Origin of the sequence: Bacteroides caecimuris (genome assembly GCF_001688725.2) — a bacterium.
Lineage (GTDB): Bacteria > Bacteroidota > Bacteroidia > Bacteroidales > Bacteroidaceae > Bacteroides > Bacteroides caecimuris.
The window spans coordinates 2,768,226-2,823,028 of the sequence record NZ_CP015401.2; the positions used below are offsets into that span (position 1 = coordinate 2,768,226).

Here is a 54,803-nt window from a genome sequence, read left to right on the forward strand (position 1 = left end):
TATCAGCTGGAAGCACCGTGCCTACCTGAACTTTCATCGCCCAGCGATGCTTTTTCACCGCTTTGGGTTGAGCCACATTCACATTCGATTGTTCTTCCGGAGCAACAGATGATTCCGTATCACCGTTTGTTGCCTGCCAAAAGCCGTTTTTCCCTTGATTACCATATCGGTTGCCATTTCCTGTAGAAGTGGTGGCAGAAAAAGAAAACGACATGGAGAAAGTGATAGAAAGCGAATCTTCTTCCTCTGTGTATTGTGACAGCATACCGTAAGACTTTGGAACCGGTTTCGGCAACACCGGTTGTACCGGCAACGGTAACTGATTGACGCGTATTCCATCTCCATCCATCTGTCCTCCATTTGTCACGGCTATCTTTGTAAATGCTTCTTCCATTTCTTCTTTGGGAGAGAAATACAAGAAAGTAGCCGACGAGGCCGCCAAAACGAGCAATACAGACGCCGCAGCCGCCACACGGAAGAGCAGAATCCGACGACGATGCTGGCAAGCCACAGGTATTTCCTGCGAGAGTTCTTCCCAAAAGCCATCCCGTACACTCATCCCGGAATCAGCGAGACGCGTACGAAACAGATCGGTTATTTCATCATTTTCTTTCTTCATGAGTCCTATACTCTTTAATTCTTTTTGCTAACAAATACTTGGCCCGGTGCAACTGCGAAGTAGACGAATGTTCCTTAATGTGAAGCATCTTGGCTATCTCCTTGTGCGATTTCTCTTCAAACACATAAAGGTTGAAAACGGTTCGGCAACCATCCGGCAATTCGGCAATAAAAGCCATCAATTGCTCTTCGGAGATTCCAGCCCCTCCTCCCGAATCCGATATATCCGGTATATCGGGAAGCTGCTCTTCATGCACTACCAACTGGCTGACTCGTTTCTCCCGCCGCAGGAAATCGAGCGATTGAGTAACCATCACCCGGGTGATCCATGTACAGAGCGAAGACTCGCCACGGAACGAGAAGTTGGTAAAAATCTTGATGAAACCGTCATGCAGTACATCGTGCGCCGCATCCATATCGCCCGTATAGCGGAAACATACCGCCAGCATCTGTTTGGAATAGAGGGTGTAAAGTTCCTTTCGGGCTGAATCCTTTCCTGCCCGACAGCCCTTTACCAGTTCTATCTCGTTTTCCAAAGTCAATTACTTTTTTTTAAAATCGAACGTATGTCTGCGTCGTTTTACTCATTAGACGCAAGAGTTTGAGGAATACTGCAAGGAATATTGCTAAAAGAAGTTAAAGAACAGAAGAGAATTCACCACAGAGGACGCAGAGGACACAGAGGAACAATGATAGGAAATTCTTCCTATAAAGTAAGTTTAAAACCTCTGCGTCCTCTGTGGTGAAAGAAAATCAGCACGCTTTGAAACTCATATCCAATCCTTTCACTGAATGAGTCAAAGCCCCTACCGAGATGAAGTCTACGCCACATTCGGCATAGTCACGTAGGGTATCAAAGGTAATGCCGCCCGACGATTCGGTTTCGTATTTGCCTGCTACCATCTCCACTGCTTTCTTAGTCATTTCGGGGGTGAAGTTATCAAACATGATACGATCCACTCCGCCGAGGTCAAGGACTTGTTGCAGTTCGTCGAAGCTGCGGACTTCTATTTCTATTTTCAGGTCTTTGCCTTTTTCTTTGCAATATTCTTTGGCGCGAGTGATCGCTTTGTCGATACCTCCGGCAAAGTCTACGTGGTTGTCTTTCAGAAGAATCATGTCGAACAAACCAATACGATGGTTTACTCCACCACCGATTTTCACTGCCATTTTTTCGAGGATGCGCATACCGGGAGTTGTCTTACGGGTGTCGAGCACACGGGTATTTGTTCCTTCCAATACCTTTGCGTATTTGCGGGTCATGGTTGCGATGCCGCTCATACGCTGCATCACGTTCAGCATCAGGCGTTCGGTCTGAAGCAAAGATTGCACTTTTCCTTCCACTACCATTGCTACGTCGCCCGGTTTCACTTCTGTTCCGTCGTTGATAAACACTTCCACTTTCATAGTGGGGTCGAAGCGGTTGAAGATTTCTTTGGCAACTTCGATACCTGCCAGCACACCGGCTTCTTTGATAAGCAATTTTGATTTTCCCATTGCCGTAGCAGGAATACATGAAAGGGTGGTATGATCGCCATCACCTATATCTTCTGCAAAAGCAAGATCGATCAACTTGTCGATCAGTTCTTTTTCCTTATTCATTGATTTTGTCAATTCTTATTTGATGTATTAAATATTGATTCCGCACTTTCTTCAGGAAGCAGTTCACACGAAAGTTCCCATTAACAGTAGCCAACGTGCCGATAACGAAACTTGATTCGTCCCGTTTTCCCTGATGGTTCACATTAAATCCGCTGACTTTATTCTCCGTAAAGAATTCTTGCATCACAGCTGTTGCTTTCTGTTTGTCAACGTTTATCGAGCGACCTTGGAGCACCAGGTTTACCTTGTCTCCCATATACTTACTTAGCTCTTGCGAGCTTCCTCTTTTAAATGCCGTAATCACTCCTGCCGGTATCTCTTGCGCCATTAGCAACGAGAGGGAAAGAAGCAATGCGGTCATTCCTACGAGCACTCGTTTTGTCATAATTACAAGCTTTTAAGTTGAAGTTTAAAGGCTTAAACTTTCAACTAATGATAGGCAAAGGTAAGCATTTATTGCAGAATAACATAAAAAATACCTATTTTTGTGCAATAATCAGAATTGTAGATGTATGAAAACAACCCTGCTCGTCGTAGGACGAACCGTAGAACAACACTATATCACTGCCATCAACGACTATATCCAGCGTACCAAACGCTATATCACTTTTGATATGGAAGTGATTCCCGAACTGAAAAACACCAAGAGTCTTTCAATGGAAGTGCAGAAAGAAAAGGAAGGAGAACTGATACTGAAAGCTCTTCAACCGGGTGACGTCGTGGTGCTGCTCGATGAACACGGAAAAGAAATGCGCTCTCTTGAGTTTGCCGAATATATGAAACGGAAAATGAATACGGTGAATAAACGGCTCGTTTTTATTATCGGAGGTCCTTATGGTTTTTCAGAAAAAGTGTATCAGGCAGCACACGAAAAGATTTCAATGTCGAAGATGACTTTTTCTCATCAAATGATTCGGCTGATATTCGTGGAGCAGATTTATCGGGCAATGACGATATTGAATGGAGGACCGTATCATCATGAATAAAGCATACTCAATATAGTGTTAAAAGGAGGCTGTCTAAAAAGTCGTCAGTAACTCTAACTCCCCTCTTTCGGGAAGGAGGAGAATGAGGATAGAACCGACTTTTTAGACAGCCTCTGAAATAATCCGATTGGGTATCCATAGTTTCAGATCCCCTCTTTCCACATACATGATGAGCTATATTCGATATTTTTAGCTAATGAGTTTTTATATCCTTACTATTACTCCCGATTCATTTATTCCCGATTCATCAAGCGATGTTCCGCCATCTGCTCGAATTTTGTTCCCGGACGACCGTAATTGGCGTATGGATAGATAGAAATACCGCCACGAGGAGTAAAGATACCTGTTACTTCAATATATTTGGGATTCATCAGTGTTATAAGATCCTTCATAATGATATTTACGCAATCCTCATGAAAAGCACCATGACTGCGGAAACTGAAAAGGTATAGTTTCAAACTTTTGCTTTCTACCATTTTTATATCAGGAATGTAGCTGATACGTATTTCAGCAAAATCCGGTTGCCCTGTGATAGGACACAGACTTGTGAATTCCGGGCAGTTAAAACGTACCCAATAGTCATTTTCAGGATGCTTATTATCAAAAGCTTCCAATACTTCAGGAGCATAATCTTGCTTATACTCGGTCTTTCTTCCTAATAAGGAAAGTTGGTCTTTTAATTCTGTCATTGTACTCGTTACCTATAGTCTCTATCCTAGATAAAAAAACACATTTCCTCTTTCACCTTTCACCGCTAGTCTCAAACGCCCTATTCATCGACGTTTCAGTGGTGAAAGACTCATTTCACAACCTATCACCAAATCTATCACCTATCATCACCAACTCTTAACCCACGGTTGCTTTATCCGCAGCTTACTTGTTACAGTTTGTTTCATTGCCTGAAACAAAGTGTTTCACACCGAGAAACCAAGTGTTTCATGCCTTGGAACTAATAGTTTCAAGTAACAGAAACTTTAGTTTCCTACTGTTGAAACTCTAGTTTCCTACCGTTGGAACTTTAGTTTCAAGCTGCTGAAACTAAACTAAGCCAATATATTCCCAGGCAGAAGCTATAATCTTCTATGAATTGAAACTTACTGGTGACAATAGATGTGACAGCAAAATATCAAGTTTTGTTGCTGTCACCACTTGCTGTCACAAAGTATTTATTTTATAATCAACCGTTTAACAACAACAATGTGACAGATGACAGCAAAAAATGCATTTTAATCTCTATGTAGAGATATTATTGATTCTTACTTTTTAAATACTTCTCCAATCCTTCCCGGCGTAACGTACAAGCCGGGCAATGTCCGCAGCCATCTCCTTGAACACCATTATAGCATGTCAAAGTCTCGGTGCGAATCAGTTCCATCACTCCCAATTTGTCGGCCAGCGCCCATGTTTCTGCTTTATCAATCCACATCAAAGGAGTATGAATCACAAACTGTTCATCCATAGCCAGATTGAGAGTCACATTGAGAGACTTGATAAACGCATCCCTACAATCGGGATAACCGCTGAAATCCGTTTGGGAAACTCCCGTTACCAAATGATTAATACCACGTTCACGGGCATATACAGCCGCAATACTCAAAAAGAACAGGTTGCGTCCCGGAACAAATGTATTGGGAACACTATCTGCCGGCTTTTCCTGATCCATCATCATGGTGGTATCGGTCAATGAATTATGCCCTAACTGTCCGATGAAGGAAACATCCATCACATCAAATTCCACTTCCGCTTTCCGGGCTATCTCCCGCGCAAGTTCCACTTCTTTCTGATGCTTCTGACCGTACAGAAAACTCAAGGCATATACTTTTTTAAAATTGCGTTTTGCCCAAAACAAGCAAGTGGTAGAATCCTGTCCGCCACTAAACACAACCAATGCTGTTTCTCTATTCATATCCTATATTAAATATCTTTGATTTTCAACACATTATAAGAGATATTGGTGTCGTAAACATCGCTACCGTCTATTTTCTTGATTGCTTTCACCACACGGATCGTTACCGGAAGGATCATCACTTCATACAAGGATTTCAATAGAATCTGAATCCCCATCATGATAAGCAGTTCTTTCCAGGCAATGGTACCTCCAAAAGCTACCGGGAAGAAAATCAACGAATCGGCAGTCTCCCCCACTACAGTCGACCAAATAGCACGGGCTGAAAAGTTACGTCCCTGACTGGCTACTTTCATTTTACTCATCACATACGCATTAAGAAACGAACCTACCAAAAAGGCCATCAGACTGGCAGCCACAATACGGGGAGCCATACCAAACACAAAATCAAAATGCTCCTCGCCTTCCCAAAAAGGAGCAGCAGGAATGGCAACAGCTATCAACCCAAGAGCGACCACAAAAAAGTTCATGGCAAAACCACTCCAAATGATAAGGCGCGCTTTCTTGAATCCCCAAACCTCGGCGATACAGTCATTTATAATATAAGAAATAGGAAAAACCAATAATCCGGCTGTCACGGTCAAACTACCGATCTGGATTACTTTCGTTTCAAGAAGATTGGCTGCAATGAGGCAAACATTAAAAAGAATACCCAGCAGCATAAAGGGTACAGATACTTTTTCTTTCATAATTCCTGTTTTTTACGTGGTGTTCTAGAATACACGACCGCTATCCACGGCATCATACGTCTTTTATTCTTTTGCGCTGCAAAGGTATAGGAAAAACAATGAAAAACAAAAAAAATTCGATATATGCTTTAAATTGACCTATACTATATAGTTACCTAACAAATATGTGGATGAACAAAAAAGAATGAAAATTCTCTAATTGAAGAATCCTTTTCAGGTAGTCATGTGTTTAAAATCCATGTTTAACTAAAAGACCAAATCATGGAACATCAATTTAAAAAAGACGTAAAAGAAGCAGCAATGCAGGCAAAAGCAAATGCCCGGCTTGCTGAACAAAGAGCTGAAGAGGCTAAAGAAAGAGGTGCCGAAGCAAGTTCACATTCGGGTGAAAGTTTGAAAAAGAAAGTACAGCATGCCGCACATGTTGCTCAGGAAAAAGCAACAGAAGCGACTAACACTGTGAAAGAAAAAGCTACAGAAGCAGCCCATACCGTACAAGAGACTGCTCAAAAAGCTAAACACAGAGTACAAGAAATGCTGGATTAACAGTAAAACATGAACCTTCCAGCCAGTTGTCGTCTATGGCTGGAAGGCTCATCTATCCATCTTAAGAATGTAATACACGATACAGTTGCTTCATATCATAAGCCAATTCAAACTTGTCACCATCTTCATCTTCAATCATGTGCTGCTGATGGATAGAATAGGTATCATCTATGATATTCATTTCACGAACTGTACGACGATAGTTATTCACAAAAATATTGCGCATAAGTGTGTACATCCATCCTTTGAGGTTCTTACTATATGCAAACTTCTGATGATTATCCAATGCCTGTAATACACAATCCTGAACCAAATCTTTGGCAGAATCACGATCTGCCGTCAATTTATACGCAAAGCGTTGTAAACGCTGATTGTATATCTAATATTCCTTGAGTAAATTCTACTTTTCCCATCACGGTATTTCTTTTATCTAATTACTATAATACAAAGATCCGCTTTTTTAGAACAAATATAAATAGCAATTCTTCCGATAAGTTTGGCTATTTTTCCTTCGGAGCTCTCAACCATTTCTTTTGTAAGTTGTTCTTTGGGCATTCACCTAAAACTTAACTTATAATGAAAACAAGCATTAAGATGGTAGCTATGCTATTGGGGATAGGAATTTTCCCCATCTGTGCCCAGGCACAAAAGAAGGTAATTATCGAAAATGAGGAACCTAATTCGATCATGTTTGTCTCACGAGACAAAGCAGGCGATGAAATCATACAGATTATGAACAACCGCCAACAGATGCGTTTTCACGATCCCAACACTCCCCACTTCCACCCTGTTCCTCAAATTGGTAGGACGTACCAAACATTTGGGAGACTTCGTAGTTTACACTGCCGGTAACTTCCGCGGTGACGGAAAAACCTTTGAACTGCAAAATGCGTATGCACAGTTTTTGGGTTTCACTATCGGATATAGCTATGGCTCATTCATGGATCTTTCAGCCCTACCTCCTACTATCGACTTTGCAGGTCCTAACGGTTCTACCTTTTACCGCACTACGCAATTAAGTTATATGTACGATAAGTTGAAAAACTGGAAGTTCGGTGCAGCTATAGAAATGCCTTCAGTAGACGGCACAACAAATAGCAATGTTTCTGTCAACACCCAACGGATGCCGGACTTTGCAGCTTCTGCACAATTCAACTGGAATAGCAATAGTCACATCAAATTGGGAGCCATCGTTCGCAGCATGACTTATTCAAGCAATATATACGATAAAGCATATTCTACCACCGGATTCGGTCTACAAGCATCTACAACTTTCAATATCACAAAAAAGTTGCAAGCTTACGGACAGTTCAATTATGGAAAAGGTATCGGTTCTTATCTGAATGATTTAAGCAATCTGAACGTGGATATCGTTCCCGATCCTGATGACGAAGGAAAAATGCAGGTTCTGCCAATGATGGGATGGTATGCGGGACTCCAATACAATATTTGCCCGAAATTCTTTGTATCCGGCACTTATAGTTTATCCAGACTTTATTCTGAAAACGGATATTCATGCGAAAACCCGGAATCTTACCGCAAAGGTCAATATCTTGCTGCTAACGCTTTTTGGAATGTAAGCAGCAATCTGCAAGTAGGCGTTGAATATTTGAGAGGATGGAGAAGCAATTACGATTCTTCAACAAGTCATGCCAACCGATTGAATATGCTGGTACAGTATTCTTTCTAAACTGGCATAATAATAAAACAAAAAAGAGGCTGTCTAAAAAGCCTCTTTTCTATATATAAAGGATTAGAAATTTAGAACTGATAGTTCACACTCACACCAAACACTTTATTAGTACGGCTGTATACATTAGTACCGAATATCCCTGTACCATTGTAATTTGGGGATTTTTTAGTATAATCTTCATAAGTAGTCCACATATAACCTACATTTAAAGCAGCTCTTTCACTCAACATCAATTTCGCACCCACACCTATTGAATAAGAATCACAAGAGAAACTAGTATCACTTTGGAAGTTGTCAGACAATCCATAATCCGTAATCTGACCACCACAACTTAAAGTCAATCGTTTAATTATGTCCCATTCGACTCCCATTAGATATTCGTTTGTTCCCTTTGTCAAATACTTCTGCTTTCCATCAGCCATTCCTGCTTTTTTGTCGTCATAGAAATGGTATTCTACAGATGCACGCAGTACAGGTAGAAATTCATAAGCAGCTGCAACTGAAAGCATGGAAGGTATATCGTTAGGAGTGTTCACACCATGCTTGAAAGGTGCCAGTGCATCCGTCTCTACAGAAGCTTCAATTTTTTTTGTATTGTTTTCTATATTAAGATTAGTCTTGAATTCATACTTAGCACCAATATTCAATTTACCCAACTTAGCATCCACACCAATAACGGGAGTGAATCCCCAACCTGTCTGATCACAGTCTAAAGCCAAATGCATCAAGTCGGCTCCTCCTAAGTCTGCTTTCATTTTAGCATCCAAAAAGCCCACATAACCACCAGTAAAATAATTCATGCGTCCTCCCGCAAAAGCAGAAAGCCAATCATTTATTTTATAGGATAACCCTAATTGTAACGCATAGATATATTGCTTGCCATCCATAGCAGTGCTAATGTCATACATACCAGGAGTAACGATAGGGCTCTTTCCACCAGAAGTTAAATGTTTTTTTAAACTTTCCTGAAAGATACCTGCCATAGCCACCGACTCAAACATTGGCAAACCGTCATCAAATGAAGCTTTACCACCTCCACCAGTAATTGCAAAGAAACCGGAAATAGTCCAATCACCTTTTTTATAAGCTGCAAATACACTCGGAATAATGGGAGCAGCAGCCTTTCCTTCATAATATTTACTATAATACTTGTCGGAAACGGTAGGAACAGGAGCGGTAGGGTTTAAATCAAGACCACTATATGTCATAAAGCTAGCATCAATATTTCTTGTTTGAAAAGCACTCTGAATACTCAAACCCATATAGAAACCATCATTCGGCAAAAAAGCCAAACCAGCAGGATTAGACAAAGCACCATCTATTTCAATTGTAGCACCACGAGATAACATACGAAGAAAAGCAGCGTGTTGATTAGTATTTGTCAGAAGACCTCCGGCAAAAGTTGGAATTGAAACGATTAACATTACAAATCCAATCAAGGAAATTTTTCTCATCTAAATCTTTTTTAAAATTATTTGGGCGCAAAGATACGACATTATTGCACACGAAAGATACGTTTGTGCATTTATTTTCATTCATCGGCCTATTTTAATTGAAAAAACAAACTGTTTCTAATGAAACAATCTATATTTACTACTGTACAGAAAGCAAACAAATCCACCTGTTCCGATGTTTAATACTATATAATTTATAGAATACTATTATGGCCTATACAATTGCATTTTTCGGCACAAAGCCTTATGACGAGTCCTCTTTCAATGACAAAAACAAAGAATTCGGATTTGAAATACGCTATTACAAAGGAAATCTGAATAAGAACAATGTACTACTGACACAAGGTGCAGATGCTGTATGCATCTTCGTAAATGATGTTGCCGATGCAGAAGTAATCCGTATCATGGCAGCTAACGGAGTAAAACTGCTGGCACTGCGATGTGCAGGTTTCAACAACGTAGATTTGGATGCAGCTGCCGCAACCGGAATTACCGTTGTACGCGTACCGGCTTATTCACCCTATGCAACTGCCGAATACACAGTGGCTCTTATGCTGTCGTTGAATCGTAAAATCCCCCGCGCCTCCTGGCGTACCAAAGACGGCAATTTCTCCTTGCATGGTCTGATGGGATTCGACATGCATGGAAAAACAGCAGGTATCATCGGCACAGGAAAAATAGCGAAAATATTAATTCATATTTTAAGAGGTCTCGGCATGAACGTGCTGGCATATGACCTCTACCCTGATTATAACTTCGCACGGGAAGAGAAGATTGTCTATACTTCACTGGACGAACTATACCACAATTCGGATATTATCTCCTTACACTGTCCGCTCACTGAAGAGACCAAATACCTGATAAACGACTACTCTATCAGCAAAATGAAAGACGGAGTAATGATTATCAATACCGGTCGCGGGCAATTGATTCATACCAATGCGCTGATTGAAGGGTTGAAAAACAAGAAAATAGGTTCCGCAGGACTGGACGTGTACGAGGAAGAAAGCGAATACTTTTATGAAGATCAATCCGATCGCATCATCGACGATGATGTACTCGCCCGTTTGCTCTCGTTCAACAATGTAATCGTCACTTCTCATCAAGCTTTTTTCACACATGAAGCAATGGAGAATATTGCTGCAACCACCCTGCAAAACATAAAAGATTTTATCAATCATAAGCCTTCATTAAATGAAGTGAAGAAATAAAACTTTTAAGTCTCTTCCTTTGTTTACCAAACATATAAACAAATAAGAGAAAGAATTCCTGCAGATCTGGATGATGCCGAAAGAACGGAACACCCGTCCCGTTTATCAGGATTTCAGCATTGCAGAATTGGAGCGTCCAAATGAACTGGCAATCATCGTATCTCCCGACGGTAGCACACCTGCTTCCCTTTTGCAAGATACCTGGTTCTCCATCGGCAAAGTAGAAGCCGGGAAGAAATTAGGTTATCACATACATCAAAGTCATGCAGGCGTCTATATCTTCCTTATTGAAGGAGAAATAGTGGTAGACGGTGAAGTTCTGAAACGCCGTGACGGCATGGGTGTTTACGATACGAACAGCGTTGAACTAGAGACATTGAAAGACTCACATATTCTATTAATAGAAGTACCTATGTGATTTCATCATTAAAAATAATAAACTAAAACTGCCAGATAATCTTATGGCGAAATTAAACATAGCAGATATCCGACAGGAATATACGAAAGGCGGGTTGCGGGAAAGTGAACTTCCCGGTGCCCCGCTTTCTATACACCTCACAACCGGACGGAGAATGGAAAATCAGTCGCCTTGCTCCTTGATTTCATCGATTTTTCTTGGCAACTCCAACTAGAATACGTAATATTGCAACTATAAAATAGTCAGCTATGACACTAGATTATATTTATCACAGCGGTTTCGCCATCGAAATGGAAGACACAACCGTTATCATCGATTACTACAAAGATTCTTCCGAAACGGAACACAACCGGGGAATCGTGCACGATTATCTCCTGCAAAGACCGGGTAAACTGTACGTATTGGCTACCCATTTCCATCCCGATCACTTTAACCGTGAGATATTGACTTGGAAAGAGCAACGCCCCGACATTCAATATATCTTCTCCAAAGATATTCTGAAGTCCCGCCGTGCCAAAGCCGAAGATGCTTTCTATATTAAAAAAGGAGAAAACTACGAAGACGACACGATCCGAATCGACGCCTTCGGATCGACAGATGTCGGCAGTTCGTTCCTTCTTCACTTACAAGATTGGAGTATCTTCCATGCCGGCGACTTGAACAACTGGCACTGGAGTGAAGAATCGACCGAAGAAGAGATACGAAAAGCCAATGGTGACTTCCTTGCAGAAGTTAAATATTTAAAAGAAAAAGTGCCTAACATCGATCTGGTGCTATTTCCAGTGGATCAGAGAATGGGAAAAGATTACATGAAAGGGGCAAAACAGTTTATCGAACAAATAAAAACTACTATATTTGTGCCCATGCACTTCAGTGAAGATTATGAAGGAGGAAATGCGCTTCGTAGTTTTGCAGAAAATGCAGGATGCCGTTTTATCAGCATCACCCGTAGGGGCGAAAGTTTTGAAATTACCAAATAAACACATTATAATTATGAATAAATTTACAATTCTGTTTCTTACCCTGTTTCTCTCGTTGCCGATGGCAATGAAAGCAGCTTCTGCAAAAGAGAAGAAAGATGACACCAGGTACCTTGCAGGAGCTGTTCCTGAAGTAGAAGGTAAAGTAGTATTTTCCAAAGAATTCCAGATTCCCGGAATGAGTCAGGCACAAATCTACGACACAATGACAAAGTGGATGGATGAGCGCCTGAAAGAGAATCAAAATATCGACAGCCGCATTGTTTTCTCCGACGAAGCAAAAGGGACAATTGCCGGTATCGGAGAAGAATGGATTGTTTTCAAATCCAGCGCCTTGTCATTAGACCGTACATTAATGAACTATCAGATAACCGTTACCTGCAAACCCGGAAACTGCCTGGTAGAGCTTGAAAAACTTCGTTTTACTTATCGTGAAACAGAAAAATATAAAGCCGAAGAATGGATTACTGATAAATATGCGCTCAATAAAACCAAGACTAAATTAATACGTGGCTTGGCTAAATGGCGTAGAAAAACCGTAGACTTCGCGGATGATCTATTTATGGATGTAGCGGTGGCTTTCGGAGCACCTGATACCCGTCCGAAAACAGAGAAAAAGAAGAAAGAAGAACAAAAACCATCCATCATTACAGCCGCAGGTCCGATTGTCATTAGTGGCGCAGATAAAAAGACTGACGTAAAAGTGACCACTGACGAACCTGCTCAAACCACTGTTCCGGCTGCCACTCTCACTCCTGCTACTCCTGCCGGCAAGGCTTCCGCTGATATGCCGGGTTATATAGAAATTGATTTGAAACAAATCCCGAGTGAAGTATATGCTTTGATGGGAAGCGGAAAATTAGTAATTAGCATCGGAAAAGATGAATTCAACATGACCAATATGACTGCAAATGCTGGTAGCGCACTTGGTTATCATTATCAATTAGGAAAAGCAGTTGCCTATTGCACACTTTCACCCGATCAAGCTTACGATGCAATAGAAAAGGCAGATAGCTATACATTAAAATTGTATGCTCCGAACCAAACAACACCTTCGGCTGTTATCGAATGTAAGAAAATACCTTCACAGACAACCCCGCAAGCCGGACAACCGCGCACATATGTTGGAGAAATCGTGAAGCTCTTAATGAAAAAATAAGGAAAATCGCAACCATGGAAATAAAAAGTAAATTTGACCATTTTAATATCAACGTCACTAATCTGGAACGGAGTATCGCTTTTTATGAAAAAGCACTCGGTTTAAAAGAACATCATCGGAAGGAAGCATCCGACGGCTCGTTCACGCTAGTCTACCTGACTGATAACGAAACAGGTTTCTTGCTGGAATTGACGTGGTTAAAAGATCATACTGCTCCATACGAACTGGGAGAAAACGAAAGCCATCTCTGCTTTCGTGTAGCCGGTGATTACGATGCAATCAGAGCTTATCACAAAGAAATGAATTGTGTATGTTTTGAGAACACTGCCATGGGGCTTTATTTCATCAATGACCCGGACGATTATTGGATTGAGATTCTTCCACAGAAGTAAGAGAGGACGTCCCCAAAAGTCCCTAAAAAGAAAAATCACCCTTGTTACAATTTGGAGTGATTCCCAAAAGCTAAACAGATTAAAAAGGGACGTTTAATACAAACAAAAAGGCAACTAATTCACTGCGAGTTAGTTGCCTTTTTTTGTATTTCTAAGCAGAGATACTCAATAAATGTCTCTAAAAATTTTCTCGGACAACCTATGCTGTTTCTAAAAAACAAAAGATAGCCCCCAAATTGCCACCCGTATAAAAAAACAACCAAGGACAAAATGGCTAATAAACAGCTTAATCATTTGCATCCTTGGCAATACAGATATATCATCTTTCTTTTTTTTATTATAAAATACGACAACCTTATCACCTATATGATACTGTTTGGGATAAAAATGAGCATAAACATACCTTTCCTCTTCATTCTTTGGAGCAGCAGGAAGAAATTGGCAATATACTTCTTTTTCTCCCTCCAATTTATACTTTATTTTGGGTATACATACATCAGTAATATTCATACCATCAGACTTTGCCTGCATCTCTATATCCACTACCTCTCCATATACTTTCATACTATACGTTGTCATTATCTTGGAATAAAACGTCCACAATAACCACATATACGTAACAAGGAAAATACCTCTCAATAGAAGTATAACAGCAACTATACAAATTATAATATTTATAACCATTCTTTTATTTTTTATGACGATTAGCTCTCTTCTTCCGGATATCTGCTTTCATCTTCGCTGCACCCGAACCATGCTGCCCACGAATGTACGTTGCTTTTTTCGCTTTCGTCTTCACTTTTTCCTCTTCTTTGGGCTTATCTTTCTTACCTTTAAAGACGATTCCACCCATGATTGCTTCTTCTATATTCATATAATCATTTATTAGTATTCAACATTTCCGACGACAAAGATAACCCTTTTCTGCGGATTTATTTATCTTTGCAGAGTTAACAATCATAACCACCAATGGCAATAACAACTCTTTCTGCAGAAAAGGACCCGATGGGAGCCGCTATTTCTGATTATTTCAACCATCACAAAGCTGGTCGTTTGCGGGTATTCTCTTCCCAATTTGAAGAAGATGAAATTCCCGTCAAAGAATTGTTCCGTAATATACAGTCTATGCCTATAATAGAGCGTACCGCCCTACAAATGGCTACAGGGCGGATATTGGATGTAGGTGCCGGAAGCGGATGCCATGCACTGGCACTTCAGGAAATGGGAAAAGAGGTGTGTGCCATTGATATTTCTCCGTTATCCGTCGAAGTGATGCAACAACGCGGAGTGAACGATCCGCGCCTCATCAACCTTTTTGACGAAACATTTACCGAAACATTCGATACGATCCTGATGCTTATGAATGGTTCCGGAATTATCGGAAGACTGAATAATATGCCCGGATTCTTCCAACGAATGAAACGCATTCTCCGTCCCGGAGGATGCATACTCATGGATTCCAGCGATTTGCGCTATCTTTTTGAAGAAGAAGACGGCAGCATAATCATCGACCTGGCAGGAGATTATTATGGAGAGATTGACTTCCAAATGCAATATAAAGATGTAAAAGGAGACACATTCGACTGGTTATATGTAGATTTTCAGACTCTTAGCTTATACGCTTCCGAATGTGGTTTCAAAGCAGAACTGGTAAAAGAAGGAAAACATTACGATTACCTTGTCAAACTTAGCATTGCTTGAGAAGCTCATTATTAGATAGTGACGCCATCACATCAGGATAGCGTCACTATTTTTATATGCTCATAAATGCTCCGTCAGAAACGCTTAATGAAGGCTTTCTTTCATTTCAGCATCTCATTAATCTTCTGTACAAGAGAAGCAAATTCTTCTTCATTATATAAACGAGTCAGTTTTACAATTCTTCCTTCCTTATCAACTAACACATTTCTTGTTATTCCGGATTCACGCAATGCATATTTCGCAAAAATATCAGCTCCCGGATCCAGTCCTAACGGATAAGTCACTCCGGTAGATTTAGCAAAAGCCAATACTTTATCAAGTGGTTCGTCACGGTCAATGCCAATTAAAGCAAAGTCTGCATTATTTTTATGCTTTAACCAAATATCCTTCTCAATAAACGGCATTTCTTTACGACAAACCCCACACCAACTTGCAGTGAACTGCAACATGACAACTTTTCCACGAAGGGAAGATAGACTCACTTGTTTACCATCTGTCAAGGTAATCGTAAAATCCGGAGCCATCTCTCCTACCCGAACAATATATCCTGTACTGTCTGCCCGAACAGATATAGCATCCGTAGCTACTTCTACACTATCTGTTGCAACTTCAACATTCGGCGTTCCTTTCTTCTGTCCGGAACAAGCACATATACCTATGGCTAGAAGCGCCATACTACATACATTCATAATTTTCATTTTCATCTAATCATTGGTAACTTTGCAAATATAAAAAAAGTATGCGATGTATTTGCATTTTTAAAAGAAATTCATACCTTTGCACCCGCAAAAGAAAAACGCCTCTTTAGCTCAGTTGGCCAGAGCACGTGATTTGTAATCTCGGGGTCGTTGGTTCGAATCCGACAAGAGGCTCTCCTATAAAAATGCTGTTTACCGATTAGGTAAAACAGCATTTTTTTATTTATACTCTTTTATTTCTTTGTTAATGAGGCTCAGTCTGAAAATTTGGGGGATTGCGTTAAAATTCTTATTTTTGCATCATGAAAACATCCTCTTCCCAAACGATTGATCCTGTTGCTTCTTTAAGCTTGTTCTTGCCTTCAGGAATCCTTGATTACTTCACCCTAGTCAATCATGTATCTCAGGATACTTGCTTTATTCTTTATTTAGAGGAGAAAGCGACTATTCCTTCCGAGTACTCTGATCTCCATCTTCACTCAAAAGGTTTCCTCCCTGAGATTGAAGTTCAGGACTTCCCTATCCGTGGTAAAGCCGTTTATTTACGTATCAAGCGTCGTCGCTGGGAAGATCCATCCACCGGGCAGACGTATAGTCGTGACTGGAGTTTGGTAGCCACCGGTACTCGCATAACCGCTGAGTTCGGTGCTTTTTTAAAAGAATTACTTGGATAATCACGCTGTTAGCTGCCAAAGTGTAGCCGAGCATTACTGCATGGATGGCAAACAGCTTCAAAGCCAATATAAGGACCACCTGAGTGACTTCCAGAATTGGGATCAGAGAGCACATGCCCAAGAGTATATCCTTTATCCAAAGAATATGGGTTATCACCTATGTATTGACGAGACGGCTTTAAGCAAGGGAGATCTTTATACCATCTTAATAAATAGAGATAAGCGAGGCAGGAAAGGTTCTATTATAGCTGTAATTCAGGGCACTAAAACCGATGATATCATTGCGGTACTTACAAAGATGCCACAGGAGCTGCGGAATCAAGTCAAAGAAATCACACTGGATATGGCAGGGAGCATGCAAAAGATTGCGAAAACGTGCTTTCCACGTGCCATGCAGGTGATTGATAGGTTTCATGTACAAAAACTTGTATATGAAGCTGTACAAGAGTTGCGCATTACATATAGATGGCAAGTGATAAAAGAGGAGAATAAAGCCATGAAAGCGGCAAAAGAGAAGGGGGAAGTATATAAAGCGGAAGAACTCGAAAACGGAGATACACTCAGGCAATTATTGGCCAGAAGCAGATATTTATTATTTAAATCACCTGATAAATGGACCAAGAGTCAGAAAATCAGGGCAGAATTACTTTTCAAGCAGTTTGAAGATATTAAGCACGTATATTACTACTCATTGGAGTTGGGAAAGATATTTTCCACAAACTATGACAAGGATGTAGCAAGAGCAAAGCTGGCACTATGGTATAATAAGATTGAAGAATATGGATACGATACATTCACAACAGTAGCAAACTCTATTGAGAACCATTACGAAAGGATTTTAAACTTCTTTGTGAACAGGAGCACAAATGCAGCTGCAGAAGCATTTAATGATAAAATCAAAGCATTTAGGGCATCATTTAGAGGAGTCGTGGATATGAGATTCTTCCTTTTTAGGCTAGCAAAGGTATATGCATAAATGGAAGTTACAAATATTAATCCCCCAAGAATTACAACTGAGCCGAGGAACATTTTAGTTATGAGCAAAAGAAAAACCCTTTCAGAAAACATCTGAAAGGGTTTCGTGAGGTTCCTGGCGAACCTCTTTTTCTTTATTTTCCTTATTTATTAGATAAAACATTATTTCCATAAACTACTGAAAAACAACAAATTATTTATCACATAAAGAAAATAGAATAAAATAAGATAAAAGTTTGTAGTACCAATGCAGTACCAAATCAAAAAGAATCTCTATCTTTGTAGTACCAACTTATAAAAGTAAAAATATGGGTGCAACATTCATTTTAAGAACTGACAAAAGCGAAGGATATGCAACCTTATACGCTCGCATACAAAACAGGATTCCAAAGATTAACATTCGAGTATCTACCGGATTAGAGGTTGATATAAAAGAGTGGAACAAATCTTTAACAGGAGCCAAAGCCCTAACAGCTTTCAGGACAGGCAAAGGAAAAGAACTTTACCTTAAACTAGATGCTATTTCATCAACGATTGACGCACTAATAAAAAATGGTGTAGCCATAACTTCCGACATGGCTAAAGAGCGTATACATGAAATAGTATATGCTGAACAGATAGCAGCCGAAAAAGAACGGGCCGAAGCTGAGGCTAAAGCTCTGGAAGAAGAACAGGCCACCAACTTCAACGGCTTCATAGCACAATTCATTCACGAATGCGAAACCGGAAAACGGAAAAAGAAAGGAGGAACCACAAATATATCTCCTGGAACAATCAAGAGCTACAAAGGCTTTCAGTCCCAGTTTAAAGCGTATCAGGAAACAAGATTAAAGGTTATTGATTTTGATGACCTGACAATAGAGTTTTATAATGACTTCCGCTCATTCCTCACAGATAAGGAATATTCCCCCAACACTATCGCCCGCATGGTGAAGATATGCAAAACGATATGTTACGCAGCCGAGCAGCTTAAACTTATGGATGCGGCAAACGTCCGGTTTGGTTTTGATGTGATCTATAAAGATGTTGATAATGTCTACTTGACTGAAGAACGAATACAGGAACTTTATGAGTACGATTTATCCAATCGTCCGGCATGGGAAAAGATAAAAGATGTGTTTGTAGTCGGCTGTCTGACCGGGCAACGAGTAAGTGATTATAAGCGCATCAATTCAAAAATGATAGTTACCCTTACCGATGGCAATAAGTACATCAAACTTAAACAGGAAAAGACCGGAAATATCGTTTATATTCCTCTTGATTATCGTGTTGCGGCTATCCTTAACAAATATAACGGTACACTACCCAAAGTCTACGACCAAAAGATAAACGACCATATCAAAGAGATTGGCGAGGCCTTAGGATGGACGGAAATAGTAGAGTTAGACGAACAACGGGGAGCGATGGAGTATACAGCAAAGAAACGTTTCTGCGACCTTCTTAAAACTCATACCTGCCGAAGAAGCTTAGCAACCAATATGTATAAAGCCGGGGCTTCATTAAGTTCTATAATGGCTATCACCGGACACAGCAGCGAACAGCAGCTAAAGACATATCTCAAACTAGATGAATCGGAAAAGAGCATGATAGCAGCTAAAGAGAATTATTTCACAAAATTAAGAATAGCCCAATAATAGATTATGGAACAATACAAAAAGCACCCGAGATTTATTCATATACTGTCAATCCCTCCATCACTTCAACAAGAATATCTTAGTTGTTGCCAATATATCTATTTAAATGTGGATAATTACGGGAAAATCCCATTGCAAAAAGTGGTTATATGGGAGATTATGAGAGTGAACATCGGAAGATATGGAATTACGGAGGAAAATTATAAAGACAGTCTTGTTATAAATGTCATCCCTGATTTGACAGAGTATGCACGAGGCTTCCTTAATGGCTATAATGAAGATTTTAAACCATTTATCAATGATACGGAAACCTTGAAAGAATATATAATCAATAAAGCTTGTAAAGGGTTTAGTAGCCTACCTAGAGTATGTACCCCAAATGGCACATACTATCCAGATAATAAGTTGTATGAAACCGGATTTTATGAAGGAGAAAGATATAAAGCTTGGGAAATAATATTGCAAACTCCTAGTGTATTTGAATCTTATTTTGCCAATGAAAAATATACAACAGGAACTACCATTAAACAAAGAATAGAAAAACAGCCTAATACATCTTATGAAATCAATGAATCTGTTATATCATACGTTTATGAAATTTTAAATAATGATGCCTTTATTCTATCAAGAGCACAGTTTAGCACATTAGTAGAAAACGCAGATTTCTCATCTATCTATGGTATAATGAGCAAAAACAAAGCAAAAATAAAATGGATGATTAGTTGCTTATCTGTTTGCATGAATGATACTTGGTATGAAAATGCAGCAAAAAGCATAAATACAACTCAACAAAAATGTAGTGGTGCTAATGTCGCTGAATATATCAAAAACAAATTGAATAAAGAGAAAATAAGGGAAATTATGAAGAAAAAATAATAGTTACGCCACAGTCGCACCACAGTTTCGCCACAGTCTTTTTTACAGTCACTTATATAACACATTGATACACAATCGTATTAGTGTGTTATTTTTTTTATTCAAAAATTAAAAATTCCCTTGTTGCGCCACAGTTGCGCCACAGTCGCCACAATATAACTTCGCATTTGAAGATAAGGACGTGCACAGCCTACCTTCATAACAGATAAAAATAAAGTTATGAAAGAATTAAATTCAACCCAACAAGCTATTATCATGAGTTTCTTTGCTCCATTCGTAGATGTGATCGTAGACAGAGTATCTGAAAGGGTCTTGTCTATAACTGCCAAGAAAGAACCAAAGTTCTACACCCGAAAGGAAACAGCTAAAATCCTTCATGTCACCTTGCCAACATTGGCGAGAATAACAAAAGACGGACTTCTTATCTCCAAACGTGTAGGTAGTAGAATCCTGTATGAAGCAGATGCTATCGACGAGGCAGTAAAAAAACAGGTCGTATTCAAATATCGGAGGGCATGACTATGAAAGAAAAGAAAAAGGCAGCCTCCACGACCGCCAATCTCCTCAACAACAGGAGCAAAGATAACAAATCATCTCGAATAATTCAACAGGTACGATCTATTTTCTTATCTGGCCGGAAAGTAACGGCAAAAGAAATTAACGCTGAAACAAATTCGAATGATGCCAGACGTGTAATCTCCACCCTCCGTAATGATGAAGGCTGGGATATTAAAGACGTTCGTCTGGACGATAGAAGAAAACTATATTGGTTAGAACCGAACAAACGGCAAATGTCTATTGATTGGAAAGGAGGTAATAATGAATAAGGATAGTATACAACTTAATAAAGAATGTCGACTTTATGAAAAAGCGTTGCGAAAACTTCCTGATAAAGATCATATAAAAGTAAGCCTTGCAGGTATTAGTTATATTACTAATGGCAAAGTACCTCACTTCCGTGGAATACGTAAAGAAGTTTTCAAAGAAATCCGCCCTATACCCGATCGGTGGAAGAGTTTGGTAACACCCAAAAGTGAATGAAATGGGAAAGAATAGTTTTTTATTATACACATCTGATTATAAGTGCATAAAAGATCTTCCTTTAGAGCAAAAAGGAGCGTTGTTAGACGCTATTTTCGAATATGCTTCAACAGGAACAATAATAGATTTGCCCCCTATTGTTAGCATGGCTTTCAATTTTTTTCGCTCCCATATTGATGATAATACCAAGAAGTGGAACGAAAAAGTAGAAAAGAGAAGAGCAGCGGGAAGACTTGGCGGATTAGCCAAGGCAGAAAACTCCAAGCAAAGCCAAGCAAACGTAGCAAATGCTAAAGATGCTAAGCAAAGCCAAGCAAACGTAGCTGTTAATGTAAATGATAATGTTAATGTAAATGATACTCTCTCTCTTACTCTCTCTCATTTGGTAGAGAGTGCGAACGAGAGTGTGAGTGAGAGCGAGAGTGTGAATGAGAGAGAAGAAGCTAATAAAGTTTTCAATCCCCAATCAATCAAAGAGCAACTACTATCAGATGAAATCTGGAAAGAATCCGTTTGTATGCAATCTACTTTAGGCGTGTCTTTCATTTCTATGCTTCCCGACCAGTTAGATAAGTTCATTGCTTATATCGTTTCAATTGGAGAGGAACAGAGTATATCAAACATATCGGATGCAAAGAGAAGGTTTACTTATTGGTGGCAGAATCACGGAAGAAAGGAGGTACAGGATGAAAACAAACAAGTATACACCGTCCCCAATTAAGGGAATGCCGAACGCACCTGAAGCAGAACAAGCCGTTATCGGTTCACTTCTTAACTTTGGCGGTGACAAAGTATTCGATGCCATATCTCCCGAACTGAATAAAGATATGTTTTATGATAACCGGTACGCTGTATTGTATGATGCTATCCAGTCGCTTTATGCAAGCAATAAACCATGTGACATCGTATCGGTATCAAACGAAGTCCGCTCAATGGGGAAGATTGAAGAAGCGCCTCCGCACTTCATAGCGGAAACCCTCAATTACGGGTTTGATTCATTTCATGCCGTCGAACATGCTTTGATGGTAAAACAGAAATATCTACAACGGAAAGCCATTGAATTATCCCATATACTCCAACAGCAAGCCTATGATGATACAGAAGATATCGGAGACGTCCTTTTCAATGCGGGGAAAGCACTGGAGCAAATGCAGCAGGATTTAATCGGGCAAAGTGAATCCCAGTCATTTAAAGACATTGCACAGTCCGCATTAAAAAACATAGAGAGGAAGATGGGATTGTATAGTAGCGGGAAACAGACAGGAATAACAACCGGACTACAAGACCTTAACGATATAAATTCCGGTTGGCACGGTGGCGAGTTGATAGTATTGGCAGCACGCCCAGCCATGGGAAAAACTGCTGTATCTCTACATTTTGGAAAGTCAGCAGCTAGACAAGGTATTCCGGTAGTCATTTTCTCTTTAGAAATGGATTCTGTCAGCCTGTATGAACGTTTCATTGCTTCAGAATCCAATGTACATCCCAGCAAATTAAGGTCCGGCAATATAAGCCAAGATGAGCTACTGCAAATAGATAAGGCAATAGGGGGAATTTTATACAGCTTACCGATAACAATAAACGATAACGCAGCTATAGGAATGAGTTACATCCGTGCAACGTGCCGTTTATACCATCGACAAAACAAATGTGGAATGGTGATAATAGACTATTTACAGTTGGTAACCGAAAGCTCAAATGGAACAAGAAACAGAGAACAGGAAATAGCCCGGATGTCCCGGGAAGCAAAGATTATCGCTAAAGAATTGAATGTACCTGTTATCCTTCTGTCACAACTCAACCGGGAAGTAGACAAGCGACAGGATAAAAAACCTATTCTTGCAGACCTTCGGGAATCGGGAGCCATTGAGCAGGATGCAGACATGGTTATATTCGTTCATCGTCCGGAATATTACGGAATCAGTGTCAAGGATTCATCCGGGCATGAGATTTACAACTATGGTGAATTGATTATAGCCAAACATCGAAACGGTTCTGTCGGAACTGTCAAATTCAAACATGACGGTTCCCTTACAAAGATATTCGACTACGATACGAAAGGTTATACAGAAAACAATCCTTTCTAATGAACATTGGTTTTATTGTCTAAGTATTTAGTAGATTGAGAAAGATGAAAACAATAATAGATCATAATCCGCACATTGCACTATCAGACCTAAAAGAGCTGTTCAGGCTTTCTGAAGGATCGGCAAGTTTTACAGCTAATGGAGTACAATACACTATCGTTTTTTCGCTAGAGAAACAAATATGCGTCTTTCTATGGGAGTATAATGGGAAGAAAAAACAGGAGAAGATAGAGTTAAGAAAAGAGCCCAGTAATTTAGGACAGGGCTATGTGTGGTATTTTGTTTGTCCATGCACAAGGCGCAAATGTCGAAAACTATTTTTAGACGGGAATATTATAGCAAGCCGGTACGCATTTAATCACGTCTATAGCATCCAAATGGAAAATAAGCAAAATATATTCTTCCGCAAGTTAGGCAAGTTGGATGATCCTCGCAAGAAGTACGGGAAACCATTATACCGGGGGAAAATAACACTCTACGGTAAAAAAATACAGAAGTACAGGAAAAGACAGCAAATCATCAATGAAAACATAGGGAAGTATATTCCTTCATTCATGTTCAAAACAAAGAAAAATATATGAAACTAAGAGAATATCAAAATAACATAGCTATCCAAGCGGCCAATAAACTAACAGCTTTCGGATGCTGTTACCTATCGATGGAATGCCGGACAGGGAAAACGCTCACGGCTTTATATGCCGCTGATAAATTCAACGTAAAAAGTGTTTTATTCATCACCAAGCTAAAAGCCATCCCCAGCGTAAAAAACGACTATATCGCATTACAACCATCTTTTAAGCTGGAAGTTGTCAATTTTGAAAGCAGCCACAAGGTGACAGGAAAGTACGACCTTGTGATAATTGATGAGGCCCATTCACTGGGAGCATATCCCAAGCCAAGCAAGCGTACACAGGAGATAAGGACCATTTGCGAAGGTTTGCCCGTGCTTTATTTGTCCGGCACACCTTCACCCGAAAGCTACTCACAGCTGTATCACCAATTCTGGGTATGCAGCAAATCACCGTGGAAAAGCTATAAAAGTTTCTATAAATGGGCGAAAGAGTACGTATACACACGGCAGAAGAGAGTAAACGGGTATCTCATAAACGACTACTCATGCACCAACAAACCAAAGATAGACAATGATATTAGAAACCTGTTTATCTCTTACTCCCAGGAACAGGCGGGATTTGAGGTGAATATCAACGAGCACATATTGCAGGTACAGTTGGAAGACAGGACCGGAGAATATATCAGGAGATTACAAAACGATTTGGTTGTAGACATCAACGGCTATACTGTTCTAGGAGATTCACCGGCAAAGCTTTTGACTAAATTACATCAACTATCTTCCGGGAGTGTAATTTCCGAGAATGGCGAGCATTTGATATTTGACAGCAGTAAGGCGGATTTTGTGAAGGGCTATTTTAAAGACCGAAAAATTGCATTGTTTTACGTGTACCAGTCCGAAGCGGAGTTATTACAGTCTGTTTTCCCGAACTGGACGGACAGCCCGGAAGAGTTTCAAGCCTCATCAAATAAAGTCTTTATATCGCAAGTTCGCCGAGCACGTGAAGGTGTGAGACTTGATACAGCAGATGCTTTGATTTTCTTTAATCTCGAATTTAGTTATCTATCATACGAGCAAGGCAAGAACCGCCTAGTTTCAAAAGAGCGCACCAGCCCGGCAGATGTTTACTTTCTTTGCTCTGACTGCGGGATTGAAAACAAGATATTGGAAGCGGTACACGGAAAGCAAGACTTTACACTTTCGTACTATGGCAGAACTAGAAAGTAAAATACAGGCTCGCATCATCAAACGGTTAGAGGCAGAAGGTTATTATGTGGTTAAATTGATTCTGACGAATAAACCGGGTATTCCTGACCTGCTATGCCTAAAGAACGGGAAAGCATCGTTTATCGAAGTGAAAAGGCCGGAAGAAAAGCCCAGACCTTTACAAGAATACCGGATGAATGAATTAAGAAACCTAGGTTTTGAATGTAAAGTAAGAAGAGAGTGAACTACCGAAATTTGACAGATAAAATATATTCAGTCCAAATGAAGCGATTTAAGCCTTTTTCTTTTGCGGAATAATAAGATATCCGTCTTTGCGGAGAAAGTCGTTTAAACGCAAACAGAATACCAAATAAAGGCAATTAATAGAGCATTGCTCAGCTAAATAAATTATTAACCAATTTAATTTTTAAAATCATGAAACAGAATGTATTTTTTGGAGTAAGAAAAGACAGTGAAAAACATCTTTATGTGAGAAGAGGTGATAACAACGAGGTCCTTATCACTAAAACAGTAAACGGGGAATCCATAACAGAAGAGAACACCGTACACCTAAATGCGGAAGAAGCCCGTAAACTGGGGATTCAGTTGCTAAAGTTAGGTAGTGAAGAACTGCCAAAATCAGGAATAGACCTTAAAGCCGAATCTTTCGTAGACAAAATCACGGTATACGGAGGAATAAACCCGGACGAAACACCGGCCAACCTCGCAGTTATCACCATTAATGAAAGCGATGAGGCCAGACAAGCAAGGGAAGATAGCGGAGAGGAACCCGGCTTTTCCATTGAAGGGGAAGAACTGGAAAAACTCATTTCCGCACTGGCAAAGATTGTATGATTACTAACAAAATCAGGACCAGGCAATGAACATTAAAAATTACAGAGTAGAAGATGTAGGTATAGGATTAGGGCTTTGTACCGATAAAGATTTTATTCCTGTTTCATACGCTGAAGGGGAAGAGCTAGCAAAACACCTACGTCGTACTATCCCGCTAAAGACTAAGACAATTATGTATGAACACCCGGATGCGGGATTGATTGAGATTCTTCGGGAAGATGCTATAAAAATGCTGAAAACATTAGATAGCATCTCCTGACACTAAGATTGTATAACCAATACCGGGCAGGGATGCTTTATTGATTCCCTGCCCGGCTTTACTTAAGTAGTAAACAATAGTAAAACGGACGTTTTAAAGCAAACCATTTGCCACTGTCGGGTATAATGTTTAATTTTGAACAAATCTAAATAAAGAGCGTATGAAGCTATACGCAACCGTTACCAGTCGTTCGGGGTTTCCACTTTTGGAACCCCTTTTTTACGCCCTATACAGGCTTTTTTATTGAGAATATAGTCAAGGATAGTTCAAAGGAAAATCTACATACGCAAAACTCGGCAGGTTAAATATGCCTTCTCGCTCCTCATTCTCGGGGAACGGCCAAGATGAAACGCATTCGTCCTGGCCCTATTAATACCGCCCAAAATGGCGTTATTACCTTTGCCTTTTTGGGCAAGCAAGTTCCGGTAAGCTTATATTCATTTGCTGGTCTGCCGTTTTTTAGGTTTTTCGCCAAAATTGTTGAAAACTTGATAGTCATACTTTTTGCCATTTTAGGCAATAACTTGGTTATTCATAGAATTATGAAAAACAGGACCTTTGCAATTTCGCAAAGCTGCGCAGCAAGTTTTAAGGCAAAAATGCGGAAAACTAACATCGGTTGAAAATGAAATTCACCCCATCCGCAGTTGATCTAAATAAATTTATCTCATTAAAGAACAGAAATGAGGTTACCCGAACCTCTAAACTTTGGTAATCATTCTTTGACTTATTGGAGGTACTACTAAACAAAATACAAAAAAACGTCTATTCTATATACAGAAATTCAATGAAATTATATATCTTTGCGGCAAACAAAAGGTCTTTACTGCAATAAAGACCAATTGCAAGTGGCGCACCACTTAAATAAATTCATTTTTATGACTGCAAAAATAGAAAATAAAATCGAAAAAAGAAAGCGAATAAGCAAAGAAGAGGCTCTTTCGCTACTTGATGAGTATCATCAAGATTTGTTCCAGGCCTATTGGGACGGCATTGACAAATACAATATTGAAATAAATCAGACTATTCCTGAAGCGAGAGTACGACTAAACTCGGTATTGCTTAATGCTAAATTGACGGAAAGTTTCATTCTGCATTTTCCTGACAGATGGAGTGCTGGGAAATATGGTAGAATCATATTTCGTTGGGAAGGTTTATCAATGCTAATAAAGAAGCTAAATAAGAATGGGAAACCTTCTTATATACCAACTTTGCTATCCGAATCAATTGTCAGCCAATTGCAGCAGCCTTTGTTTGAAGATGATTCTTTCAAAGAGGATGCAATTTTGATATTCGGATACACCAAAGATAAAGATGGGCAAATAGTAAACCCTAGAATTGTTTATTATGATAATGCGCCAATATGGATTATTGACAAAAATGACATAATAAGCAAGCCTGCTTCTCATGGGACTCTTGCTGACAGTGTGGATGTCAAACTCAAGGAGCAAAAAGACGAGAAAAAGAAAGCGGAGTAGCAAACAAGGAGCGCCACTTGTTTGTTAATTTATAAATATAATTTAGATCATGAGAAATTTGCAACTGGCTTTTGCACGCCAATATAGAAGATTTACACAAACTGGTCTTGCCGCAAAGGTTCCCGGTTTATCACAGTCCAACTTATCTAATTATGAAAAAGGACTTGGAACGCTATCTGACGATCTTCTTGAGCGGATTATGTCCGTTCTGAATTTTCCTTTTGGTTTTCTTGATTTAAAGATTGTAAATAATGTGGACTGCAAGCACTATCGAAAAAAAGCAAGTGTAAAGGCTCAAGATAGGGATAAAATAGACCGGTTTATTTCACTTTCAGCATATTGCTTTGATTGGATGGCTGAATTTGTTGATTTCCCAGATTTTAAATTTAAATATATCGATGTTGATTCTGGAACGACTCCCGAAGAAATAGCTTTGTATGTGCGTAGACAGTTTTCTCTTGGCATTGCACCAATAGAAAATATATGTAATTTCTTGGAAAGAAATGGTATACCCATATTTTTCTGGGATTGCGAATGTGACGAATTCGATGGTGTTTCTTTGATAACTGACAGAGGGAATCATCTTATTATTCTTAATAAGAATATGAGTAATGATAGAAAAAGGTTTAGCTTGGCTCATGAACTTGGACATATAATTATGCATCAATGTTATGACTTTTTTATACCAGAAGTCCGTAATAAGGAAAAAGAAGCAAATCGTTTTGCTGCAGAGTTTATTATGCCTTCGCAAGGCATAAAAGGTTCACTTATGAATATAAAATTCAGTAATCTTCCTACTCTTAAAGCATATTGGCTAACATCTATGGCTTCAATCATATATAGGGCTAAAACCTTAGGGCAAATAGACGATGTCAAGTATATTATGCTTCGGAATGAACTGAGTCGTAGAGCATGGCTAAAGACTGAACCTTATGACGTGTTTCTTGATGAACCAATTGTTATAAAAAAAGCATATAGCCTAATCACCGAAAGCGTTGGATATGAAAACGAACAAATATCAAGACTCTGTAAAATACCATTGGATGTTGTAGAGGAGGTGTTTAATTTCCAATCGAAAATTATTTCATTAAAATTGAAAGTGTCATAGTTGACGGATATCATAAAAAAGCGGTACTTCCTAAAGTCACCGTTTTTTTGTGTCTGAGCGGATAAAGTTTAGGCACTTTTTATTTAACTAATAAATAGATAATCAGAATAATATAAAAGGCGATTATTCCCACCTTTAAATATGGCTTGAGCACACATTTTAAATACCCGGAATTTCGCCTATTTGCTTACAACTTATTGAATTTCAGGCTTCATAATTTGTTAAATCTGAAAATCAGTAAGTTAGATAAAGGGGCGTTATTTTGCCGACGCCCCAAACCGAATGGGGGCATAGTTTAACTAATACCCTTTGCGCTGGGGTACATCGATCGAAAATTTGATTGACGTAAAAAATGTGTGAAGTCAGGGAAAAATTTCCCTCACCTACTTAAACTACCTGTCCGTTTAGTGGATATCATCGGCTAAAACAAAATGTTTCGCTCTGACGGGTTTTCGTCTATTGAGTAATACACAAGTAAAATCGAGATTTCGGCAAATATAAAGGCTAAACGGGCGTATTATCAGTAACATTGGAAGCCTCAACAAAGGTGCTGAAATCGAACTTTTAAAGGTAATTGTGAGTTACGTTTTAAATATGCGCTCAAACCATATTTGCATTGATGAAAAGTAACCAGCTTAGATTTGAGCCCGTTAACCGTTAGGAGAATATTCCTAACGGCTGATTATCACACCCTAAATTATACATCGGGGATTCTCCCTATGAGTGAAAAGTAACTGGTCGAAATTTTGGCACGTTAACCTTGTTACTTGATTATCAAGCTAAGCGGAGATTTCCGCCCACATAAAAAGGAGCAACACACAAAGTATTGCTTCCTTATTACTCGTCACATCGTCACGACGGAACGGTCAAATAATATAAATATTGTATGAATGATTAGCCCTTCAAAAACAAAGGGCAATACCTTTGGTTGTTTTCGTCATCTCGACGACTAAAATACTATTTGATACGGCAAAGATATAAAATTAGCGGATTATATCAAAAGCGGATTGATGTCTCCACAAAATTGTGGGCAGATACCGGAAAACACAGCTAAAACCTGTTCAGTAAATGCAAAAGGAAGTTTGCGAGTACTACCCCAACTTGATATCACAGATTGTGATTTCAAGATAGCCCACTCATCCGACGTTTACACATATAACCAGATAAGCATCTAAATAAAAATATAGCAAAAAAGTTATGTTTTTATTTGGTGGTTTATAGCAAAAACGCTATATTTGTACCGTCTTAAACAAACGGTCTTTTAAATTATGAAGTACAATCAGTTTTTTGCGGAACTTACCGCAGCAGGTTGTTACGTTCTCAGGCATGGGGCAAACCATGATATTTGGTATAGCCCTAAAACGGGAAACAAATTTGCTTTGTCAAGGCACGGCAAACAAGAAGTACCTACCGGAATGGAACGTAAAGCAAGAAAGGTTCTTTTGGGGGAATAATCCCCCAACCTTTTGCGCTTCATACCTAAAAGGCTGTAAATGTTGAGGCAATGGGGTACGGTATATTGCCGTACTCCTATTTTTAAAGCAATGGATATGAAAGTAACTGTAATCATGGAAAAGGCAAGCGATGGGTATTACTCATGCTTTGTTGAGGAAGATTTGTCCGGCTTTGGTTTGGCTGGATATGGAGATACGGTAGAAGCTGCCAAAGAGGATATGTTGAAAGCGTATGAGGAAATAAAGGAGATGCAGACAGAAGAAGGCAAGGAAGTGCCGGAACTGGAATTTATCTACAAATATGATATGCAATCCTTTTTCAACTATTTCTCATTCTTGAATGTTACTAAGGTTGCGGAGCTGGCGGGTATTAACGCTTCATTGATGAGGCAATATACTTCCGGTGTGACAACAGCCGGACAAAAGCAATACGATAAGATACGGGTGGCAGTGGAACGTATATCTAAAGAACTTTCCGCAGCTACTTTCTAAAGATAGTGTACCGCTGTGAAGCGAGACCGTTTAATTAAGACAATGAAGCCCCGTCCCAATAATCACCGGAACGGGGCTTTTTATTCAACAGCAACCTAACAGCACCTTAAATAAGAATTACTTAAATTATTGATATTTAATATTATAGTACTTTTCATTTGCAGAATTCTACAAGTAAAATACAATGCGAAATTAGCCTATCTTTAGTTTCTTATTGTCCTGGAATAAAGAATAATACTTCTTTCTAGCATTAGCCTTTTCTTCATCTCGCACTCGCTTTCGTTCCGAATCAATTCTTTTCGCCGATATTGCATCTACCAGTTCATCTACATTTTTCATCTTAGTACTTACGTAAGTTCTTCTATTTAATCCTATTTCTGTCATCATATTACGATCTTGAATTATATTTAACAGCTTATTATATTGACGTTTGGTAGTATATTTATCATATACCCTTTTTAAAGTCTCATCCTTTAGTAACAACTCCAGTTCCTTCTGGTTTATCGCTCCAAACATCCTACATTTTATCATTTCCGATGTTGTTTGGGCGAAATCCTTATCTCCAATTATAGATAAAATACCCATGTACATAGCCCACATTGCACGATCATCTGCCGTCATGGTATCTTTTAGCTTATAGAGATTACTCATAACTTCCCCGTTCAATAGAACAAAAGAGCATTTGCCTAAATCATACCTCATTTTATACTTTTCTACAGTATTAAGTGTATATTTCACTGTATTCGTTTTCAAGTTCAACATATAAAATACTTGGCGTACTCTATACCATTCTAAAACCTGGTCGTAAAATGATGGATTCTCTTTACTATAATCATTCAGGTATTCAATCTCTAACTCTGGGGCAAAGTTCTCATTTTCGAAGCCGTTATAATCTTCATCATAAGGGAATTCATCCATTTTATCGTATTCCTGTACTAGTTTATCGGGTAGTTCCTCTATTGATCTATAGATACAATAAACAAAGTCTTTGAGAGCATTACTTTCTATTATGTCAATCTTTCGAGACGTACAAAAGATTCCAATATCATACATATCATTGATTGCTTCTTTTTCGTAGATCATACCTCTCAATAGCGATAGAGGTATTAGGATAAAAGGATTTTTATTCATATCTTTGTTTCGGTATTAACAAGAGGACATTCCATCGTGACGATGTGGTGTCCTCTTTCTGTTTTATAATTGCAAAGGTAAAGAACTGTTTTTCTTATTCAAAAACGAAACAATAAATAGATGTTAAAAATGTACCTCTTAAATAAGTACATACCTATGCATGTACCTATGTGCGTACCTATGCACGTTCCTCATTAATAACTATATTTTTATAACTATATTATTAATAACTATTTCTTAAGGTTACATCATCAATTAAAAATTGACGATGCTCCCACCCAAAAACATGATGGTGAACAAAAAAACATCAAGGAAGTAGATATAAAAACGCCCGCACAGGTCAGCAAACCATGTACGGGCGTTCTCTTTATCAAATCTCTTATTTAGTCCCTACTGAGGCTCATAACCTTCGTAATAGTACGATTGTGTAATACCCTTGAATATAACTTCTCTATCATCTACTCGGTTGGTTAATCTTTGATGTAACAAAGTTCGCAGTTCCAGATCATTAATCGGGCTTCTTTCCATAGCTTGCAAATAGAGAACCTTATCCACATTCTGCCAATCAATCACCATGCCAAGACGTTTTTTCAGAATCATATCAAGCCAAATGCGCATAGTACGACCGTTACCTTCCATAAACGGATGAGCGATATTCATCTCCACATATTTAGCAACGATTTCCTCAAATGTCGTTTCCGGCATCTTTTCTATTACCGGGAGCATCACATCAAGATACATGCAGTTGGCAAAACGAAAGTTCCCCTTTGCTATATTCAAAGTACGTATCTTTCCGGCAAAGCTATACAATCCCTCAAACAGATAGCGGTGTATGTCACACAATCCTTTTACGGTTCCTACCTCGATACGGTCTATATCTCCAGTCTCAAACAAAGCATGAGCTTTTGCAAGGCTCAACTTATCTATTTCATTTGTATTCATACCCTATTGCATTATAGATAAATATCTTTGTAAAGAGGCTATTTCGGCCTCAACAACAAGCTTTTGAAAGGCTTCCGGCTTATTCTCTGTGTGAGATCCTTCCAGTGCCTTATAATAGCTTATTTTATCCTCATTGCTGCCTTTTAAAGTAACCAATGTATACCCATTCCGTAAAAGATAAAGATTCATCAATAAACGTGACGTTCGCCCGTTTCCATCAATAAACGGATGAATACGTACAAGTTCGTCGTGAAGATATGCGGCTATAAGTACCGGATGTACTTTTTCTTCTTCCATCTGCCGGAACTTTATCATAAAATCCTCCATTTGTTTCTGTATCAAATAAGGCTGAGGCGGCATGTGGGTACTACCGGAAATCATAACGGGAACGGTACGGTATTTCCCGGCATTTTCACGGTCTATTCCGTGCAAGATAAGAGCGTGTATTTCTTTGATAGTACGTTCACTTATCTCTATATCCTTCTTCGCTATATCTTTGATATAATCAATAGCCTCGCTATGATTGATAGCCTCCAGATGTTCACGCATAGACTTGCCGGATATGGTAACTCCTTCATTTACTACTAATGCGGTTTCCTGTAATGTAAGGGTATTACCTTCGATCCGGTTACTTTCGTAAGTATATTCTATATCCAAGGCATCCTGTATCTTTTGCAGCGCATCTTCCGGTAATGGACGTAAAGCGGATAACTCCCCTTTGAGTGTGTCAGCTTTATCTAACAACAGTTTTAAATCTTCATTCATGACTATTCTACTTTGATGGTTTCTTTTTATGAGCGATTTTCTTTATATCCTCATCTAATTCTTTAATGCTATTCAAATGCTCTAATCTTTTTTGGGCTTCCTTGTATTGGGCATACTCTTGACCTACTTTTTTAACCGCCAGTTCATGGGATATGGTACCTGCACATTCTAAGATTGTTTTTTCGTTCATAGTTAATACCATTCTTAATTTATCTATCCAATCTTTCATATACATTGGCTTGTGTTGTAAAGCTTGTGTTTCCGCATAAGCTAGATATTGTTCTACTATCAACTTCAACACGCCTATTTCTTCTTCATTCAAATAGTTTTTGCCAATAAGTACATCAGCCTTCGTTACTTTTCCCGGTTTTGAAGTGGAAGTAAGCCCCATCATGGGTAGCGTAGCATTAGAACGATAGTATATGAGTTCTGCGGCCGTTTTCCCGCTTACAGCCCAAAGAAGTTTATTTTGTACTTCCTTATAAAATGTCAATGTCATCTCATCGGACGGATCATAATCTATACTTGTAGCGTAAATATCCTTCACCTGTTGATAGAAAACCCGCTCTGATAGCCTTATCTGTCTGATTCTATCTAAAAGTTCTTTAAAATAGTTCATGGAAGAACCGGAAGTAAATCGCTCATCGTTTAATGTAAATCCTTTAATGATATATTCCCGTAGTCGTTGCGTTGCCCAAATACGGAACTGTGTACCTTGATGGGATTTAACACGATAACCAACAGATATAATTACATCAAGGTTGTAATAGTTGGTATCATATTCTTTTCCATCAGATGCAGTTGTTCGGAAATTCCGAACTACTGAATCAATATTCAATTCTCCTTCCTCAAAAATATTTTTAATATGCTCACTAATGGTTGATTTAGATTTTCCAAACAACTCGCATATTTGCGCTTGGGTTAACCAAACCGTTTCTCCTTCAAACAAAACATCAACCTTAATATGTCCGTCTTCCGATTTGTATATTACTATTTCTCCGTTTTTCATATTTATTCTACTTTGATATTATAAAACGATTTCTCCGCTTTCTATTCTATCCAGCAACCGGGACAAGTCCGATACGCTATTTATATTGTAATTGGTATCTCTTATGCGGATTACTCCAATAATACCACCGGAAGAAGAAGGTGCAAACAGCTCTGTAATATCAACCTCTAAAGCATTGGCAATCCTTTCCAGTGTTTCAAGCGTTGGATTTCCATTGATAGCCCGGCTTAAACTTTCTTGCTTAATACCCATCTTTTCCGCAAGTTGGCTCACTGTGATGCCTTTTTCTTTACATACTTCTTTTATTCTCATGATAATGACATTTTAAGTTATAATTCAATTTATGTGCAAATATAGGAATAAATAACTCAAAAGTTATATCTCATAGTTAAATATAGTTTAAAGCATCATTATTTTTCATTTAGATAATTGTGGTTATGATATTAAGAGTTATATTTGCGCTGTAATAATAACAATAAAAGTTATAAAGATATGGCACGTTACGATTTAAGCAAAATAATGAAGAGAGCTTGGGCACTATTTACGAACGCCCGTGCAAAGTACCCAACATTCGCCGATGCACTCCGTAAATCTTGGAGCATGGCAAAATTTGAGGTTAAAGTAGCCGAAGAACGCCAGACAATCGAAGCGGAGACAAAAGCACGTGAAGCAAAGGTACGTGAAGAGAACGAGCAAGCCGCCATTAGTTCGGTTCTTCTTCGTGCACAAATCGAAGCCGACCGGATCAGAAGAGAAGCGGAAGCCAAAGCGGAACGCATGAAAGGCGAGATAGCAGCACGCAAAGAGGGTATCTCTTACAATGAGTATCAAAACCGTATTAGCCGTGCAATGGGCTACGGGTGTGGCTCGTATTGTGGTGATTGATTATTAACCCGGTGGGGTCAGTGAAATAACGACCCCATCATAAAATATACACTATGACAGAAACAAAGGTTTACAAGCTCCACGAGAGCAAGCAAGTAGAAGATATTGCTACCTTGCTAAAGATAGAAGGAATAAAGCATAATGTATTCGAATACGAAGAGTACACAGCAATAGAAGTGACCGGCACACCATTAGAGATAATAAGAGCCTCCACGATATACCAACAGGTTACAACCATTGAATTATAACGAGATGGAGACAATGAAAAAAGGAGTAATACGCATGGCATCACTCCCTACTAGAATCAATCCGGTAGGCTGTTATTCTACCTTGATATTGATATTTTTACCGCAGTTGGGGCAGGTGATGGAAACTGTATCTTTCTTGGGTTGCTCGAAGAGTTCGGTAACAGGTACACATAAGGCATCGGCAATTTTGTTCAATGTTTCAACAGTAGGATTTCCGTTAACCATATTTGAAAGATTAACCCTGTTAATACCCATCTTATCGGCAAGCTCTGTTATAGTCATGCCCTTTTCTTTAATAACGTCTTTAATTCTTAAGTTCATAGTCGTAATGTTTTAGTTTACGATGCAAATATAAACATTATTATTAAATGTAATGCTTTTACGGTACAATTATTAGTTAAAGTAGTGTCAAATATATCTTTTTATTTGGCTACATGTACCGTAATATGTTATATTTGCGCCATAAACGAAATATAAAACGGTACAATAATAAATACAATAACATGGAGATATTGATAGTATTTGGGTGCCTGTATCTAGGCTACCGGCTTTTCAAGAAGCCCGGCGAACACTTTTTTGATATTTAATCAATAATTGGAAAATTTAAAGTCGATTGACCCACTATTATAAAAGTCTTCTGACCCACCTTTATAACCGAAACTGATCCGCTGTGATTATAATAAAAATTGCCCCTATATAATTACCATATTTCAGTCTTGTTTTCGTACTTTACAAAGCATTTTAACCCGGTATTATTAACCGAATAAAATTTTAAAGAATGAAAATAAGAATCAAGCACATACTGCGGTGTTATCAGTCAGGAATGAGTATCCGCGGTATCAGTTCTTCTCTCCTTGTTTCACGTAATACAGTCAAACGTTATATCCGTATATACGAAGATATGGGTATAGAACTTGAGCGTCTGTTGAAAATGGACGAGCAGCATCTGCATGAGCTTTTCGGTACGGAGACTGACAAAGAATCGTCTGGATCTGCAGAGTATAAGTATCTTCAAGAACGTATACCTGATTACATGAAACGACTTAAGGTCCGTGGGACAACAAGAAGGTCCTTGTATGAGGAATATCTTAAAAATCGTCCACAAGGTTACAGCTACTGTTCTTTTTGTTTGTATATCAGACGAGAAAGGGAAGTAAAGATTCCTGTTGGACGCATAGATCATATAGCCGGTGATCAGATGTATGTGGATTTTGCCGGTGACAAACTTTATCTCTCATACGAAAGAACAGGCAATAAGGTTCCCGTAGAAGTATTTGCCGCCATACTTCCATGCAGCCAGATTACCTATTACGAGGCTGTACCATCACAAAAGAAAGAACACCTTATCCAGGCATGTGAAAATGCTTTCCATTATTTTGGAGGTGTCCCCAATGCCATAGTTCCAGACAACCTGAGATCAGCCGTAACAAAGCCTGGAGGTGTTGAACCTGTAATCAATGACGACTTTGCTGCATTTGCAGACCATTATGGATGTGTTGTCTTCCCGGCAAGAGTACGAAAGCCTAAAGACAAAGCTCTGGTTGAGAATGCTGTAAGACTGCTCTACAGGGAGGTGTATTCAAAGATGACGGGATTGAAATTCAATGATCTTGAAGCCTTGAACATAGAAATAATGAAGCATACGGATGCGTTGAACAGCCGAAAGATGTACAATCGCAACTACAGCCGTCGGGAACGTTTCCTCGAGGTCGAGAAAGACAGGCTGCATACATTGCCGGCAACAAAATTTATATCAAAAAGCCGGAAAACGGCAACTGTCATGAGAAACAGTTATGTATCGCTTAACAATCACTATTACAGTGTTCCTAAAGAGTATATCGGCGATACTGTAGAATTACTGTATGATGGGGACACAGTGGAGATATATCATAAGTTCAGACACATAACGACACATCGAAAGGATGATACACCTTTCACTTATTCAGAAAAACCGTCCCACAAACTTTCGGGAGTGCCACATGAATACAGAATCAGAATGGATGATATATACCGCAAGGCATGTGGAATTGATCCGGTATTGGAAGAGTACATAAAGCGTGTGGCCGTTGCCAAGAAATATCCGGTCCAGGCCGTACGTTCAGCCGATGGCATATTAAGTCTTGTGGAGCGTTTCGGACATGACAGGGTGGTTCTTTCATGTCAGGTGGCAATGGAATTCGGTATGTTCGGATACAACGAACTTGAAAGTATTCTGGTAAACAGGGAAGATGAGAAGTATCATGTACAGATGGAGGGACAGGCTCCAGAACTTACCCCCAAACACAGAAATCTCAGAGGCAAGGATTATTTTAACTCTAAAAACATGGATAAAAATGACAAGTAATAATAAAACAAGCAGAACTGTCGGAAAAAATATGGACAGAATAATGGAACTACTCTCCAAGTTACGTTTTTACGGTATGCTTGAAACATATAGAAATGACTGCAGGACCACATCCTCTGATGGTATGACAAACGATGAGTTTCTTAAATGGCTTCTTGAAAGCGAATATGATTACAGACGCAATGTAAGCATTGAGAGACTGATAAAGTCTGCAAACTTCAGATATAAGGCATATATGGAAAAAATAGACTATACCATAAAACGTAACCTTGACCGTAACCAGCTTGAGAGACTTGCATCTCTTGATTTTATAAGAGACGGACAGAATGTTTTCATCACGGGAAGCTCCGGTACAGGTAAAAGCTATATAGCTTCAGCCATAGGATATGAGGCATGTAAGAATGGAATAAAGACTTTGTATTCAAATGCGTCAAAGCTTATGGGACAGCTTAAAATTGCCAAAAACAAGGGCACTATAGAATCTGAGATGAAAAAAATAGAAAAGTGTCAACTGCTGATTCTTGACGATCTGTTTCTTATAGGACTGGATGCCAGGGAAAGGTCAATCCTTATGGAAATAATAGAAGACAGACACGGATTAAAATCAATCATAATAACATCACAACTTCCTGTCGAAAGCTGGTATGATGCAATTGGTGATCCTACAGTAGCTGACGCAATCCTGGACAGAATTGTACATACAGCACACAAGATTGAACTTACCGGGGATTCTGTAAGAAAGATTAATGCTAAAAAGAAATAGTATATATTGTAGATTATTATAATTGAAAATGACCCGGGTTAAAATGCATTTTTCTTTATTTAAATCTAATATTTTTTTGATGGGTCAATTTAGAGTATAATAGTGGGTCAATCGACTTTAAATTTTCCACAAAGAACGAGGTGCTGGAAAAGGAGATTCCGCAGTTGCAGGAGATAGCGGGCAAGGTGTGGAAAAAGGAGGACGAGCTGAAACAGTTGAAGTCCGAACTTGCCGCGCTTGACCGCAAGATCCAGCTGGAACTTGCGCCGCCTACGCCCGAAGCCGCCGGAAAGGAGAACGACGGGCAGGAGGTCAGACCGGATGCGGAAGGTGTACGGAACTTGCCGTCACAGCATACCGAGGAAGCTCCCCGGATTCGCAACCCAATGAATGAACGAAGTCCATCGGGCAATGAAATTGCCGACCATGTCATCATCGGACGTCCGGGTTTTCAGTTAAAGAATGAAAACCGCCCGAAAGGGATAAAGATATGACCCATGCCATTACAGACCGACCGCACTGTTATGCAGACGCGGTCGGTCTATCTATCTGAATATGGAAGATTCTTCAGCGTTTCTTACCTGTATCTCAAGATAATGTCCTATCTTTGGAAGATAAATATCAATCAATTTAATTTTATCATGATAACCAACCGTGAAGAAGTGCTTGAAAACGCACTGCGCGTTTTCGCCAAGATGAATTATGAGAAGGCAAGTCAGGTAGAGATCGGAAAAGCCTGCGGGCTGACGAAAGCCGGGCTGGTGTACTATTATCCGATAAAGCTGGATCTTTTTGTTGCGGTTATAGATAAATATGTTTTCGGTATGCAGTCGGTGGCAAATAAGTTTCGTTTCAAGGCTGCCACCCTGTCGGAATTTATCGAACAATATATAAAAGGTGTGGAACAGACCATGCGGAAACTCATATCGCTTCTTGATGACGGCAACAATCCGGCAGGATGCAGCTTCAATTTCTATTATTACCATCTTATGATGCAGGTACGGCTTTATTATCCGGATGTGGAGGAAAAGATAGCAGGCATGTTCCGGCAGGACTACGAGTTTTGGAGAGCCGCCATACAGTCGGCAAAGAACACAGGGGAGATACGGCAGGATGTGGACATCGAGGACACAGCCATGCTGTTCCGGCAGGTGTTTTTCGGTCTGTCCTTTGAGCAGTCTTTTTTGAGGGGGCTTGACATACAACGGCTTGCAAGGGAACTGCGCTTCGTCTATTCGCTGTTAAAAGCCTGAAATGTTAAAATTCGAGCGGTTTTGTGTTGTACAACCGTCCGCGATAGCAGGTAAGCCATAAAAAGAAAGCCGTCCGGATTTTGGGCGGCTATTTTTGTGAGGGTTTCCAGCGGTCGGGAAGCAGGTCGCGGTATTTTTCGATCGGGGTGTTTGGCGGCCATGCGGCACATCGGTCGATGATGTCACAGAAGTAGTCGAAGACGTTGACTCCGCACTGATGGCAGGTGATGGCCAGCGAGTGGTACAGGGCGGCGGCTTCGGCTCCGGAGTGGGAGCCGATTGTCAGTCGGCGACGGGTCAGGGATATGTAGCGGTTGATTCGCTCGACTTTGTTGTTGTCAAGTCTGTAGGTGGGTGAGGCGAAGATGCGTGGTATCACGTCCCATTGTTTAAGCGCATGTTCGGTGGCGGCAAGCAGCGGGTCGTCGGGTGGCACGCCGATGCGATTTTTGACCGCTGTCAGTCTCATGCGGATTTTCTCGAGCATCACTTTGGAGTATCGTTGTCTCCACTCAAGGTGCTTTTCCGCCGTCCATCCGTCTTTGCCTATGCGGTGCTGATGCTCGAAGTGGTAAAGGAGTCCGAAGAGCTTTGCTATTTCCTGCGCCTGCGGATTGTCTTTCAGGTCGAGGAACTTCCGCTTTATATGCTGCAGGCATGGCAAGCGTTTTATCCCGCTCATCTCACCGATTCCGATATGCCGGTATCCCGAGTAACAATCGCATTGGAACGCTCCGTTGAAGCCTTTGATATGCTGCTTGAAGACTTCGGCAGAGCGGGAACCGTCATCATAGAAGAAGTATACAAGCCCGGTTGTCATGCCGACGAACACCCAGATGTAGCCCTTTTTGATCTTCCTGCCCGAGGGAGTGGCCACCTGCAGCCGCACTTTCTGATAGGTCTCGTCACCACAGATATAATTGTCTTCGACAACTGCCGGCCCGAGAGCCTTGTACAGATTCTCCAGATGAACCCTTACCTTGCTGATCAGTTTTTGTGCCGTGCCTTTGTCAAGGTCGAAGCCGTGGGCACGGAAGTATTCGACTGCATTTTCAAGTGGCATGCAGTGGAGATAGCGTAGCTCGGCGAGTCCGGCAATGAAGGAGGATGTATACTGCGAGTTCAGCAGCGGCGTGGCGGGAGCAGAGCCTTTGTATATTTTCTCGTCCTGCACATATTTGCGTACCTTGTAGATTATTTTCTTGAAGCGCATCGGCTCCATGACGTAGCGCACGACATCGCACTCGCCGATAAACGTCGCCGCCTCGGGATTGAAGTCGGGGCTGTCCGGCTCCACCACAACCGTCTCTACCTCGCACTCGGGATGGGTCTTTCTCCTGGCTCCATTGTTGGTGCGTTTCTTCTGTGGCCTCTGTTCCGGAGTTTCTGATACGGCAGGAGCCGGCATCGGTTTTGTCTGGCGCTCTGACGGCGAGCCCTGCAGACGCTGCACGGCCTGACGAGCAGCTTTTTCTTTGCTTAGTTCCGCGCCTTTCCCTTTTACAGCATCCTCCAACGAGGCTATCTGTTTGCGCAGCTCATCTACTGTTGCCACCAGTCTGTCGTTGGTTGACTGGAGTTTTTCATTGGATAAAGTAAGAGAGCTGACAGAGGACAACGCCTCGTCAAGTTGTCCTTGAAGATACTCGATCTGACGTTGCAAAAACTCTATCAACTCGTTCTTTTTCATGGTGTAAAGTTACAAAAAATATCTGACATTTGCAACTTTCTACACCATTTATTTATTTGATTAACAAATTATTAAGCCTTATTTTACAGCCATTCTGAAGCGATTCTCGACCGTCACCTTCACAGGCGTGAGCCCCCTCATCAGCATATAGAAATCGTCCCATTGGAGCCTGCGCACGCCGTCATCGCCCTTTTTAAGTACCTCCCGGAAACGACCTTGCGACAGTCTTTTTGTGTACATCAAAAATCCGTCACCATCCCATTTCAGAGCCTTCATGGACTTGCGGTCTTTGGAGAAAAACACATACACATCGCCCGATGCCGGAGAGTGCCCCTTCCACGACCACACCATCTGGGTCAGACCGCGTATGCCGTAACGCATCGACACCGGCTGCTGGCATACCCATAGCCGTAACCCCTGCTCAAGACCCCACATGACCGACCTCCTTTCCCATCTTTCTGACGAACTTTGCAATGACAGCAACATCAGTATCAGCTGGAAAGCTGACCGCCACATGACCGTCGACCTTTACTGTTATCACATTGCCCGTGTCAGCCGGAAGAAAACCGGCCTCCTCAAAGATGACATCCTCGAAAGGCACCTCCTCAGACTTATTGTTACCCGTGCCTGTCGGTCCTGTATATCCGGGCAATCCGGCCACACGTAAATGCTTCCGATACAAATAAGAATGCAACTGACCGTATGTTACACCAAAACTCCTGCAATAAGAAGATAAGGTCCCGGGCTGTCTGCCTTGTGCGCATAATTGCTTGAACCGCTCATAAATTTCCCCGTAAAGGCGACTATTTACGCAACAATATCCCGGCAAGGTCTTTATATCCTGAAACTCGCTCTTGAGCAATTGCCGCATCTGACTCTGATCTACACCGTTGGCTATGCAATAGGCTCGGAACGAAGACGGCTGTCTTCCTTCGGCACACAGTTGCTTGAATGACAAGAAAACCTGCCTGTAAAGTTCAACTTTTCCCATAAATCAATTTTTAGGGCAAAGTTAGAAACTTTACAGGCAGGCTTCAATACGCTATCGCGGACGGTTGTACTTTGTGTTTTCAGCCGCTTTTTTTTGTGTTAAAAACAAACCAATCGGTTTGTTTTTCGGATTATTTCGCTAATTTTGGGGTCATGGAATCTATAGCCGGGAAATTATGGATAAGATACTAAAACAACGTGGCAGCATCGTCCTGCATAAAGACAGGTACAACGGTGAGGAGTGCATCCGGGTGGACTACGCGGACAGCCAAGCCATAACCCTGCTGCTGGCACAGGACACCGACGTGGCTGCGGTCGTGGACGGCTCCGGCTACATTCCAGCCACCGTTTTCCGCCTTCCCGCCTTCTATGAAGGCTATTCTCCGCACGCCTATATTGACTACAGCCGTGTATATGTACGCCATCCCAAGCCAAAACGGGAATATGTGCTGCCGAAAGGCTATCTTGAACTGCTGGAACAGAAGCGTTACAGCCCTTCGACCGTCAAGACCTACAAGGCTTATTTCAGCGACTTCATGGAATATCACAAGGGGCGTAACATCGACCGTCTGAAAGTGCCGGACATCAACAAGTACATACTCTATCTTGTGAACGAGAAGAAAATCTCGGTGTCGCAACAGAATATGCGCATCAACGCCATCAAGTTCTACTACGAGCAGGTGAAAGGCGGCAAACGGCAATACTACGGCGGCATCACCCGTGCCAAAGAGTACAAGAGCCTGCCCGAAGTGTTGAGCCGCAACGAGGTGCGGCGCATTCTTTCATGTCTTGCAAACCGCAAGCATCGCTGTATGATTTCGTTGATTTATTCCGCAGGATTGAGAAGGAGCGAGTTGCTTAACCTCACTCCGCAGGATATTATGAGCGAACGTATGCTGATTCGCATTATGGGCAAGGGCAAAAAATGCCGCTACTCGCTGCTGTCGGAGAAGGTATTGTGCGAACTTCGGGAATATTTCAAGGAATACCGTCCGAAGAAATGGCTGTTCGAGGGCGATACCCCCGGAGAAAAGTATTCGGCAAGCACACTGGTGAAAGTGTTGAAGGAAGCCGCCGATCGTGCGGGCATCAAGCACCGGGTACACGTACACATGCTGCGGCACTCTTTCGCCACCCATTTACTGGAGCAGGGTACGGACCTGAGAACCATACAGGAGCTTTTGGGACACAACGACATCAAGACTACGAGCATCTACCTTCATGTTACAAGTGCCCACAAGTCGAGCATACCGAATCCGCTTGATTCATTGGACGATTCATGAATGTTGTCCCGTCATTATATAGTGAGAGCAAGAAAGAATAGATTACGGCAATGTTTGATATGATACATCAATAAATGAAAAAAGAGGTCAGATACATAACAAGGAAGTCAATCAGGAACATACAAATCTGTTGTATATGGATGTATGTATTTTTTTCGGGAGTTCGAGTGTACGCCTCGACTACCGCAGACTCCGTGTATTTCCACATAAAGGCAGACACAATACGGGAAATCCGTGCGGGACAAGTGGTGGAACTGACGTATGCTTTGGTCAATTCCCAGTTCGACACGGCTTCTTATCCGGTATTCAATGACAACATTGAAGTGGTGAGTGGTCCGAAACAACATAAATGTAGCAGTTACACACTTGTGGACGGAGTGGGAAGCAAGAGTGATGAAACCTGTTTCAGCTATCTTGTGCGGTTCAGGAAAAGCGGCGAGATTCAGCTCCCTGCCGCATCTGTAACGGTAGGGAACCGTACCTATACCACTCCTGAATGTCGTGTGCATGTAAATTCCGCCGGAGTGGACAGAAAAAGATTGAAATGCAGTTTGAATGTGGAGCAACTGGTCGGAGATTACGTGAGATACTGTGCCACCCTTACCTGCAATACTCGTCCCGATCAGAATCCTCCGTTGTTGTCAATTAACGGGGAAACAACCCGTCCAAGCAGCACATCCTATTCAGGTTCAGAAGGCAAGGAAGAATATGTTTACCGGTATTATTTTAACAGCGAAGGCTATAAAGTAGCTTGCGAGAAACTGACCTTTGGAGGGAAAGCATATAAACTCCGACCACGAAAGTGCAAAAAGAGGCACTAACAAAAGGTGCAGCTATTAGAGATTAGGAAACACACCTGCCGGGTGACGTTTACCACAATAAACAGCACCTACGGGTGATCTTACAAATACATTAATAACAACTTAAAGATGAACATAAAAAACAAGATATACCATATAGCCTATTTTCTCCTATTTGGAATAATAGTGGGTATTTTAAGGTGGTCTATATGTATAGTAGATACAAATGGAACAATGGATTTCACCCCATTTCTACAAACGTTCTTGTTGATAGTCGCATTGTTATTGTTTGTAATCTTAGATATTATTTTGCATAAAATAGCCTTGAGAGCGATTTCGATTACCATTCTATTGTGTTTCAATATATGGTCATATATCTACTATTTCAAAATGGAAGAATTGCAAGAATATTGGAGTGGACTTAAATATTCACCTTATGACGCATATCTTCCGCCCAATATTGATGATTTCATTTTTGTATGGTTGGCGAGCCAAATTCTTGTTTTTTATTTATTCTTGACAATATGTATTTCATATCTATTGAAAAGAAAAGAGTTATTAACGAAGCAGGATAACGGACAAGCCGTTCCCTGCTAACCATTAATATTAAAAGGAAACACTATGATACCTGATAAATTGAAAGATGATTTTAATTCATTGAGAAATATGTTTGATGAATTGAAAAGAGAAATTGATAAGAATGTTGTAAGGGAAGAGAATTACAAAGGTGAGTTCTACGAAATATCCCCTTATTCTTATCAAAGAAACAGGTTTAAGCAAGGGAAAATAGTTGGAAATGTAACTTCTCTCAAAACAACTAATAACCTATTTACTTATTATTTCGATGTAAAAAATCAAATTATAGAAATCCGAGAGGGCTTGGAACTTAAAAATCAATTCTATTACACCTTTTTCATTTATGAAAAGGAACTTATGAAAACTATTGCATATGATAATAGCAAACGTATTGTGAATGTCCGATATTATCAATATGGAAGTAATGGTAAAATAGAGAAAATGTATTCAAAGGGTTCTCGTGGAAGTAGAGAAGAAACATATTTTTATGAAAATGACCGCCTACAAAAAATAGTTATAAGACAATTTGATAGAAATGATATTGAACAGGATACGTTACAACATTCATTTGATTATAAACCTAATGGAGAATTAAAATCTATTATTCTTTCGACAGAATTATATTCTGAAACAATCTATCAGGAAACATAAATTTAATATTAACAAGACGGGATAACGGACTAACGCCGTTCCCCGTCAAACCATTATTCGCAATAACAAATGGAGAAAGAAGAAAACTACATATCAAATCTTGATTGCTCGCTTTGGCGAGTTGATGATTTGGGGCTATATGCCGCCAAATCCCCTATCCATATCAATTCTTTGGGCGGTAACTTCGATGCGTGGTTTGATATGGATGGCGAGAGTTTTCCTACCGACAAACAGCTTACTGCATGGACGGAATTTTGCAATGTAAATCCAATGGATATGAAAGAAATAATAATGAATGGTCTTATAAAATTGGCAGATAAAATGGATGCTCTGCCCAATGATGTAGAACTGGAGTATGGTCCAATATATAAGCCAATAGTAATTTCAAGAAATGTCAAACGCTCTGTTGAAGTCATTAAGCATAGTGAAAGACCATTAGGAAAAATGGCAAAATCCACCTTAAAATGCAGTTCGGTTGTTGTGCCGTTACAAGATAAAGCACCAGTTAGATTCATTGTAATGAACTTTGAAATTGGTCATCGTCCTTATGAAATGGAAGCTGTTTTTTGTAATGAAAAGATGCTTATGGTTGGTGAAAACTCTGGCGTTTGGACTCGCCTTGAATGGATAAATGAGTTTAATATTCCAAAGTTTAATATTGAAACGGCATTACATCCATATTGGCGACCTGAATAATATGCGAATAACAAGCACCTGTTCCGCCTACGGCGGCAAGCTGCATCCCATTACCGATAAAACAGAAAATATACAGTCATGAATAAAACTCCTTTTAAAGATTTTGACTTTTCCAGTTTTTGGGATAATAATGAATATGCCCAAAAATATTATATAGGGACAACACCTACTGATGAAGAAGTTAAAGATATTGAAAATGAATTGGGATATAAATTGCCCCAATCTTATATTGCGCTGATAAAACAATGTAATGGTGGAGAACCTGTCAATACATGTTTTCCAACTTAAATCCCGACTTCTTGGGCAAATAACCATATAACAATAAGTGGAATTATGGGAATAGATAAAGATAAACCTTATTCTCTTTGCGGAGAAATGGGAAATCGTTTTTGGATTGATGAATGGGGCTATCCAACCATTGGAATAGCGATATGCACCACTCCTTCTGCCGGACATGATATGATATTCTTGGATTATCGCAAATGTGGTTTAGCAGGAGAACCAAGTGTTGTCCATATTGATGAAGAAAACGATTATAAGATTACTACGCTTGCAGCATGTTTTGAGGAGTTTATTCGTGGGCTTGTTAATTCAAAAGACTTTGAAAGTTAAACCATCGGTAACAAAGCGTGCTAACGCTTGACAGCGTTCCCCGCTTAGCCATTAGTGATATTGTTAAAATATGAAGTTATTATCAAAAGAAATGTTTGCAAGTGAAATAAGGCAATATGTACATCATGACAATTATGATGCTATAGAAATTGCCCAATACGCCTTTTTATGCTATTCTGATTATATAATTACAGATGAAAAGTTGAAAGAGGTCGTCTATGAAATAATGATGATGGATGCTGATTCATGCATGGAAATGGATAGAATCGAGCTTGTCAATTACATAGAAAATATGCTTTGTATTAAAATATAAAATATCACTAACACGCACCTCAATCGCCAGAAATGGCGATTAGCTGCCAAACATTAATATTAAAAGGAAACACTATGATACCTGATAAATTGAAAGATGATTTTAATTCATTGAGAAATATGTTTGATGAATTGAAAAGAGAAATTGATAAGAATGTTGTAAGGGAAGAGAATTACAAAGGTGAGTTCTACGAAATATCCCCTTATTCTTATCAAAGAAACAGGTTTAAGCAAGGGAAAATAGTTGGAAATGTAACTTCTCTCAAAACAACTAATAACCTATTTACTTATTATTTCGATGTAAAAAATCAAATTATAGAAATCCGAGAGGGCTTGGAACTTAAAAATCAATTCTATTACACCTTTTTCATTTATGAAAAGGAACTTATGAAAACTATTGCATATGATAATAGCAAACGTATTGTGAATGTCCGATATTATCAATATGGAAGTAATGGTAAAATAGAGAAAATGTATTCAAAGGGTTCTCGTGGAAGTAGAGAAGAAACATATTTTTATGAAAATGACCGCCTACAAAAAATAGTTATAAGACAATTTGATAGAAATGATATTGAACAGGATACGTTACAACATTCATTTGATTATAAACCTAATGGAGAATTAAAATCTATTATTCTTTCGACAGAATTATATTCTGAAACAATCTATCAGGAAACATAAATTTAATATTAACAAGACGGGATAACGGACTAACGCCGTTCCCCGTCAAACCATTATAAAACAATATGTATATCAAAGAACTATCGAAAGGAATAAAAATAAAAGGTTTTAAAAAGAATAGCTTAACTTGGTTATGCCAATGTGATCCTTTTGTTTATATGTTCAGAATTGAACCAGGCAAATATTGTGATAAAAATTGGCAATATTATACTTTGGAGATAGGAATCTATTCTTCAGATGTTTTTGCTTTGTGTTGGGGTAAAGTGCCAAAGGGTAAAAGTGTAAAAAATACAGATTGTTGTTTGAGAGGTAGCATTTCTGATTTCTTTCAAGAAAATGGCGACATTGAATTTTATGAAGATGTAGATGTAAAGGAATTACAAGAAAGAATAAATTTCTTAATTGAAAAAGATATTATTCCTTTCTTTAATAAAATAAAATCATTTGAAAAGCTATATAGAATAATGCTTTTCTACGAAGAAAAGGCTATTCAACAAGAATTGCATCAAATATATATTGCTTGTATTGAATATATAATGAATAAAAAAAATGATGCTTTAATACGATTAGAGAAAATCAATAATCAAGTATGGAAGAAGAAGGCACAAGAAGTAATAATGAGAATGACTAACAAACAACTAAGTGCTGAAAACAATTAGTTGCAACCCATTATCATCAATTTGAAATTGACATTATGAACTGGTATATTTATTGGTATTTTACAATTAGGTATTTCTTCTGGGGATTACTTGGATATGGTAGAGCTGGAAATAACATTGGCTTTTTGTTTTTCCATCTCCCATTTATTGCATTGATAATGGCACTGATAGCACCAATCCATTTTGTTCATGAAGCCAAATACGTTGCTTTCCTATCTGTTTCCATCTTATTTATGCTTATAAATGAAATCGTATTTTGGGATGATACAAAAAGATACCGAAGATGGGACAACCATTACAGGAACAATAACACCAACAGGAAGAATTGGTTTTTTGTTGCTATCTCTATAATAGGCATAGTAGGTTGGCTTTTTCTCCCGCTTCTACTTAAAGACTATTATACCAATAGGTAAATTGAGTTTATAACAAAGCGTGATAACGCCTACCAGCATTCCACGCTATCCCATTACTAACAATAGTGAGATGAATAAAACAGTTCAATCCATAGTATTATTGACAGCTTTCAGTGCTTTGCTGATAGCCATTACATTATTTTGTGGTGGCTTAGGCTTTGGTCGTCTGTTCGGTATATATGGCATTATGGAATATTGTCTTTTGGGTATGCTTGTAATCATAGATATACTGGTAATCTACAAGGTCTATAAACTATATGCAATGCAACTTAAAACCATAATGTTATTGTTGGGCTTGGAAGGTTGCTCTATCCTTTTGTGGCTTGCCTTTATCTGTATAGACCAAAGTTTATTGGATTGGCAAATTACAAACTTCATATTGCAAGCTGTTTGTTTAGACGGCTTCACGGGAGATGAACGAGGATTGAATATGCTTGCAGTCTTATGTGGTATTGTTTATCCCCTTATTGGGATTGGGTGTTTATTCACCGGATTGGGATTTGTAAATAAGTTAGTAACAACGAAAGATAGCATCTGACGGTGTTCCTTTCCAAGCCATTATGAATAATAAAGGAATAAAAAATACAGATAACTATTTTGAACGAGTGAAGCAACGTGCCAACCGGACGAATTACAGATACTATTTTTTTGACTACCTATATTTCAAGGGAGAGGTTTGGGGCAAGAAGATAGGACGGATGTCAGGTTTTATACTGCTGTTTTGGTATTGGTGGTGGATAGTAGTTCTGCCCGGCAACTTTCTCCTGATTAACAGTGTACCGCAATGGTCGTCCTTACATCTTGGCTATTTAGGTGCAATGTTTTTGCTTATTTGTGTATTTATTCTTGCACGATACAGGAAAGCCCGTGTACAGGCATTGTTGAACCGCTACCGCCGCTCTAAGCATATCAGCGCGGTACAGGCATATTTTCTGTTCCTGCTGCCCTTTGTACTTTTCTTCTTAGAAACATGGCTGTTCGATGAATGGGGGTGGACGGATTGCGTGAGGTGGAACAAATGATATGTCATTCATATATAAAACATCAGATATGGAACAACGAGTTCATAACAAGGAAAGTTAACTCCTAAACGGAGTTCCTTTCCAACCCACTAATAATAATTGAGAGCATGAAAACAGTTATATCATTATTCTTTTTATTGTTGCCCCTAATACAAGGTTGCGGGTTCGTATATGAACAGCATCTTACCGGAAACTACTACTTGATAGCGGTAGATACCAAAGATGATATGGACGTGTGTTATCACAGGCAGAAAGATGATAATGCACCCTATACGGGAATAACCGGAGCAAATGTTTATGCAGTGGGATATGACGATGAATTTATTCTTGTCAAGGCATATCGTGCTTTGAGGGACAGCATGGGCGTTTCCTTACAGCGTTATGACAAGAATACAACCGAATATTACATCATTCCCGTAAATAACGCACAAGAAGCATGGGAAGCACAAGAAAACAAATTCGGGGCACTCAGTAAAAAGGACTTTGAAGCTAAACGAAAAGAACTGGGAGTACCAGATGATATAACTTTCAAGAGGCTATAATATATTATTAACGAGAAAAAAGCAATGAACCATGATACACTGGATAAAGAAACTGTTCGGGATAAGATGCTCCGAACAGATAACGGAAGAGTTGATAGAGCGTCTTCCTGCCGATAAACTCTGCCGGAAATATATCGACGGAGAACTGGCAAGCGATATGGAGAGCGAAGTATTCGACTGCATAATGTGCGCGGTGGAACTGCACGCGGAGGTCATCAACGGCGGTTTCAACCAATACTACTACAATTCCGGTGGCGAACGTGCGCAAAAAGCCGAGGACACCTTTGTCAAGCTCGGAGCAGACCGGATCGCTGATGTCGTGAAACGAGCCAACAACCAATATGCCGCCAACCGGGATGAACTGCAATCGGTATGGGACGGAACGAAGGAAGGATTCGCCCACGGGTATAAAGAGAAGCTCTTTGATGCCTTCGATGATGAGTACTATGCCTTTATGAAGAATGACCGGCAACTCTACACGATGATAGGCACATACATCAAACAGCATCCGCAGGAGTTTCTCACAGGAATGACCGAGTGATATTCAACATGATATTGTTACCCGAAGGACATGATAGATTATCTGTATTATCGGTTTTATAGATTGTGGCTTTGTTCCTCTTTAGCAGAGGGAGCCGCATTTATGGCTATGCTTCTATTTTCGGTCATACTGAGTACCAACGTATTGACCGTATGGGGGATGCTGACCCGATACGGCATTGTCGCATATCCCTCCGATATTCAGTATTATATTATCGAGGGCGGCATTATTGCCTTGTTGAGCTGGCGGTTCTTTTTCAGGAAACGTTACGACAGGATTATAGCCAGATATGACGATGAAAGCCCAGTGCAACGCAAATCCGGTGCATGGGTTCTTGCGCTGTATGTAGTGTCTACCATTGCCGTTTTCTTCTTGGAAGCGTTGCAACGGCAAGGAAAAATATGACCGTGTTGGGATTTTCGGCAAGATTTGGAACTGCTTGTTACTTTATAAACCCGATATTTGCCGCAAAAACAACATGATGAGATTGACAGCCCTGCTACGGCACACAGCCGATATATATCCCATACATTCCGCAAGTCTGCAAAGCATAACGGACAAGGCGGAAGAACTTGTAAAGAAACGTTACTCCGTAAGCCGTATGGTACGCGAAATGGAGAGTTTCGCCCATGATACAGAGGTGCTGCGCCTGATTGTCAGCACATTCAAATCCATTCCTGTCCAGCCTACATTGAAAATGCGTGACTATAAGCCTTACATGGCTCTTGTGGCATGCTCGCCTGAAGATTTTGCATTCTGCTACCTGTGCAATGACCTCGTAGCCGTCTATGAAACGGAGTGCCGGACACCGGAACTGATGTTTTTCTGCGACCTGCTCCGCTGCATGAGGGGACGCTCCTATCTTAACTGTGTGACCAACCGGGTGTGCGACTACTTTTTCAGGGCGCGCCGTGACACCCTCCGCCATATCTCCAGCCCTCTGAAGGAATCTGAAATGCAATATGCGGAAAGCCGTCTGAAAGAACTGGAAGAAGCGGTCTTCCGCCTGAAAGTGAAGATGTATAAGTGGCACACCTTTACAGCAGAGGAGCTGGCAGGGATGTGTGGCATGAGCTATTCCCATTTCCGAAGCCGTTTTGAAGAATATTACGGCTGTTCCGCGACCGACTGGCTCCGGCAGGAGCGCATAAGCCGTATCAAGGAAGACCTTTCCTACCGTCCCGAACTTGCCCTGAAGGAAGTGGCTGAACGCAACCGGTTCCTCTCTGCAAGTAATTTTTCCGACTTCTGCAACCAGCAGGTTCTCAAGACACCCGGAGAACTGAAAAAAGAGGGATATGAGGAATGGTGCGAGAGAAGGATGAAATACTGGAACAGTGAATCATGAGCGCGTTTCCGGCAAGATTTGGAAGATGCGGCTATGACGGCACGCATATTCCTGACAAATGAGAGATTCAGCAATTATTATATACACGGCTTATGAGATACTGGAAAATTTAAAGTCGATTGACCCACTATTATACTCTAAATTGACCCATCAAAAAAATATTAGATTTAAATAAAGAAAAATGCATTTTAACCCGGGTCATTTTCAATTATAATAATCTACAATATATACTATTTCTTTTTAGCATTAATCTTTCTTACAGAATCCCCGGTAAGTTCAATCTTGTGTGCTGTATGTACAATTCTGTCCAGGATTGCGTCAGCTACTGTAGGATCACCAATTGCATCATACCAGCTTTCGACAGGAAGTTGTGATGTTATTATGATTGATTTTAATCCGTGTCTGTCTTCTATTATTTCCATAAGGATTGACCTTTCCCTGGCATCCAGTCCTATAAGAAACAGATCGTCAAGAATCAGCAGTTGACACTTTTCTATTTTTTTCATCTCAGATTCTATAGTGCCCTTGTTTTTGGCAATTTTAAGCTGTCCCATAAGCTTTGACGCATTTGAATACAAAGTCTTTATTCCATTCTTACATGCCTCATATCCTATGGCTGAAGCTATATAGCTTTTACCTGTACCGGAGCTTCCCGTGATGAAAACATTCTGTCCGTCTCTTATAAAATCAAGAGATGCAAGTCTCTCAAGCTGGTTACGGTCAAGGTTACGTTTTATGGTATAGTCTATTTTTTCCATATATGCCTTATATCTGAAGTTTGCAGACTTTATCAGTCTCTCAATGCTTACATTGCGTCTGTAATCATATTCGCTTTCAAGAAGCCATTTAAGAAACTCATCGTTTGTCATACCATCAGAGGATGTGGTCCTGCAGTCATTTCTATATGTTTCAAGCATACCGTAAAAACGTAACTTGGAGAGTAGTTCCATTATTCTGTCCATATTTTTTCCGACAGTTCTGCTTGTTTTATTATTACTTGTCATTTTTATCCATGTTTTTAGAGTTAAAATAATCCTTGCCTCTGAGATTTCTGTGTTTGGGGGTAAGTTCTGGAGCCTGTCCCTCCATCTGTACATGATACTTCTCATCTTCCCTGTTTACCAGAATACTTTCAAGTTCGTTGTATCCGAACATACCGAATTCCATTGCCACCTGACATGAAAGAACCACCCTGTCATGTCCGAAACGCTCCACAAGACTTAATATGCCATCGGCTGAACGTACGGCCTGGACCGGATATTTCTTGGCAACGGCCACACGCTTTATGTACTCTTCCAATACCGGATCAATTTCACATGCCTTGCGGTATATATCATCCATTCTGATTCTGTATTCATGTGGCACTCCCGAAAGTTTGTGGGACGGTTTTTCTGAATAAGTGAAAGGTGTATCATCCTTTCGATGTGTCGTTATGTGTCTGAACTTATGATATATCTCCACTGTGTCCCCATCATACAGTAATTCTACAGTATCGCCGATATACTCTTTAGGAACACTGTAATAGTGATTGTTAAGCGATACATAACTGTTTCTCATGACAGTTGCCGTTTTCCGGCTTTTTGATATAAATTTTGTTGCCGGCAATGTATGCAGCCTGTCTTTCTCGACCTCGAGGAAACGTTCCCGACGGCTGTAGTTGCGATTGTACATCTTTCGGCTGTTCAACGCATCCGTATGCTTCATTATTTCTATGTTCAAGGCTTCAAGATCATTGAATTTCAATCCCGTCATCTTTGAATACACCTCCCTGTAGAGCAGTCTTACAGCATTCTCAACCAGAGCTTTGTCTTTAGGCTTTCGTACTCTTGCCGGGAAGACAACACATCCATAATGGTCTGCAAATGCAGCAAAGTCGTCATTGAT

67 protein-coding genes, 1 tRNA gene and 6 pseudogenes (2 of these 74 cut by a window edge) are annotated in these 54,803 nt (G+C 39.9%); 51 read left to right on the forward strand and 23 right to left on the reverse strand.

Translation table 11 applies throughout. The annotated features are described in order from the left end of the window. From A4V03_RS11980 to A4V03_RS11995, 4 genes are all read right to left on the reverse strand, one after another. Positions 1–619: the 5' portion of an outer membrane beta-barrel protein gene (locus A4V03_RS11980; protein WP_065539058.1), read on the reverse strand. Its footprint begins 431 nt before the window's first position; 619 of the gene's 1,050 nt are visible here — the first part of the coding sequence; its start codon is at positions 617–619; its stop codon lies beyond the left edge, outside the window. Then, the gene (locus A4V03_RS11985; protein ID WP_065540405.1) at positions 603–1,154 is read right to left on the reverse strand and encodes an RNA polymerase sigma factor; all 552 of its coding nucleotides are present in this window, start codon (positions 1,152–1,154) and stop codon (positions 603–605) included. Before A4V03_RS11985 ends, A4V03_RS11980 begins: the two co-directional genes overlap by 17 nt. Positions 1,155–1,371: 217 nt before the next feature. Continuing rightward, positions 1,372–2,220 (reverse strand): carboxylating nicotinate-nucleotide diphosphorylase, encoded by an 849-nt coding sequence (nadC, locus tag A4V03_RS11990; protein WP_004314515.1) that lies wholly within the window; start codon positions 2,218–2,220, stop codon positions 1,372–1,374. Then, positions 2,213–2,605, reverse strand: coding sequence for a DUF4783 domain-containing protein (locus A4V03_RS11995; RefSeq protein WP_065539059.1), 393 nt, complete (start codon positions 2,603–2,605; stop codon positions 2,213–2,215). The genes nadC and A4V03_RS11995 overlap by 8 nt, the downstream gene beginning before the upstream one ends. A 127-nt stretch (positions 2,606–2,732) precedes the next feature. On the opposite strand from A4V03_RS11995, the gene rlmH reads away from it, so the two are divergent. Beyond that, entirely contained in the window at positions 2,733–3,206 is a 474-nt protein-coding gene (gene rlmH / locus A4V03_RS12000; protein WP_004314516.1) for a 23S rRNA (pseudouridine(1915)-N(3))-methyltransferase RlmH, read from the forward strand. Positions 3,207–3,439: 233 nt separating this feature from the next. Here the strand turns inward: rlmH and queF are convergent, their stop codons facing one another. The 3 genes from queF to A4V03_RS12015 all read right to left on the reverse strand — a co-directional run bounded on the left by queF (position 3,440) and on the right by A4V03_RS12015 (position 5,801). Beyond that, the gene (gene queF / locus A4V03_RS12005) at positions 3,440–3,895 is read right to left on the reverse strand and encodes a preQ(1) synthase (RefSeq protein WP_065539060.1); all 456 of its coding nucleotides are present in this window, start codon (positions 3,893–3,895) and stop codon (positions 3,440–3,442) included. A gap of 557 nt (positions 3,896–4,452) precedes the next feature. Continuing rightward, a complete protein-coding gene (gene queC, locus A4V03_RS12010; protein ID WP_065539061.1) occupies positions 4,453–5,112 on the reverse strand; it encodes a 7-cyano-7-deazaguanine synthase QueC in 660 nt (219 codons plus the stop codon). Positions 5,113–5,120: 8 nt separating this feature from the next. Then, positions 5,121–5,801 carry a queuosine precursor transporter gene (locus A4V03_RS12015; RefSeq protein WP_065539062.1) on the reverse strand — a complete coding sequence of 227 codons (681 nt, stop codon included), beginning with the start codon at positions 5,799–5,801 and terminating at the stop codon, positions 5,121–5,123. A 261-nt stretch (positions 5,802–6,062) separates the two neighbouring features. On the opposite strand from A4V03_RS12015, the gene A4V03_RS12020 reads away from it, so the two are divergent. Further along, positions 6,063–6,347 (forward strand): YtxH domain-containing protein, encoded by a 285-nt coding sequence (locus A4V03_RS12020; protein ID WP_065539063.1) that lies wholly within the window; start codon positions 6,063–6,065, stop codon positions 6,345–6,347. A gap of 64 nt (positions 6,348–6,411) precedes the next feature. Here the strand turns inward: A4V03_RS12020 and A4V03_RS12025 are convergent. Beyond that, positions 6,412–6,760, reverse strand: a pseudogene (locus A4V03_RS12025) (RNA polymerase sigma factor); the annotation flags it as partial. Between the two features lie 163 nt (positions 6,761–6,923). Here A4V03_RS12025 and A4V03_RS12030 point away from each other — a divergent pair. After that, positions 6,924–8,037: pseudogene (locus A4V03_RS12030) on the forward strand (porin). Positions 8,038–8,108: 71 nt separating this feature from the next. On the opposite strand, the gene A4V03_RS12035 reads toward A4V03_RS12030, so the two are convergent. After that, the gene (locus tag A4V03_RS12035) at positions 8,109–9,494 is read right to left on the reverse strand and encodes an OmpP1/FadL family transporter (RefSeq protein WP_065539064.1); all 1,386 of its coding nucleotides are present in this window, start codon (positions 9,492–9,494) and stop codon (positions 8,109–8,111) included. Positions 9,495–9,703: 209 nt separating this feature from the next. Here A4V03_RS12035 and A4V03_RS12040 point away from each other — a divergent pair, with 209 nt between their 5' ends. From A4V03_RS12040 to A4V03_RS12060, 6 genes and pseudogenes are all read left to right on the forward strand, one after another. Further along, the gene (locus A4V03_RS12040) at positions 9,704–10,705 is read left to right on the forward strand and encodes a 2-hydroxyacid dehydrogenase (RefSeq protein WP_065539065.1); all 1,002 of its coding nucleotides are present in this window, start codon (positions 9,704–9,706) and stop codon (positions 10,703–10,705) included. 52 nt (positions 10,706–10,757) lie between these two features. Further along, positions 10,758–11,123 (forward strand): annotated as a pseudogene (locus tag A4V03_RS12045) (pirin family protein); the annotation flags it as partial. A gap of 43 nt (positions 11,124–11,166) precedes the next feature. After that, positions 11,167–11,256: pseudogene (locus tag A4V03_RS20795) on the forward strand (pyridoxamine 5'-phosphate oxidase); the annotation flags it as partial. A 115-nt stretch (positions 11,257–11,371) separates the two neighbouring features. After that, complete coding sequence (locus A4V03_RS12050) at positions 11,372–12,103, forward strand: MBL fold metallo-hydrolase (protein WP_065539066.1); 732 nt, start codon at positions 11,372–11,374, stop codon at positions 12,101–12,103. Between the two features lie 13 nt (positions 12,104–12,116). Further along, positions 12,117–13,262, forward strand: coding sequence for a DUF4468 domain-containing protein (locus A4V03_RS12055; protein WP_065539067.1), 1,146 nt, complete (start codon positions 12,117–12,119; stop codon positions 13,260–13,262). A gap of 14 nt (positions 13,263–13,276) precedes the next feature. Beyond that, on the forward strand, positions 13,277–13,654 hold the full coding sequence (locus A4V03_RS12060) for a VOC family protein (RefSeq protein ID WP_004304308.1): 378 nt from the start codon (positions 13,277–13,279) through the stop codon (positions 13,652–13,654). 210 nt (positions 13,655–13,864) lie between these two features. Here the strand turns inward: A4V03_RS12060 and A4V03_RS12065 are convergent, their stop codons facing one another. Next, complete coding sequence (locus A4V03_RS12065; protein ID WP_430623210.1) at positions 13,865–14,218, reverse strand: hypothetical protein; 354 nt, start codon at positions 14,216–14,218, stop codon at positions 13,865–13,867. Between the two features lie 124 nt (positions 14,219–14,342). After that, a complete protein-coding gene (locus tag A4V03_RS12070) occupies positions 14,343–14,528 on the reverse strand; it encodes a hypothetical protein (protein WP_065539069.1) in 186 nt (61 codons plus the stop codon). A gap of 95 nt (positions 14,529–14,623) precedes the next feature. On the opposite strand from A4V03_RS12070, the gene A4V03_RS12075 reads away from it, so the two are divergent. Then, positions 14,624–15,355, forward strand: coding sequence for a class I SAM-dependent methyltransferase (locus A4V03_RS12075; RefSeq protein ID WP_065539070.1), 732 nt, complete (start codon positions 14,624–14,626; stop codon positions 15,353–15,355). A gap of 101 nt (positions 15,356–15,456) precedes the next feature. Here A4V03_RS12075 and A4V03_RS12080 read toward each other — a convergent pair whose 3' ends face one another. Further along, positions 15,457–16,059: a TlpA family protein disulfide reductase gene (locus tag A4V03_RS12080; RefSeq protein ID WP_065539071.1), complete on the reverse strand. Its 603-nt coding sequence runs from the start codon at positions 16,057–16,059 to the stop codon at positions 15,457–15,459. 94 nt (positions 16,060–16,153) lie between these two features. Here A4V03_RS12080 and A4V03_RS12085 point away from each other — a divergent pair. From A4V03_RS12085 to A4V03_RS12180, 20 genes are all read left to right on the forward strand, one after another. After that, a tRNA-Thr gene (locus A4V03_RS12085) sits at positions 16,154–16,227 on the forward strand. A 128-nt stretch (positions 16,228–16,355) separates the two neighbouring features. Further along, on the forward strand, positions 16,356–16,727 hold the full coding sequence (locus A4V03_RS12090; protein WP_065537581.1) for an ISAon1 family transposase N-terminal region protein: 372 nt from the start codon (positions 16,356–16,358) through the stop codon (positions 16,725–16,727). Continuing rightward, entirely contained in the window at positions 16,720–17,703 is a 984-nt protein-coding gene (locus A4V03_RS12095) for an ISAon1 family transposase (protein WP_236588618.1), read from the forward strand. Before A4V03_RS12090 ends, A4V03_RS12095 begins: the two co-directional genes overlap by 8 nt. Before the next feature lie 307 nt (positions 17,704–18,010). Beyond that, positions 18,011–19,336, forward strand: a complete 1,326-nt coding sequence (locus A4V03_RS12100) for a tyrosine-type recombinase/integrase (protein WP_065539073.1) — start codon at positions 18,011–18,013, stop codon at positions 19,334–19,336. Positions 19,337–19,495: 159 nt separating this feature from the next. Further along, the gene (locus tag A4V03_RS12105) at positions 19,496–20,212 is read left to right on the forward strand and encodes a hypothetical protein (RefSeq protein ID WP_141243592.1); all 717 of its coding nucleotides are present in this window, start codon (positions 19,496–19,498) and stop codon (positions 20,210–20,212) included. Between the two features lie 219 nt (positions 20,213–20,431). After that, positions 20,432–20,731: a helix-turn-helix domain-containing protein gene (locus A4V03_RS12110; protein ID WP_065539075.1), complete on the forward strand. Its 300-nt coding sequence runs from the start codon at positions 20,432–20,434 to the stop codon at positions 20,729–20,731. Beyond that, positions 20,728–21,039: an AbrB family transcriptional regulator gene (locus A4V03_RS12115; protein WP_084081147.1), complete on the forward strand. Its 312-nt coding sequence runs from the start codon at positions 20,728–20,730 to the stop codon at positions 21,037–21,039. The genes A4V03_RS12110 and A4V03_RS12115 overlap by 4 nt, the downstream gene beginning before the upstream one ends. Beyond that, entirely contained in the window at positions 21,032–21,253 is a 222-nt protein-coding gene (locus tag A4V03_RS12120) for a hypothetical protein (RefSeq protein WP_065539076.1), read from the forward strand. The genes A4V03_RS12115 and A4V03_RS12120 overlap by 8 nt, the downstream gene beginning before the upstream one ends. 1 nt (position 21,254) lies before the next feature. Continuing rightward, positions 21,255–21,974: a DUF6291 domain-containing protein gene (locus tag A4V03_RS12125; RefSeq protein WP_065539077.1), complete on the forward strand. Its 720-nt coding sequence runs from the start codon at positions 21,255–21,257 to the stop codon at positions 21,972–21,974. Continuing rightward, complete coding sequence (gene dnaB, locus A4V03_RS12130) at positions 21,940–23,340, forward strand: replicative DNA helicase (RefSeq protein ID WP_065539078.1); 1,401 nt, start codon at positions 21,940–21,942, stop codon at positions 23,338–23,340. The genes A4V03_RS12125 and dnaB overlap by 35 nt, the downstream gene beginning before the upstream one ends. A gap of 44 nt (positions 23,341–23,384) precedes the next feature. Next, positions 23,385–23,921, forward strand: a complete 537-nt coding sequence (locus A4V03_RS12135; RefSeq protein WP_065539079.1) for a hypothetical protein — start codon at positions 23,385–23,387, stop codon at positions 23,919–23,921. Beyond that, the gene (locus A4V03_RS12140) at positions 23,918–25,138 is read left to right on the forward strand and encodes a DEAD/DEAH box helicase (RefSeq protein ID WP_065539080.1); all 1,221 of its coding nucleotides are present in this window, start codon (positions 23,918–23,920) and stop codon (positions 25,136–25,138) included. Before A4V03_RS12135 ends, A4V03_RS12140 begins: the two co-directional genes overlap by 4 nt. Continuing rightward, positions 25,119–25,361 (forward strand): VRR-NUC domain-containing protein, encoded by a 243-nt coding sequence (locus A4V03_RS12145; protein WP_024988075.1) that lies wholly within the window; start codon positions 25,119–25,121, stop codon positions 25,359–25,361. Before A4V03_RS12140 ends, A4V03_RS12145 begins: the two co-directional genes overlap by 20 nt. Before the next feature lie 191 nt (positions 25,362–25,552). Next, on the forward strand, positions 25,553–25,972 hold the full coding sequence (locus A4V03_RS12150) for a hypothetical protein (RefSeq protein ID WP_065539081.1): 420 nt from the start codon (positions 25,553–25,555) through the stop codon (positions 25,970–25,972). 25 nt (positions 25,973–25,997) lie between these two features. Continuing rightward, positions 25,998–26,231 carry a hypothetical protein gene (locus A4V03_RS12155; RefSeq protein WP_024988073.1) on the forward strand — a complete coding sequence of 78 codons (234 nt, stop codon included), beginning with the start codon at positions 25,998–26,000 and terminating at the stop codon, positions 26,229–26,231. Between the two features lie 344 nt (positions 26,232–26,575). Then, the gene (locus A4V03_RS12160) at positions 26,576–26,854 is read left to right on the forward strand and encodes a hypothetical protein (protein WP_065539082.1); all 279 of its coding nucleotides are present in this window, start codon (positions 26,576–26,578) and stop codon (positions 26,852–26,854) included. Between the two features lie 255 nt (positions 26,855–27,109). Continuing rightward, positions 27,110–27,709, forward strand: coding sequence for a hypothetical protein (locus A4V03_RS12165; RefSeq protein WP_065539083.1), 600 nt, complete (start codon positions 27,110–27,112; stop codon positions 27,707–27,709). A gap of 49 nt (positions 27,710–27,758) precedes the next feature. Then, complete coding sequence (locus A4V03_RS12170) at positions 27,759–28,817, forward strand: helix-turn-helix domain-containing protein (protein WP_065539084.1); 1,059 nt, start codon at positions 27,759–27,761, stop codon at positions 28,815–28,817. Positions 28,818–30,085: 1,268 nt separating this feature from the next. Beyond that, positions 30,086–30,271: a type II toxin-antitoxin system HicA family toxin gene (locus tag A4V03_RS12175; protein WP_005652458.1), complete on the forward strand. Its 186-nt coding sequence runs from the start codon at positions 30,086–30,088 to the stop codon at positions 30,269–30,271. Positions 30,272–30,367: 96 nt separating this feature from the next. Next, positions 30,368–30,763: a type II toxin-antitoxin system HicB family antitoxin gene (locus A4V03_RS12180; RefSeq protein WP_236588635.1), complete on the forward strand. Its 396-nt coding sequence runs from the start codon at positions 30,368–30,370 to the stop codon at positions 30,761–30,763. Positions 30,764–30,955: 192 nt separating this feature from the next. On the opposite strand, the gene A4V03_RS12185 is transcribed toward A4V03_RS12180, so the two are convergent. The 5 genes from A4V03_RS12185 to A4V03_RS12205 form a co-directional block, all read right to left on the reverse strand. After that, positions 30,956–31,894: a hypothetical protein gene (locus tag A4V03_RS12185; protein WP_141243593.1), complete on the reverse strand. Its 939-nt coding sequence runs from the start codon at positions 31,892–31,894 to the stop codon at positions 30,956–30,958. Between the two features lie 390 nt (positions 31,895–32,284). Next, positions 32,285–32,836, reverse strand: a complete 552-nt coding sequence (gene fic / locus A4V03_RS12190) for a protein adenylyltransferase Fic (RefSeq protein WP_065539087.1) — start codon at positions 32,834–32,836, stop codon at positions 32,285–32,287. A gap of 3 nt (positions 32,837–32,839) precedes the next feature. Next, a complete protein-coding gene (locus A4V03_RS12195) occupies positions 32,840–33,601 on the reverse strand; it encodes a Fic family protein (RefSeq protein WP_065539088.1) in 762 nt (253 codons plus the stop codon). A 7-nt stretch (positions 33,602–33,608) separates the two neighbouring features. Beyond that, positions 33,609–34,610: a RhuM family protein gene (rhuM, locus tag A4V03_RS12200; RefSeq protein WP_065539089.1), complete on the reverse strand. Its 1,002-nt coding sequence runs from the start codon at positions 34,608–34,610 to the stop codon at positions 33,609–33,611. A gap of 18 nt (positions 34,611–34,628) precedes the next feature. Continuing rightward, a complete protein-coding gene (locus A4V03_RS12205; RefSeq protein WP_008774737.1) occupies positions 34,629–34,922 on the reverse strand; it encodes a helix-turn-helix domain-containing protein in 294 nt (97 codons plus the stop codon). A 180-nt stretch (positions 34,923–35,102) separates the two neighbouring features. Here A4V03_RS12205 and A4V03_RS12210 point away from each other — a divergent pair, with 180 nt between their 5' ends. After that, entirely contained in the window at positions 35,103–35,495 is a 393-nt protein-coding gene (locus A4V03_RS12210) for an SPFH domain-containing protein (RefSeq protein ID WP_162223488.1), read from the forward strand. Between the two features lie 53 nt (positions 35,496–35,548). Continuing rightward, on the forward strand, positions 35,549–35,743 hold the full coding sequence (locus A4V03_RS12215) for a 2-C-methyl-D-erythritol 4-phosphate cytidylyltransferase (RefSeq protein WP_065539091.1): 195 nt from the start codon (positions 35,549–35,551) through the stop codon (positions 35,741–35,743). A 72-nt stretch (positions 35,744–35,815) separates the two neighbouring features. On the opposite strand, the gene A4V03_RS12220 is transcribed toward A4V03_RS12215, so the two are convergent. Further along, positions 35,816–36,064 (reverse strand): helix-turn-helix domain-containing protein, encoded by a 249-nt coding sequence (locus A4V03_RS12220; protein WP_065539092.1) that lies wholly within the window; start codon positions 36,062–36,064, stop codon positions 35,816–35,818. A gap of 457 nt (positions 36,065–36,521) precedes the next feature. On the opposite strand from A4V03_RS12220, the gene istA (A4V03_RS12225) reads away from it, so the two are divergent. The 4 genes and pseudogenes from istA (A4V03_RS12225) to A4V03_RS12240 all read left to right on the forward strand — a co-directional run bounded on the left by istA (A4V03_RS12225) (position 36,522) and on the right by A4V03_RS12240 (position 40,103). Further along, on the forward strand, positions 36,522–38,087 hold the full coding sequence (istA, locus tag A4V03_RS12225) for an IS21 family transposase (protein WP_065538200.1): 1,566 nt from the start codon (positions 36,522–36,524) through the stop codon (positions 38,085–38,087). Then, positions 38,077–38,850, forward strand: coding sequence for an IS21-like element helper ATPase IstB (gene istB, locus A4V03_RS12230; RefSeq protein WP_065539093.1), 774 nt, complete (start codon positions 38,077–38,079; stop codon positions 38,848–38,850). The genes istA (A4V03_RS12225) and istB (A4V03_RS12230) overlap by 11 nt, the downstream gene beginning before the upstream one ends. A gap of 107 nt (positions 38,851–38,957) precedes the next feature. Then, positions 38,958–39,344, forward strand: a pseudogene (locus tag A4V03_RS12235) (hypothetical protein); the annotation flags it as partial. 147 nt (positions 39,345–39,491) lie between these two features. After that, positions 39,492–40,103 (forward strand): TetR/AcrR family transcriptional regulator, encoded by a 612-nt coding sequence (locus A4V03_RS12240; RefSeq protein WP_065540408.1) that lies wholly within the window; start codon positions 39,492–39,494, stop codon positions 40,101–40,103. Between the two features lie 88 nt (positions 40,104–40,191). Here the strand turns inward: A4V03_RS12240 and tnpC are convergent, their stop codons facing one another. From tnpC to A4V03_RS20800, 3 genes are all read right to left on the reverse strand, one after another. Then, complete coding sequence (gene tnpC, locus A4V03_RS12245) at positions 40,192–41,793, reverse strand: IS66 family transposase (RefSeq protein WP_084081121.1); 1,602 nt, start codon at positions 41,791–41,793, stop codon at positions 40,192–40,194. Positions 41,794–41,871: 78 nt separating this feature from the next. Next, on the reverse strand, positions 41,872–42,228 hold the full coding sequence (gene tnpB, locus A4V03_RS12250) for an IS66 family insertion sequence element accessory protein TnpB (RefSeq protein ID WP_065538284.1): 357 nt from the start codon (positions 42,226–42,228) through the stop codon (positions 41,872–41,874). Then, positions 42,215–42,784 carry a hypothetical protein gene (locus A4V03_RS20800; RefSeq protein ID WP_065538285.1) on the reverse strand — a complete coding sequence of 190 codons (570 nt, stop codon included), beginning with the start codon at positions 42,782–42,784 and terminating at the stop codon, positions 42,215–42,217. The genes tnpB and A4V03_RS20800 overlap by 14 nt, the downstream gene beginning before the upstream one ends. 175 nt (positions 42,785–42,959) lie before the next feature. On the opposite strand from A4V03_RS20800, the gene A4V03_RS12255 reads away from it, so the two are divergent. From A4V03_RS12255 to A4V03_RS12330, 15 genes and pseudogenes are all read left to right on the forward strand, one after another. Continuing rightward, positions 42,960–44,066 (forward strand): tyrosine-type recombinase/integrase, encoded by a 1,107-nt coding sequence (locus tag A4V03_RS12255; RefSeq protein WP_065539094.1) that lies wholly within the window; start codon positions 42,960–42,962, stop codon positions 44,064–44,066. A gap of 140 nt (positions 44,067–44,206) precedes the next feature. Then, on the forward strand, positions 44,207–44,887 hold the full coding sequence (locus A4V03_RS12260; RefSeq protein ID WP_065539095.1) for a BatD family protein: 681 nt from the start codon (positions 44,207–44,209) through the stop codon (positions 44,885–44,887). A 600-nt stretch (positions 44,888–45,487) separates the two neighbouring features. Beyond that, entirely contained in the window at positions 45,488–46,093 is a 606-nt protein-coding gene (locus tag A4V03_RS12270) for a hypothetical protein (RefSeq protein ID WP_065538033.1), read from the forward strand. A 69-nt stretch (positions 46,094–46,162) separates the two neighbouring features. Next, entirely contained in the window at positions 46,163–46,789 is a 627-nt protein-coding gene (locus A4V03_RS12275) for a hypothetical protein (RefSeq protein WP_065539096.1), read from the forward strand. A 78-nt stretch (positions 46,790–46,867) separates the two neighbouring features. Beyond that, positions 46,868–47,401: pseudogene (locus A4V03_RS12280) on the forward strand (SMI1/KNR4 family protein). Positions 47,402–47,471: 70 nt separating this feature from the next. Continuing rightward, positions 47,472–47,714 (forward strand): hypothetical protein, encoded by a 243-nt coding sequence (locus A4V03_RS12285; RefSeq protein WP_065538035.1) that lies wholly within the window; start codon positions 47,472–47,474, stop codon positions 47,712–47,714. A gap of 74 nt (positions 47,715–47,788) precedes the next feature. Continuing rightward, positions 47,789–48,394 carry a hypothetical protein gene (locus A4V03_RS12290; RefSeq protein WP_065538033.1) on the forward strand — a complete coding sequence of 202 codons (606 nt, stop codon included), beginning with the start codon at positions 47,789–47,791 and terminating at the stop codon, positions 48,392–48,394. A 65-nt stretch (positions 48,395–48,459) separates the two neighbouring features. Beyond that, the gene (locus A4V03_RS12295; protein ID WP_065538024.1) at positions 48,460–49,053 is read left to right on the forward strand and encodes a DUF4304 domain-containing protein; all 594 of its coding nucleotides are present in this window, start codon (positions 48,460–48,462) and stop codon (positions 49,051–49,053) included. Between the two features lie 35 nt (positions 49,054–49,088). Continuing rightward, positions 49,089–49,466, forward strand: coding sequence for a hypothetical protein (locus A4V03_RS12300; protein WP_065539097.1), 378 nt, complete (start codon positions 49,089–49,091; stop codon positions 49,464–49,466). Positions 49,467–49,536: 70 nt separating this feature from the next. Next, positions 49,537–50,004, forward strand: a complete 468-nt coding sequence (locus A4V03_RS12305) for a hypothetical protein (protein ID WP_065539098.1) — start codon at positions 49,537–49,539, stop codon at positions 50,002–50,004. A gap of 22 nt (positions 50,005–50,026) precedes the next feature. Next, on the forward strand, positions 50,027–50,488 hold the full coding sequence (locus A4V03_RS12310; protein ID WP_065539099.1) for a hypothetical protein: 462 nt from the start codon (positions 50,027–50,029) through the stop codon (positions 50,486–50,488). A gap of 107 nt (positions 50,489–50,595) precedes the next feature. After that, positions 50,596–51,030, forward strand: a complete 435-nt coding sequence (locus tag A4V03_RS12315) for a DUF3997 domain-containing protein (RefSeq protein ID WP_065539100.1) — start codon at positions 50,596–50,598, stop codon at positions 51,028–51,030. A gap of 31 nt (positions 51,031–51,061) precedes the next feature. Further along, on the forward strand, positions 51,062–51,571 hold the full coding sequence (locus tag A4V03_RS12320; RefSeq protein WP_065539101.1) for a DMP19 family protein: 510 nt from the start codon (positions 51,062–51,064) through the stop codon (positions 51,569–51,571). Positions 51,572–51,601: 30 nt separating this feature from the next. Beyond that, complete coding sequence (locus A4V03_RS12325; protein ID WP_065539102.1) at positions 51,602–51,976, forward strand: hypothetical protein; 375 nt, start codon at positions 51,602–51,604, stop codon at positions 51,974–51,976. A gap of 73 nt (positions 51,977–52,049) precedes the next feature. Then, a complete protein-coding gene (locus tag A4V03_RS12330) occupies positions 52,050–52,919 on the forward strand; it encodes a helix-turn-helix transcriptional regulator (RefSeq protein ID WP_236588637.1) in 870 nt (289 codons plus the stop codon). A 230-nt stretch (positions 52,920–53,149) separates the two neighbouring features. On the opposite strand, the gene istB (A4V03_RS12335) is transcribed toward A4V03_RS12330, so the two are convergent. Further along, entirely contained in the window at positions 53,150–53,923 is a 774-nt protein-coding gene (istB, locus tag A4V03_RS12335; protein ID WP_065539093.1) for an IS21-like element helper ATPase IstB, read from the reverse strand. Continuing rightward, a protein-coding gene (istA, locus tag A4V03_RS12340; protein WP_065539103.1) for an IS21 family transposase crosses the window boundary here: on the reverse strand, positions 53,913–54,803 show its 3' portion. 675 nt of this gene lie beyond the right edge of the window; 891 of the gene's 1,566 nt are visible here — the last part of the coding sequence; its start codon lies off the right edge, out of view; it ends in the stop codon at positions 53,913–53,915. The genes istB (A4V03_RS12335) and istA (A4V03_RS12340) overlap by 11 nt, the downstream gene beginning before the upstream one ends.

What these genes read in the sequence shown, in the direction of transcription:
- A4V03_RS12075 (WP_065539070.1), top strand. Translation starts at nt 14,624, where the DNA reads ATGGCAATAACAACTCTTTCTGCAGAAAAGGACCCGATGGGAGCCGCT.
- A4V03_RS12185 (WP_141243593.1), bottom strand. Translation starts at nt 31,894, where the DNA reads ATGAATAAAAATCCTTTTATCCTAATACCTCTATCGCTATTGAGAGGT.
- A4V03_RS12035 (WP_065539064.1), bottom strand. Translation starts at nt 9,494, where the DNA reads ATGAGAAAAATTTCCTTGATTGGATTTGTAATGTTAATCGTTTCAATT.
- A4V03_RS12020 (WP_065539063.1), top strand. Translation starts at nt 6,063, where the DNA reads ATGGAACATCAATTTAAAAAAGACGTAAAAGAAGCAGCAATGCAGGCA.
- nadC (WP_004314515.1), bottom strand. Translation starts at nt 2,220, where the DNA reads ATGAATAAGGAAAAAGAACTGATCGACAAGTTGATCGATCTTGCTTTT.
- A4V03_RS12275 (WP_065539096.1), top strand. Translation starts at nt 46,163, where the DNA reads ATGGAGAAAGAAGAAAACTACATATCAAATCTTGATTGCTCGCTTTGG.
- A4V03_RS12135 (WP_065539079.1), top strand. Translation starts at nt 23,385, where the DNA reads ATGAAAACAATAATAGATCATAATCCGCACATTGCACTATCAGACCTA.
- A4V03_RS12295 (WP_065538024.1), top strand. Translation starts at nt 48,460, where the DNA reads ATGTATATCAAAGAACTATCGAAAGGAATAAAAATAAAAGGTTTTAAA.
- A4V03_RS12195 (WP_065539088.1), bottom strand. Translation starts at nt 33,601, where the DNA reads ATGAATGAAGATTTAAAACTGTTGTTAGATAAAGCTGACACACTCAAA.
- A4V03_RS12305 (WP_065539098.1), top strand. Translation starts at nt 49,537, where the DNA reads ATGAATAAAACAGTTCAATCCATAGTATTATTGACAGCTTTCAGTGCT.
- queC (WP_065539061.1), bottom strand. Translation starts at nt 5,112, where the DNA reads ATGAATAGAGAAACAGCATTGGTTGTGTTTAGTGGCGGACAGGATTCT.
- tnpB (WP_065538284.1), bottom strand. Translation starts at nt 42,228, where the DNA reads ATGTGGGGTCTTGAGCAGGGGTTACGGCTATGGGTATGCCAGCAGCCG.
- A4V03_RS12160 (WP_065539082.1), top strand. Translation starts at nt 26,576, where the DNA reads ATGAAACGCATTCGTCCTGGCCCTATTAATACCGCCCAAAATGGCGTT.
- A4V03_RS12270 (WP_065538033.1), top strand. Translation starts at nt 45,488, where the DNA reads ATGATACCTGATAAATTGAAAGATGATTTTAATTCATTGAGAAATATG.
- A4V03_RS12015 (WP_065539062.1), bottom strand. Translation starts at nt 5,801, where the DNA reads ATGAAAGAAAAAGTATCTGTACCCTTTATGCTGCTGGGTATTCTTTTT.
- A4V03_RS12260 (WP_065539095.1), top strand. Translation starts at nt 44,207, where the DNA reads ATGTATGTATTTTTTTCGGGAGTTCGAGTGTACGCCTCGACTACCGCA.
- queF (WP_065539060.1), bottom strand. Translation starts at nt 3,895, where the DNA reads ATGACAGAATTAAAAGACCAACTTTCCTTATTAGGAAGAAAGACCGAG.
- A4V03_RS12210 (WP_162223488.1), top strand. Translation starts at nt 35,103, where the DNA reads ATGGCACGTTACGATTTAAGCAAAATAATGAAGAGAGCTTGGGCACTA.
- A4V03_RS12155 (WP_024988073.1), top strand. Translation starts at nt 25,998, where the DNA reads ATGAACATTAAAAATTACAGAGTAGAAGATGTAGGTATAGGATTAGGG.
- A4V03_RS12205 (WP_008774737.1), bottom strand. Translation starts at nt 34,922, where the DNA reads ATGAGAATAAAAGAAGTATGTAAAGAAAAAGGCATCACAGTGAGCCAA.
- A4V03_RS12080 (WP_065539071.1), bottom strand. Translation starts at nt 16,059, where the DNA reads ATGAAAATGAAAATTATGAATGTATGTAGTATGGCGCTTCTAGCCATA.
- A4V03_RS12070 (WP_065539069.1), bottom strand. Translation starts at nt 14,528, where the DNA reads ATGAATATAGAAGAAGCAATCATGGGTGGAATCGTCTTTAAAGGTAAG.
- A4V03_RS12175 (WP_005652458.1), top strand. Translation starts at nt 30,086, where the DNA reads ATGAAGTACAATCAGTTTTTTGCGGAACTTACCGCAGCAGGTTGTTAC.
- istB (WP_065539093.1), bottom strand. Translation starts at nt 53,923, where the DNA reads ATGACAAGTAATAATAAAACAAGCAGAACTGTCGGAAAAAATATGGAC.
- A4V03_RS12300 (WP_065539097.1), top strand. Translation starts at nt 49,089, where the DNA reads ATGAACTGGTATATTTATTGGTATTTTACAATTAGGTATTTCTTCTGG.
- dnaB (WP_065539078.1), top strand. Translation starts at nt 21,940, where the DNA reads ATGAAAACAAACAAGTATACACCGTCCCCAATTAAGGGAATGCCGAAC.
- A4V03_RS12165 (WP_065539083.1), top strand. Translation starts at nt 27,110, where the DNA reads ATGACTGCAAAAATAGAAAATAAAATCGAAAAAAGAAAGCGAATAAGC.
- A4V03_RS12105 (WP_141243592.1), top strand. Translation starts at nt 19,496, where the DNA reads ATGAGAGTGAACATCGGAAGATATGGAATTACGGAGGAAAATTATAAA.
- A4V03_RS12145 (WP_024988075.1), top strand. Translation starts at nt 25,119, where the DNA reads ATGGCAGAACTAGAAAGTAAAATACAGGCTCGCATCATCAAACGGTTA.
- A4V03_RS12060 (WP_004304308.1), top strand. Translation starts at nt 13,277, where the DNA reads ATGGAAATAAAAAGTAAATTTGACCATTTTAATATCAACGTCACTAAT.
- rlmH (WP_004314516.1), top strand. Translation starts at nt 2,733, where the DNA reads ATGAAAACAACCCTGCTCGTCGTAGGACGAACCGTAGAACAACACTAT.
- A4V03_RS12065 (WP_430623210.1), bottom strand. Translation starts at nt 14,218, where the DNA reads ATGAAAGTATATGGAGAGGTAGTGGATATAGAGATGCAGGCAAAGTCT.
- A4V03_RS12180 (WP_236588635.1), top strand. Translation starts at nt 30,368, where the DNA reads ATGAAAGTAACTGTAATCATGGAAAAGGCAAGCGATGGGTATTACTCA.
- istA (WP_065538200.1), top strand. Translation starts at nt 36,522, where the DNA reads ATGAAAATAAGAATCAAGCACATACTGCGGTGTTATCAGTCAGGAATG.
- A4V03_RS12150 (WP_065539081.1), top strand. Translation starts at nt 25,553, where the DNA reads ATGAAACAGAATGTATTTTTTGGAGTAAGAAAAGACAGTGAAAAACAT.
- tnpC (WP_084081121.1), bottom strand. Translation starts at nt 41,793, where the DNA reads ATGAAAAAGAACGAGTTGATAGAGTTTTTGCAACGTCAGATCGAGTAT.
- A4V03_RS12120 (WP_065539076.1), top strand. Translation starts at nt 21,032, where the DNA reads ATGAATAAGGATAGTATACAACTTAATAAAGAATGTCGACTTTATGAA.
- A4V03_RS12315 (WP_065539100.1), top strand. Translation starts at nt 50,596, where the DNA reads ATGAAAACAGTTATATCATTATTCTTTTTATTGTTGCCCCTAATACAA.
- fic (WP_065539087.1), bottom strand. Translation starts at nt 32,836, where the DNA reads ATGAATACAAATGAAATAGATAAGTTGAGCCTTGCAAAAGCTCATGCT.
- A4V03_RS12090 (WP_065537581.1), top strand. Translation starts at nt 16,356, where the DNA reads ATGAAAACATCCTCTTCCCAAACGATTGATCCTGTTGCTTCTTTAAGC.
- A4V03_RS12100 (WP_065539073.1), top strand. Translation starts at nt 18,011, where the DNA reads ATGGGTGCAACATTCATTTTAAGAACTGACAAAAGCGAAGGATATGCA.
- A4V03_RS12240 (WP_065540408.1), top strand. Translation starts at nt 39,492, where the DNA reads ATGATAACCAACCGTGAAGAAGTGCTTGAAAACGCACTGCGCGTTTTC.
- A4V03_RS12125 (WP_065539077.1), top strand. Translation starts at nt 21,255, where the DNA reads ATGGGAAAGAATAGTTTTTTATTATACACATCTGATTATAAGTGCATA.
- A4V03_RS12220 (WP_065539092.1), bottom strand. Translation starts at nt 36,064, where the DNA reads ATGAACTTAAGAATTAAAGACGTTATTAAAGAAAAGGGCATGACTATA.
- rhuM (WP_065539089.1), bottom strand. Translation starts at nt 34,610, where the DNA reads ATGAAAAACGGAGAAATAGTAATATACAAATCGGAAGACGGACATATT.
- A4V03_RS12140 (WP_065539080.1), top strand. Translation starts at nt 23,918, where the DNA reads ATGAAACTAAGAGAATATCAAAATAACATAGCTATCCAAGCGGCCAAT.
- A4V03_RS12285 (WP_065538035.1), top strand. Translation starts at nt 47,472, where the DNA reads ATGAAGTTATTATCAAAAGAAATGTTTGCAAGTGAAATAAGGCAATAT.
- A4V03_RS12055 (WP_065539067.1), top strand. Translation starts at nt 12,117, where the DNA reads ATGAATAAATTTACAATTCTGTTTCTTACCCTGTTTCTCTCGTTGCCG.
- A4V03_RS20800 (WP_065538285.1), bottom strand. Translation starts at nt 42,784, where the DNA reads ATGGGAAAAGTTGAACTTTACAGGCAGGTTTTCTTGTCATTCAAGCAA.
- A4V03_RS12110 (WP_065539075.1), top strand. Translation starts at nt 20,432, where the DNA reads ATGAAAGAATTAAATTCAACCCAACAAGCTATTATCATGAGTTTCTTT.
- A4V03_RS12040 (WP_065539065.1), top strand. Translation starts at nt 9,704, where the DNA reads ATGGCCTATACAATTGCATTTTTCGGCACAAAGCCTTATGACGAGTCC.
- istB (WP_065539093.1), top strand. Translation starts at nt 38,077, where the DNA reads ATGACAAGTAATAATAAAACAAGCAGAACTGTCGGAAAAAATATGGAC.
- A4V03_RS12330 (WP_236588637.1), top strand. Translation starts at nt 52,050, where the DNA reads ATGATGAGATTGACAGCCCTGCTACGGCACACAGCCGATATATATCCC.
- A4V03_RS12290 (WP_065538033.1), top strand. Translation starts at nt 47,789, where the DNA reads ATGATACCTGATAAATTGAAAGATGATTTTAATTCATTGAGAAATATG.
- A4V03_RS12215 (WP_065539091.1), top strand. Translation starts at nt 35,549, where the DNA reads ATGACAGAAACAAAGGTTTACAAGCTCCACGAGAGCAAGCAAGTAGAA.
- A4V03_RS12310 (WP_065539099.1), top strand. Translation starts at nt 50,027, where the DNA reads ATGAATAATAAAGGAATAAAAAATACAGATAACTATTTTGAACGAGTG.
- A4V03_RS12320 (WP_065539101.1), top strand. Translation starts at nt 51,062, where the DNA reads ATGATACACTGGATAAAGAAACTGTTCGGGATAAGATGCTCCGAACAG.
- A4V03_RS12255 (WP_065539094.1), top strand. Translation starts at nt 42,960, where the DNA reads ATGGATAAGATACTAAAACAACGTGGCAGCATCGTCCTGCATAAAGAC.
- A4V03_RS12050 (WP_065539066.1), top strand. Translation starts at nt 11,372, where the DNA reads ATGACACTAGATTATATTTATCACAGCGGTTTCGCCATCGAAATGGAA.
- A4V03_RS12170 (WP_065539084.1), top strand. Translation starts at nt 27,759, where the DNA reads ATGAGAAATTTGCAACTGGCTTTTGCACGCCAATATAGAAGATTTACA.
- A4V03_RS12115 (WP_084081147.1), top strand. Translation starts at nt 20,728, where the DNA reads ATGACTATGAAAGAAAAGAAAAAGGCAGCCTCCACGACCGCCAATCTC.
- A4V03_RS12325 (WP_065539102.1), top strand. Translation starts at nt 51,602, where the DNA reads ATGATAGATTATCTGTATTATCGGTTTTATAGATTGTGGCTTTGTTCC.
- A4V03_RS11995 (WP_065539059.1), bottom strand. Translation starts at nt 2,605, where the DNA reads ATGACAAAACGAGTGCTCGTAGGAATGACCGCATTGCTTCTTTCCCTC.